Consider the following 57,671-nt stretch of genomic DNA (forward strand, 5'->3'; position numbering starts at 1 on the left):
TCTTTAAAGATAATTTGCTGATAAATACCATCTTGGTCAAAAATTATGCGCTTATTTGTCACATACATAGTTTTAGATTCTGCTTGAAAGTTTCTTTTCTTAAATCCAAATAGTTGATAATCTGACTTAAAGCCCATAAATTCAACTTCATCATAATAGTTTTCCATTTGATCATATTTACCAAATCCATACTTATTGAGTTCTTTAAGATCACGATTCTTATCATCAAAAATATAACTTTGATTTTCTTCAACAAAATAAAGTTTTTCACCTGTTGGTAATTCAAATTTGGTCGAAATTGGCTTTAGCAACTCTGTTTTCATTCACTTCAGCTTTTGAACTTTTCAATAACGCTGATATTCTTCAGCAACCTTTCGATATGGTCTATGTTTTTGCTGATATTTTAATGCCATTAAGCCAGAAATTAATAAAGCTATGAAATATAAAATAGCACAGATAATTAAAGCTAAGTACTTAGTTTGCATAACTATTATTCTTCTTCAAAATTGTCTTGTTCTCAAAAGATCATTAGCGTTAATAGGCCTTCAAGATTGTTTAAAAGTCTTCATATTTTTAAATAGCCTAACTCATTTATCACTGGATTTTCCAAAATAAATAATTCAACTAAAACAGTATTGCCTTCTTTGAGATCATTAAAGTCCTTTTCTTTAGTCAAGATATTTAAAATCTTTTTAAATTCATCGCTGTAGTTAATTATTTCCAAGTTTGTTAATATGTCTTGATATTGCTCATGAGCATACTCAGTAATCATAGTTTTATATTCTGCAATTAAATTTTCTTCTGTGTTTTCAAAAATACCTTCCGACATTTTTTGCTCTATTTTTGTAGCTATTTGCATTAATAATTCTGTCTCTTTTAAGTTATTTGCAATGCCACTTGCTAAATATAAAAACGATAATAACTTAGCTTGATCAACATCAACAATTTCAAAAATTACTTTCTCTATAGCTGCTGTCATTTTTACTAAATCATCGACTAAATTTTCAAATTCTTCAATTACTTCCAATTCACTAAATTTATCAATTAATTTCGTCAGCTTGTCAAAATTTTTATTTTCTTGTTTCAATTCATCCTCTAAAAACTCTAAATTTGTAATTATTAATCCTAAGGCAGGTTCAAAAAATCCTAATTCCAGTTCTTGATTTGATTGTTTTTCTTTACTCATAATAGCACCTCTATTTAATATAAATTATACCTTATATACATTGATAGTTTATTTTTATATAATGAAATAGTTGAAAGGAGTTATTATGATAGAAATATTTAAATTGAAAGAATTAAAGTCAAATGATTTAAAACAGTTAGCCCATGTCACTCCTTGATGAGAAAAAAACATAAATCAAATATTGAAAAAAAATAAGCGCTGAATAGAAAAATTTGGCATTAATTCAAATGATTTTATACCTTTTGAAAAAATTGAACAAGCAACTTATTCTAAGCTATTTGCGGCGAGCAATAATTATTTGAATTTTTTTAAACCAAAGTTAAAACAATTTATTAATGACGAGCGCTTATTCAAAAAATTTGATCAAATGCTTACTGATTACATGACTTTAAATGGATTTTGCTGAGGTATTCAAACAGTTATTGATTATTATCTTTTCTTAGAAACTAACGATGTTGAAAATAAACGTAAATGTGCAATAAAACTTGGTAATCAAGTCATCAACAAAAAATATCTACGTTTTAAAAACGAAATCTATAAGACAATTATAGAACATGATGTTTTGGATGAAATTTTTTCAAATGAAGTTCACTTGGACTCTCAATTATTTGAGTCAAAAGTTATTATTTTGACGTTGGCAAAATTTTCTGCAAAGCTTTTAAAAGCAAAAAAAATATCAAAAGAGGTTCATCTTCGAGTAACTTACCTTTGTTATCTGCAATTAGGATTTAATCAAGCTTACAATTGACTATATTATGATTTGATAAATAGACTATATTAAAAAAATCCTCAAAGAGGATTTTTTTAATTCTTAATCAGCTTTTACAAATGTCAACTCAAGTTTTTCAACTTTGTTGTATCTTTCTTCAACTACAAAAGTAACAATAATATTTTTGCCATCTTTATCTTTTTCAACTTTAACTGTTTTTACACCTTCAGGTTTGGCAATTCCTTGAATTGCTGTAACTGCAGCATCAATAGTAGAATGTTTTTTATTAGTCTCTTTTTCGGCATTCTCCTTAAAATTTTTAAAATCAACTACTTTCATATCAGCTGAATCATTAAATGCTTTCATGGCCTTAACAATTGCTGCATAAGCCTTTGAAACGTCTTCTTCTTTTTTAACTTTTTTGGCTTCTAGAATTGCCTGTTTCAATGCTTCAAAGGCAGTTTTAGTTTTTTTGCCTTGTTGAATTTTTTCGGCCTTTTCAATTTGTGCTTTCAAAGCCTGCAAGTTAGGTTTTTTAGCCTCTTTTGTACATGATACGACCGTTGAGCCAACCGTTGCAGCTAAACTAACTGCTCCTAAAACAGTAAGTAATTTTTTCATATTTTTCTCCTTTTGTTAATTTCTATATAACACTTATATAATTGCACTCATTACATGCTTATAAAATAATCAGTCAAGCTAACGGTTCATTAAACAAAAAAAATTGGTTTCCCAATTCTAAAAAGAATTTTTAACCAATTGAATATTTTAGTATTTTATCTATGTTGTTTTAATAAAAAGTTCGCTTAGTTGTTTTTCAGCAACATAATCTGGAGCGTTATTCATTGGATCAATTCCAGATGAATTTTTTGGAAATGCAATGACATCACGAATTGATTCAGCATTTGACATTATCATTGCTCAACGATCAATTCCTAAACCCATTCCAGCATGATAAGGGGCTCCATATTTATATGCATTCATAAATCAACCAAAATTGCGCTCAACTGTTTCTGAAGTTAGTTCTACAGCATCAAACATACGTTGTTGAATTTCAGGATCAGTAATTCGTTGTGATCCTGAGCCAATTTCATAACCATTAATGACTAAATCATAAGCATAAGCAACCGCATTAGCCTTATTTGTGTCAAAGTCAGCTAAAGAGCAATCTTTTGGCATTGTAAATGGATGATGGGCAGCCTCAAAACGTTGCTCGTCTTCGTTTCACTCAAACAAAGGAAAATCAGTAACTCACAATGGCTTACAATCATTTAAATCTGCCATATTAAATATTCTTGCCAAATGAATTCTTAATGCTCCCATTGCTTGTGAAATTACATTATAAGGGCCAGTTTGAAGTAGTAATGTTCCATTTGAGATTACTTCAAATTCTTCTAGTATTTTAACTTTTTCTTGCTCACTCAATTGACTTGCAATTGAACCCGATCAAATTCCATTTTCAACTTTTGCAAAACCAAAACCGTTAAGCCCATTTTGTTTTGCTGTTTCTGTTAATTCTTCAATTTGCCTTTTACCTAGAAGTTGGTCAATCATAATTCCTCTAATTGGCATTGCTGTTCCGACTAACATTTTAACAGTTGTATTGCTAAAGATTTCCTCCAAATCATGAATTTTTAAGTCATATCTTAAATCTGGTTTATCAATTCCATAGTTTTTAATTGCTTCTCTATACGGCATTCTTAATAAAGGTTCTTTAATGTCAATTCCCTTAAATTCTTTTAAAGTTTTTTTAACTAGTTCTTCAACAATTACCATCACATCTTCACCTGTTGCAAAACTCATTTCTAAATCCAACTGAGTAAATTCGGGTTGACGATCAATTCTTAAATCTTCATCTCTAAAGCATCTAGCAATTTGATAGTAACGATCAATTCCCGATATCATTAATAATTGTTTATATAATTGCGGTGATTGAGGTAGTGCATAAAATTTATTTCTATTTAAACGTGACGGAACTAAAAAATCTCGTGCTCCTTCTGGAGTTGATTTTCCAAAATAAGGTGTTTCAACTTCTAAAAAATTATTATATTCTAGAACAGATCTAAATATTGAGTTTAACTTTGCGCGAACTTTTAAATGTTGTTGCATTGAAGTACGTCTTAAATCTAAATAACGATATGTCATTCTAGTGTCTTCAAGCGCTTCTAGATCTTCTTCAATTTGAAATGGTGTCAATTCAGATTGATTAATAATACTAATACCTGTAACTTTAATTTCAATTTCCCCTGTTGGTAACTCTAAGTTTTTTGATTTACGCTCGACTACAGTTCCTGTTACTTCAATCACGTACTCAGGCCTAATTGATTGTATTAATTCACTATGTGCTTCATCTATAATTAACTGAGTAATTCCATAAAAATCACGCATATCAATAAAATTCATTGCCCCCATTTTACGAATTTTTTTAACTCATCCTTGTAAAAGAACTGCTTGTCCAACATTTGCAATATTAAGTTGACCACAGTTATGTGTTCTTTTCATTTTTATTCTCCTTTTAAATTATTTATTAATTCTTCAATTGCTAAAATTGTATTTTGCTTAGTAAACTGATTTTTAACTTGAAGTTTACGTGATTCATATTCTTTATCACCAATGACAATGACATTATGGGCCTTAAATTTATCAGCTTGTTTAAATGCAGATTTGAAACTTCGATTCATTAAATCTGTATCAGCTTTAATTCCAGCATTGCGCAATTTAAATAACAATTCCTGATTAAGTTGCATTCCTTTTTCAGATACTGCAATTGTATAAACATCCAAATCATCTGAAGTGGCCAATGATATATTTTCAGCTGCTAACATAATTAAAAGGCGTTCTAATCCCATTCCAAATCCAGCGCTGGGAACCATTGGGCCTTCAAGTTCAGAAACCAAATTATTGTATCGCCCTCCAGCAATTATTGTTTGCTGACCACCAAGTTTTTCTGATAAACATTTTAATTCAAAGATAAACCCTGTGTAATAATCTAACCCTCGCACCAGTTTTGGATTGATTACAGTTTTAATCCCCAAATTATTTAATCCATTGATTAAATTATTAAATTCTGTTTGCTCACTAGCTGATAAAAAAATATTCATATCTGGAATGTTTGTAAATTTGTATCCATCAACTTTACAATCTAGAATGCGCAATGGATTTTGAACCATTCTAATTTGACAATCACCACATAATTCAAATGTCTGCAAGTATTTTTTTAATTCAGCAACATAAGCAATTCGCGCATCCCCTGTTACTAAATAGTTAATTTCAATTTCCAAATTTTTATCCAATTGCAGTTCCTTAACAATTTGATTAGCAATTATAATAATCTCCATATCTTGGTTAAAACTATTAGCCCCAAAAGCCTCAATTCCCAGCTGATGAAATTGTCGATTGCGACCAACTTGCGGACGTTCATACCTAAACATTGGTCCAATATAAAAAACTTTAAATGGCAAATATTCTGGAGCATATAATTTATTTTCAACTAAGCTACGTACAATTGATGCAGTTCCTTCAGGACGTAAAACAAATTCACGTCCTTTTTTATCAACTAACTCATACATTTCTTTGGAAACAACATCACTTGTTTCACCAACACTTCTTACAAATAATTCTTTGGCTTCAAAAATAGGAGTACGAATTTCCGAATAATTAAACTTCGCCAAAATGTTTTTCAGTTTATTTTCAAGTGCTGACCATTGTTTAGCATCTTGCCCAAATATATCTTGGGTCCCACGAGGTTTTTGAATCATATTTTCACGTCCTTTATATGTTATTAATTATATAACAAGCATAGATTATTTATGATGCTAAGATAAATAAAAAAATAACGCTTTTGCGTTATTTTTGAACTGATTATTTATTTTGCTATTTGCTACACCAAAATGTCGTTAATAAATTTGGTTTAAATAACATTAACGCTTTTTATATCCACGCTCAACTTCATTAATTGATGGAATTGATTTTATAGCTGAAATAATTTGATTTAGTTGATCTGAATTTTTAATTTTAATTGTTAAAACTCCTGAGCAAGTTAAAAGTTTTTCATCAGTTGCAATATTGGCATTAATAATTGAGGCCTTTAGACTTGTTAAGACTTTGGATACATCATAAATTAAATTTGGACGATCTATTCCATAATAACAAATTTTAGTTGTATAAAAATGTGTTTCAGCCACTGCTGAATTTCATTGTACTGCAATTAAACGTTTCTGATCTTCAGGGTTGGAAATATTAAAACATTCTTTTAAATGAACTTTAATCCCACTGCCCTTTGAAACATATCCAACAACATCCTCATAAGGAATCGGCATACAACAACTTGCTAATGACGTTTTTATATTTGTAATGCCATCAATTACAATATCATTTTTTAAGTCAAGATTGTTGACAACTTTTGACTTAATATTTTCAAGTGCTTCATCGTCTTTAGAATAATTTTTATCAATGTATACTAAATCAGTTGCTTCAGCAATTGTGTAGTCTCCTTTGGCTTGAGCCAGTAGAAAATCTTCTAAAGTAGCAAATCCAAGCTTTTTTACACTTTCTAAAATTTCATCATTTGATTTACGTTTTCAGCGTCAATCTTTTTGATTTATATAAGCATTAATTGTTGCCTCAACTTTTTTTGCAATCAATCGATTTTCTTCTTTTTTATCCTTAATATTTTCATCAGTCATTTTAGCACTTAAATATTTTTTAATTCGATTTCTTGCTGCTGCTGTTACTACAATTTTTAATCATTCATGTGTTGGTTCTTGCTTTGATGAAGTTTTAATTTCAACAACTTCTCCTGATTTTAAAACTGTATTTATTGGTGAGAAAACTCCATTAATTTTAGCACCAATTGTTTTCTCACCAACTTCTGTATGAATTCGGTAAGCAAAATCTAAAACTGTTGATCCATAGGGAAGTGTTTTGACAGCACCTCCTGGTGTTAAAACATAAATTGAGGCTGTAAACAAATCTTCTTTTAATGTATTTTCAATACTTTCTTTAATTGATGAATTATCATCAACTGAAGTTTGACGATCTAAATCTAAAATACGATTAAAAATATCAATTTGTTCGTCAATTTCTTTTTGCTTTTTGGCAATATCAGTGACTTCACCTTCTTTATATCTTCAATGAGAAGCTGCTCCAGTTTCAGCAATTTCATCCATCGCTTCAGTTCTAATTTGGACTTCAAAAATACTTCCAGAATTATCAGCTAAAGTAGTATGCAATGACTGGTAAACGTTATTTTTGGGAGTTGCAATGTAGTCTTTAAAACGTTTAGCCAATGGAGTATATTTCTGATGAATAAATCCTAAAATTTTGTAACAATCATCAATTGATTTGGTAATAATTCGAATTGCTAAAACGTCATTAATTTCTTCAAACTGTTTACCCACCATATTCATTTTACGATATACAGAGTAAACTGTTTTAGCTCTTCCAAAAATGTCTAATAATTTAATATGTTTTTCTTTACGTAAATAAAGATCAATATCACTAATAATTGCATTAATATTTTGTGTGCGTTTTTCACGATCACTGTCCATTAATTCCTTAGTTTTTTGATATTCTAAGGGATTTAAAACTTCAAATGACATATCTTCTAAAAATGATTTTGCATTTTTCATCCCAATTCGATGTGCGATTGCTGAATAAATGTCTAAAGTTTCCCGTGCAATAATAATTTGCTTAGCTTCTGGCAAATTGCGAATTGTTAGCATGTTATGTAAGCGATCAGCAATTTTAATAATAATTACCCTAATATCTTTAGCCATTGACAAATATAGTTTACGCAAATATTCTGACTTTAGTTGCTCACGATTTTCTTTTGCAAAATAACTGACTTTTGTTACTGATTCTACTAAATTTGCGACCTCACTTCCAAACTTTTCTTCAATATTTTCAACAGTATAAGGTGTATCCTCTAAAATATCATGCAACAATCCTGCAATAATTGTTTTAGGGCCCATTTTAAGTTGCGCCAAATAATAAGCAGTTGATAATGGATGATAAATATAAGGATCACCATTGCGACGCAATTGTCCATCATGTTTTTCATAAGCATATTGATAAGCTATTTCAATTTCTCGCAACTCTTTTTTATTAAAAATATACTTTTTTAATTCGCTTTCCAATTGCCTATACTCACGAATTTCTATAATATCCAAAATATTATTATATGTTTTCTTAGTTTGTTTTTTTTGTACAAATCCTGCCATAAATACTCCTCTTTGTTTTTCAATTATACAATTATATATATTAAAAAATAAAGACTTCCGTCTTTATTTTTTAATACTTCAATAATTTTTGAACATTATATTCAGAAAGTAGCTTCTCATCATGTAAATAAGTTAAGTCTGCCAAGAATGAAATTCCTTTAACCTCAGCACCTTCTCTTGCAATCAATTTGATAATTGCTTCAATTGTTCCGCCTGTTGCAAGAACATCATCAATAATAACGACTTGATCACCAGGTCTAATATCACCTTTATGAATTTGTTGATGATTAGTTCCATATTCCAAAGAATATTCAATGTCGATTACTTCTCGAGGCAATTTACCGGGTTTTCTAACCAAAACAAATCTTGTTTTGGTATTGAACGCAACTGCTGATGCTAATAAAAAACCTCTTGCCTCTGGAGCAACTACAACATTAGCTCCAGTTTTTTTGACAAACTTTGAAATTTCTTCAATCATAAAATGAAACGCTTGAGCATCATTTAACAAGGGAGTAATATCTTTAAAATTGACTCCAGGTTTTGGAAAGTCTTGAACATCCAAAATATACTTTTTTAAATTCATATTTGTCCTTTTTAATCGTTAATATCTTTAATTGTTTGTTCTTCAGCTGAAACAACAATTTTTCTAATAAATTTTTTGTATCCGTACTTAGCATTAATACGCTTTCTTTCCAATCAAATTCAAACTGGAATTGAAACTGTTATAAACACAACAGAAGCAATTACAACTCCAATTGCCAAAGTCATTCCCATTCCTGAGATAACCGGCAACGTAATTGCAGCAATTACACCAATTGCAATATAGATGGTTCCAACTGCAATAAATCTAAAAATTCCAAATTTAATAATATCTAAGAAAATTTGTTTCAAGAAATTATTTTTTCTTGACTCAATTGTTACTTGCTTTTTAGTTTCACCTTTAAAAATAGCAAAACTTTTAAGAACATTCTTACGATCTTTTTTAAACTGAGTTTGAAGAGTTTTTTGGCTGACTTTGAATTGCTTTTTAATACCTTGTCTTTGCTCTTTTTCTTTTATTTCAGATAGCTCTTTTGCCAATTTCTTTTTCAATTCTTTATGCGCCTTTTTCAATTGTTTTTTTAATTGATCAAGTTCTTTGCCCTTAGCATTTTTGGCCTCATTAATCATTACATGCAACTCAATTTCTTTTGCAAATTGTTTATTGATTGTACGCTCATCTTTTGAAGCCAAAATGGTTTTCCCTTTACCCATAATCAAAATTCCAGTAACCAAACTAAACATTATTATTCCTAAAATGGCTGTAATGATTTCAATTGATACTGGGATTCTAAATAAGACAATTAAGGCAACTGTTATTGACATTGTCATTACTAATCCTAATGCTAAAGCAACATAGTAAGTTCATTTAAATCTAATAACCATATAAATAATTAAGGCCAACAATAAAATTCCAAACATAACTGCAATTTGTCGAATTTGATCATACGCAGTATAAGGTGTTTCTTCAAGACCCAAAATTCCACGATTTGGGTTATTGTAGTCAGGTGGTAAGTAAAGATATCCTGCAAGAGTTGCCTGAGTTCTTTTCATCTGCTTTAGACTTACTTTTTTTGATGTTTGAATTGAAACTCATCCTGTGGTTTCTCTAACATTTGTATCCTCATTAATTACTGCAAAATTATTACCATATGAAATTTGTGATTTTCTTAATGATGTTTTGTCCATTCTTGTATTAAATGAATCTAAATAATTATTAGATAATAAGAATTCATATGATTGAGCAACGGTTTGAGCCATTCAATAATTTTGTTGCTCTAGTGTTGCATTGTCTATTGAAATTACTTGATACAAATTTTTAAAATAAGCATCATTCTTTTCTTTAAGACCTGTCAAGCCGTCATAAATTTTGTCACGATTTTTGTCATTTTCATTTGGCAATAATGATTCTTTTGTTGATTCAAGATTTTTATAAGTTTCAGAAACAGCTTCACCATATAAAATAAAGTTTTGCCCTTTTCCTAAATTTGCAGATAAATTAGCTCCAAATATTCCACCAATAATTGCACCAAAAATAACAATTACTACTCAAAAAATTGATATAAGTTTTCCAAAATAAGCAACTTTTTTTTCAATTTGAATTGCCTGAATATTTTGCGATTGTTTCTTATCTGCAAAGTTAGACTCACTTTGTTCAATTAACATTCCTTGATAATTTGATAACTCTAACTTCTTGTTATTTGCTTTAACGCTTTGATTCGGCTTACTTTCATATTTAGCTTTTGAGGATTCAATTTTATTAATTTGATGTTGAATTTTATCAATTTCCTTTTGATTTCTTGCAACTTTTTTAGCTAAGCGGTCATTAATCATTTCTTTTTGAATTTCATATAATCGATTCAGTTCATCTTGATTTTCTTTTGTTCTAATCAAATCTTTTGAAGAAACTTCTATTTTTTTAGAAGCATTTTGAATTTTGACTTCTAAATAACGAATTTTTAAATCAATAAAAAATGATCCTTGAACTTCTTTGGAGGTATCAATTGGAAGCAAATTTGCATTTTCATGTAGTAATCTTGATTTTACAAGTAAATAGCAAATTACACGCATTATAATAACACCAAATAATATTACAAATAACGCTCCAATTCCTGTAATTGTTGCAAAGTTTTTCATAGCACCGGTTCCAATTCAAAATAAAATAATATTTGGAATTAAAACAACAATGGCAGCATCAATTACTAGTCATAGAGTTTCTCTGCCACTTATTTTAAATGAAGATTCAATAGAATGCTTATCTTCATATATACTTCGCTTAATGGACTCAAAATACAAAATATTAATATCAATTGTCAAACCAATTATTATAAATATAATACTGAATATTTCTGGTCCTAATGCAAAACCAAATCAAAATGGTACTAAGAATGTTAGTGCTCCAATAATTGCAGCAATGATAATTGTAAACAGTCCTAATAATCGATAAGCAAATATTACATAAATCATTAACATTATTGCAATAATCATTAATGCTACTATAGAAACAATAAATAATGTTCTTGAGATCAATGCATTAAATTCAGAAATTGAAAAAACTTTAAATGATAATCCTGAAGTTGTTTGTAAGATTGTTGCTACAGCTTTTTTTGCTTTTGTATATGATGATGTTTTAACAAGCAACTTATTATCTTGAATATATGCTGGTGTTGAAGAAGGAACTTGCGCGTTAGCTTCTGCGATAACTTGAATTTGCCCTTTTTGAATAATATTGTCAGAAAAAATTGATTTTTCCAACGCAATATTAACTAAACTATCATCCTTAACATCTTTAAATAATGATTCTTTAAATAAAACGCTAGTTAGTTTTGAAAAAACATCTTGAATATTTCCTAATTCATTATGATCTGCTTCTGATATTAGTTTTTTTCCATAAATACCATTTTCATTAAACTCTTTAGCATCAGCATTTTGATCATAAATATACTTACTTAAGTCTGTGTTTACAAAGCTAAACTTATAATTATTATATGGTTCATCGGCTGTAGAACTTCCATACAAAATTCTTCTTAAATGTTCTCTAGTATTAATTTCTCCTGAAAATCCTGCATCAAATTTATTATCAAGTAAAGATGCTGTTTTTGTCTCTCATCCATTGGCTCCTTCTCTTTGATAGTTAACTAAGAAAAAGTCATCTAAAACACGTTTACCCAATTCATCTTTAATTCCAGAATTATTTCGGTAAAGTCGCAATGGTTTAATAATTCCATCTAAATAAGCATCTAAAAACTTATCTGTATCATTTTTTTGTGAGTATAATGAATAATATTCACGCATATTTGATAAAATTGTTTCTACAGAAGTAAACATGTTTAAAGATGGTGCATCACCACCAGTATTTTCACCTTCAGTTGTTGGAGCTACAATTTTAGATAAGTATTGTTGTGACAAAGAAAACTGAATATATGGTTCATTCGTAATTGCTTGGTTACTTTTAATTGAAACAGTTTCTGCTTTTCCCAATAGCTGAGAAACACCAATTTTTTCTTTTACAACTTTCTTGTCACCTTCTGATTCATAAATTTTTACATCAGCTTTTGACATTAATGTTTGGTCAAATAAAACATCTTCATAGCTACTGTTTGTTACTAAGATACCACCACTCATTTCAATTGCATTTTGAAAAAATTTAGTATTGTTAAAGTAAGCATCACGAGATGCTTTTACAGATACCCTACTTGCTCCAACTTGGGTAACTTCAATTGTATTATCTGAAAATGGTGATAATTTGCTTTCTAATGCTTTTGCTCCTTGAGCAGCATCTCCATTTGGCAAAAATTCATTATTTTCTTCTGATGATTGCTTATTATTATCATAAACTCCAACTAAAGCCTCATATCCACCCTTATATTTTGGTCCAAGGACATTATTTGATATACCGCTTACACTTGAAAAAATAATTCCCACAATTAGAGAAAGAACAACAAGTCCCATTACAGAAATATGAATTATTTTTTTAGAATTCTTTTTAGGATTTTTCATATTCTTTCTCCTTTTTACTTTTTCTTAAAAACAAGAAAAGCCAATATATAATCTATATTTTTACATACTAGCAATTGTAATTTGTCTATTGCTTTAAATCTCAATAAACCATAAATATATTATATAATATTTTAATCGCTTTTTTGAGTAGCTTTCTCATTTTTTAAATCATTTTTAATTTTAGCATTGGCAATAAAGATTGCATCATGTTCAATCTTTTTCATCCACTTATCATTTGTGACAACTCTTTCATGAATAATTTGCAAACGTCTTTCATTGTCAAGTTCATATTTAAATGGTCCCTTAACTCTTTGAGTTTTTACAACATTAATATTCATATGCTGATCAATATTGATTAATCCTGCTTCCAATTTATTTCAGTTAATAACTGTAACTGTTGCCATTAAAACTTTCTTATTAGTTACTCCAACACCTTTTTTTGATGTCTCCGCTTCTCAAATAAAAACGTTATTACGATATCCTGCCTCAAACAAGTATTGTTGAACTTCATCAGATTTAATAGTTGTAATCATAATTGTTTGAATTTTATTTTTCGGATATAAGAAGTCAACTACTAAAGCTTGCGCAATTATCAATGTAAATGAGGCAAATAAACTTGGTCCAAAAATAAATTTAAATCTCATCAAATTCATCATTCCTGTTGAGTATTCTGTAAATCCAACATCTGATGCTGCCTTACGTAATGCTTCTCCCAAATTTAAATTCGTAATTTCTCCGCTACCAAATAATTCCTTAATTGCTATTGCGCAAATGTCATTTTTGTTTACTGCTTGATAAAAAATATCAACACTTGAATAGTGGCTATTCAAAATTGAAAATTTAATTGACTCATCAAATTCTTCAGATTTAAGCATTAAAGTATTTAATATAATAACAACCGTTAAAATAATAAAATTAATTTTCATATTAATCTTTCCAATATTTTTGTTTCGTTGTTGCGAAAAATAAACAGTTGCAAAATCTGTTCCACCTGTAGAAGAAGAAGCTTTATAAATTACTGCATATGATCATCCTAAGATAATTCCTCCAAAAATTGCAAAAATAAATAGCCATATAGTACTATTTCATGCTTGAGGAATTGCATTAATAAGTTGATAGTCAATGATTAAATGTCATTCTGAAGGATTAATAACCGGAATCAAACGAATAATTTGATCAAAGCAAATGCTTAGTAAAATATAAGTCACCGTTGTTAATGTGAACTTGTTTCCTAACTTTCAGAATCCAAAACAAATGAATGGAATATTGAACGCAAAGTAAAAAACAAAGTATAAACTAGCTTGCTTTTCTTGTGAAGAAACAACAATAACAGAAATAAATCGCGTTATACCACCTAAACCACCTGGAAATAGTCCCATTTTACCGGTTGCTGATACGAAATAATCAAAAGCAACAGTTGTACCAAGAGCAGCTATTGAAATTAGTAGCAAATCTTTTCAAAATCCTTGCTTAAAATAAATTTGTCTGTCTAGTTTTTTTTCAGCTTTCGCTACTAAATCAGTGTGTGCTTTTTCATACTTAGGGCTTTCTTTAATTTCTTTTAGTTGCGCTGCTGATAATTCTAAAACTTCCTGACCATCAGATGATCTAATTTTAATTTTTCTCATGGTCAATCCTCTTTATTTTTTCTAAATATTACAATAATAATACAATAAAAAAAGAGAAAAGCAATTGCTAATCTCCAAATAATTCTTCACGTCTTTTTTTGTATTTTTCTTTTTTAATTTTTGATATATTTTCTTTAATATGCGCACGACGACGTTTCTTTTTAATTTCTTCTAACTCACGCTTACGTTTTTGCTTATATCCTGGCTTAACAATTTGTTTTTTATATTTTGAAATTACTTTTTGAGATTCGACATCTAAATTTTGTTGATTTTTTTTAGGCGTTCTTTGACGAGCTTTTTTAATGTTTACAAGCTCGCCGTCTAAAAGTTTCTGAACTTCAAATTCAATCCCTTTATCTTTCAATTCCTCAATTTTTTCTTGATTCTTAGCATTAAACAATACATAGCTAATTCCAGTCATCTTTGAACGTCCTGTTCTTCCTGAACGATGAATATAGTAACTTAAATCTCGAGGTAAATCAATTGATATTACATGACTAACTCCAGTAATATCAACGCCTCGAGCTGCAACATCAGTTGCAACGACAAATTTAAACTCGTTACTTTTTATTTTCTTTAACATATTCATGCGAGTTCTTGGCTGTAAATCACCATGTAATTCACCTAATGAATTAATTCCAGCATTACGTAAAATTTTAATAATTTTAGACACATCTTCTTTTTGGTTTACAAAAATCAGACACAAGTAAGGGTTGATTGAGGAAGTGACCTTCGTTAATACCTCTTCAAGCTCACGATTTTTAGTATCAATTATAATATGCTGAATATTTTTGTTTGATGGTGTTGATTCTGAATCATCAACAAATATTGAATCATTAAGATATTTTTTGACAAATGGCCTTAAAGTTTCATGAATTGTTGCGGAAAATAATGATATTACTGCGTTTTGTTTTGCTTTTGAAATCATAAAATCGACATCTTCAATAAAACCTAAATCAAAAATCATATCGCATTCATCCACAACAATATAATCAGCTGTTGTAATGCGCAAATGGTTTCCCTCATATAATTCTCTAATTCTTGTTGGCGTTCCAACAACAATCATTGGTTGAGTTTTTCCCAATTGCTCAATTGTCTTGTTAATATCTTCTCCCCCAATAAACAAACCTGTAGTAATTTTAGGCTCATTTTTTTGAAAAGGCTTGATATTATCATAAATTTGTTTTGCCAATTCTCTGGTTGGTGCAATTATTAATGCTTGAACATGTCTTTTATCAAAAGCCACATTTATATTCAAATTATTAATAATCGGTAGCAAAAAACTATGCGTTTTTCCAGTTCCAGTGTGAGCTAAGGCAACAATATTACGATGTTTTTTAATTAATGGAATAACCTTTTCTTGAACTGATGTGGGAGTAACAAAATTAATTTCTTGTAAGGTGTCATTAATAAATTTTTTAAATCCAAAGCTTGAAAATTCCATGTTTAATTCCTTTTCTATATTTGTTTAAACAAATTCGTAGTATCAAACTTTATTATTTCAAGCGTTTGATCTAAGGCGGCTAGTTTTTCATAGATATCATCTACAAAGTAATTTTCCATATAGTGGCCTATTCCAATTAAGTTTACATTATTATCGTTAGCATATACTCATTCATTTCATTTAATCTCACCTGTGACAAAAGTTTTATTAGTAAAAGCTTGCGATATCATTGAACTTCCACCTGAACCTGTTGTTAAGTAATATTCTTTAGTGTGAGATTCTAAGTTTAATTTTTTTGAATAATCAATTGCTTGACAACTAAAAAGTTTTTGTATTTTATTTATTAATTCTAGGTGGCTTATTTCTTTTTTAAGAATAATTTTGAGACACTCTTTTTCCATTCCTACTCGATCAATTTTTTTAATTTGAAACTCTTTATCTAATTGCTTTTGTATTCCCTGATTAATTGAAGCATCATAGTTTGAATGAATTGAATAAATCAAAATATCTGCACTTTTTAGTTTTTTAAACATAAGCATTTTAGCTGGATTACTTTGCTCTTCTTTCAACTCATTAAAAACAAAAGGGTGTCTCGTAATAATCAAATCGACATTATTTTTAATTGCTTTTTCAACTCCCTGAATTGTTAAATCAAGACATATAAATAATTTATTAATATCCCTATCCAATAAGATTTGCTTTTTAGTATAAATTTGAAAACCTGGTCGATCTCATTTTCCGGCAAGTTTAGAAGGAAACTTTTTTTCTAAGTATTTGATTATTTTATTTAATTTCATTAAGAAAAACCTCGATATCTTGTTGCTGTCGTTTTAAATCCTCTACCTTTTGAAAATTGTTTTTAGTGCTTTCAATATTTTCAATAATTTTATCAATCTTATCAATCTCTGATAATAAATATTTTTTGTAGAATTGATTGTCTGCAAAGTATTTTTTTTCGCCAAATTTAATTTCTTGCTGACTTATAGTATTACTATTTGAAATTTTGGCAATTTTAACTAACCAATAATTGACATTGTAGTCTTCAAAAAAATCTTCAAAATCAATTCGATATTGATTATCAACCACTCATTTTCTTAGTGCAGTAATATTTGTATTGGAGCAAATAATATAATTCTTTATTTTATTATTATCGTCTTTTAGAATATTCAAAATTGTTTGTGTGCCTAATCCAGATATTGTTACGTAATCAATTTCAGTTTTGACATCTCCATTCATAAATTCTAAACCATTACTTAAAATTGTAAAAATTTGGTTTTGATAGCCAAACTTTTTGATGTTTTTTTGAGCGCTTAGCAGGGGCTTTTCATTAACATCAACTGCATAAACAATTTCCGCTTTTTGAGTATCAATAATTGATATTGGCAAATAAGCGTGATCTGTCCCAATGTCAGCAACCATTTTCGTTTTAGGAATTAATTTTAAAACTTTATCCAATCTTAAGGTTAAAATCATTTTATCCTTTGTAAAATTCTTTTAATGTTTTACCTAACTTATTAGAATTTGATGGAGTTTTTAATTTTCGAATTGTTTTTGCTTCAATTTGGCGAATACGTTCACGTGTTACATTTAACTCTTTTCCAACCTCTTCTAAAGTTTTTGGTGAGTCATATTTGGTTAAATGTGATTTAATAACTTCATTTTCATAAACCCTTACTTTTTCAATTGGCGTATCAAAATGCAAATCTAGCTCCTTAATAGCATTTTTCAATTCCTCAGCAGTATCATCACCACATTCAGAAGCTAATCTTAAGATTGTTCTTAACTTTGTAGGAATAATTCCATATCTCATGCGAATAACTTTTTCTTCTCTTGCTGGCATTTCAGAAAATACTTTGTCTATTTCTTCTCTCAAAACTTCTTTTTCAGCAAAATCATTTGGAGAAATCATATCCTTATCTTCAACAAAATCTCCGAAATGAGTATCATCTTCATCTCCAAATGGTTTTTCTAATGAAACGGGTTCTACGGACAATTTTTTAATTTCAATAACCTTAGCAGGAGTTAAACCTGTTCCAACTTTATCAGCAATTTCTTCAGCTGATGGCTCTCTACCTAATTCCTGAGTTAGCTGACGTTCAACTCTTGCTAATTTGTTAATTGTTTCAACCATATGAACTGGAATACGAATTGTTCTTGCCTGATCGGCAATTGCACGAGTAATAGCTTGACGAATTCATCAAGTTGCGTAAGTTGAAAATTTAAAACCTTTTGTATAGTCAAACTTGTCCACAGCTTTCATTAATCCAATATTTCCTTCTTCAATTAAATCTGGAAAATCCAAACCACGATTTAAATGTTTTCTAGCAACAGAAATAACCAATTTCAAGTTTGATTCAATTAATTTGTGACGTCCTTCCTGAACTTCTTCAGGATCTGGAGAGGTTAACATTTTGGCGTATTCAATTTCCTCATCTTTTGTCAAAATTTTTCCTGATCCAATTTTATGGAAGTATGTCTTGATAATATCCTGAATTTTTGTTTCATTTGAAATTCCACCAACACGATATTTCATTTGTGTTGTATCTTTTGCTTCTTTTCTACCCTTTGCAGCAGACTTTTTAGCAATTGCCATTTCATCAGCAAAATCATCATCAATCTCAACTTCATCAAATTCTTCTGCAAGAGATACCAAATCAACATCCAAGTCCGTAAATTTTGCTCCCAGTTTTTCCAAATCATTTAACAAATTTTCATAAACATTGTCATCTGCATTTGGAAAAATTGATGTGAATCCCTCCTGAACTTCTTCTGTAGAAATTTCATTTTCATTCTCTTTTAAATAATGACTAACATATTCTCTAAACTCGTCCACACTTTTAATATTTTTGATACTTTTTTTATCATTAAACTTTTTCATTTTTTACCTCTTCATTTTGTTTGCCATTTTTCTTAAAATATCCAAACGTTGCATAATTAACATTTTTTCTTCAGAACTGGTTGCATTTTTTAGTTCAATCTCTGCTCGATGAACTGCCAAATATGATTGATACTGATTCAACATTATGAAAGCATCATCAATTTCTTTTTCTGAAGCATCAAGCATAATAATTTTGTTGGCTAATATTAATTCAATTTGGTTTCGATAGTCAACTATTCTATCTTCAATTAGTTTTAAGGCTTGCTCGGGATTACCACCATGATAATTACCACAACGATATTCTGAGATAATTCCTCTCATTGCACTGCGAATATTATTATTAATTATCAATTCTATATTCTGTGCAATCTTATCTAAATACTGACTAGATTTTAACAACGAAACAAAGACTTTTTGCTCAGCAATTTCATAAGCCTTTTTAATAATTGGGTCAACTTCTCTTGCAAGTGGTTTGCTATTTTTGATTGTATTTTCTTGTTTGTCAACAAAAATCTTTTTCGAGTTTCCGTTTACTTTATTTGAAGATACAGTTGATTGAATTCTGAGCATTTGTATGATTGTAGATTGGGTCAACTTCGTTAATTTCATTAATAACAATATCGTTTTATCAATAATCACCGGATCTTTAATGCCATCAATAAAATCTCCAATTTTGGTCAAATACTGAGATATGGAATCAGGATTATTATTGTCCACATTTTCCCACATTTTTTTTACCAAAAAAATAGCAGGATGAGTTGAATCTTCAATTCTTGAAATAACAAAATCTTTTTGACCATCCTGAATTAATTCATCCGGGTCTTGATTTGTATTGTTATCAACAATTGTTGTTTTTATGTTTGCTCTCATTAATGCTTTTGCTGCTTTGATTGTGGCATTAATTCCTGCTAAATCTCCATCCAAGAATAGCTTAACTTCCATTTTATTACTTTTAAATAACTTTATATGATATTCGCTTAATGCAGTTCCCATAATTGCAATTGCATTTTTAATGCCAATAGATTCAAGACTTATCACATCCATGAATCCTTCTAAAACAATCACCTGATTATTTTCCATATGCATTCTTAAAACATTTTGAATATTATACGCTAATTGTGATTTTTTAAAAATCAAATTCTCACGACTGTTTATATATTTTGGTTTCTCATCATTTAAAGCTCTTGCTGAAAATCCAATAATATAATTATCTTCATTTTTAATGGGAAAAATAATTCTATTAACAAAATAATCCTTAATTTCCAAATCATAAACTGTCCCTAATCCAGCATCACTAATTTGCTGTTTGGAGTATCCTTTTTCCAATAGCCTTTCGCATAAACTTGCTTGGCGTGATGAATAACCAATTTCGAAGCTAGAAATCTGATCATTTAGAATATTTCGACTTGACAAGTATTCATGAGCAGTTTTTCCTAATTGAGAAAACATTAAAGTTCTATAAAAATTGTTAGCCTCTTCATTTAATTTAAAAATCATCTTTTCATCATCTGAATATTTTTCCTTGATTGCATAATTTTTTAACTCATTGATTTCAATTCCGGTAATCTCAGCTACTTTTTTTAATGCAGATGGAAAGTTAATTTTTTCGAACTTTTTGACAAATTCAATAACTGTTCCTCCAACATGACAAGAAAAACAACTGAATATTTTTTTTTCTGGAGACACAGACATTGATGGATTTCCATCTTGATGAAAAGGACATACTCCTCAATAATTTCTCCCCTTTTTTTGAAGAGTCAAATAAGATGAGATTATGGTAACAATGTCAGCTTTCTCAACTATTTCAGCAATTTTTTTTTCAGAAATAATCGCCATATTACCATCCCCCTCACTTTTTTAGAGTCTAATTTTTTTGTTTTAATTTTTGTTTCAAATATTCTTCAATTTGCGAAATTTCAATTCGCTCTTGCAGCATTGAATCACGATTTCTAAGTGTAACCTTATTATCATCTAAAGAATCAAAATCATAAGTTATTACAAAAGGTGTCCCTATTGCATCTTGTCGACGATAACGTTTACCCACATTGCCAGTCTCGTCATATGTTGCATCAAAATTCACTAATAATTTTTCAAATAGTTGCTTAGCTGGTTCAATTAGTTGTTTCTGGAGCGGCATAATAGCTACTTGATATGGAACTAATGAATATGGAAGTTTCATAACAACTCTAGAGTTATTTGCTTCTAATTGCTCTACAGTGTATGCCTGTCACATAATTGCTAACATCATACGTTCAACCCCAACAGATGGTTCAATTACATTTGCCAAAATTTTTTGATTTGATAATGGATCTAAATATGTCAAATCTTGACCCGAACTGCTCTGATGAGCGTTCAAATCAAAATTGCCACGATCAGCTATTCCTCATAACTCACCTCATCCAAATGGAAACTTAAATTCAATGTCACTTGTTTGATTTGAATAGTGAGCCAGTTCATCATTTTCATGTTTGCGAATGCGATAGTTTTTTTTATCAATTTGAATTTTCTCAGTTAGAAAAGTTTCAACTTTCTCCATTCAATATTCAAATCAGTTTTCACCATCATTTGGGTTATAAAAAAATTCTAGCTCCATTTGTTCAAATTCACGAGTTCTAAAAATAAAATTTCCAGGCGTGATTTCATTTCTAAATGACTTTCCAATTTGCCCTATTCCAAATGGCAATTTTTTACGCAGTGATCTTTGAGAATTTTTAAAATTAATAAAAATGCCTTGAGCTGTTTCTGGTCTTAAAAAAACTGCTGACGATTCATCTTCTAGTACTCCTTGATTTGTTTTAAACATTAACGCAAATTTACGGATATTAGTGAAATTTGTTTCTCCACACTTTGAACATTTAATTTGGTGCTCTTTAATATAATCTTCCATCTCTAAATTTGTCATTGCTCCTGATATAACAGTTTCATCAAACTCTTCAATCAATTTATCAGCTCGCCAACGAGAACCACATTTTTTGCAATCTATTAATGGATCATTAAATCCGTCAATATGACCCGATGCTTTCCAAACTTTGGAATTTAAAATAATTGAGCTATCTAATCCAATATTCATTGGATTCTTTTTAACAAAGTAGTTTCATCATTCAGCTTTAAGCTTGGTCTTAATTTCAGCTCCCAACGGTCCATAGTCTCAACTGTTTGCTAAACCTCCATAAATTTCTGATCCTTGAAAAACAAATCCTTGCGTTTTCAAATGATTAATCATTTCTTCCATATTTTTAACCATAAATTGCCCCCATTTTTAATAACAAAAGTCAGCATATCGCTGACCTATAAAATTTCTTTTCTATCAATAATTATCCCAAATATTCTGTCGTTGTCAAGACACTATAAGTGTAGTTACTAAAGGTCTCTTCTTCAAATATTTTTTTAGAATTTAGAATTTTCATTGCATTGGTGTAAATTCCCAAATTATGTGAATAATGTTCCAATAATACTTTGCATAAAATTAAAACATAAGCTGTTTCAAATTGATGATTAAAGACTGTAGAAAAAGTTTCAGAGTAAATTATTTTTAAAAAATTAATAAACTTAACTGACTGCGGTTGCTCATTCAATTTAATGCAGTTTGGGCAAACAAATCCACACTCCTTAAAATCAAACAAGCGATAAAGTTTATTTGGTTTGTTACATCGATAACATTTATTTAATGAAAATTTACCACCCAAAGGTTTCAATAGATAAAATAGAAAAAAAACCATAGTAGAAAAAGGATCATTATTTTCATTAATATTGTTAAGCGCCTTTTCTAGACTCACAAAAATCTGAAAATTTTTGTTGTTAAAATCATTGCTTTCTAAAATTATAGAAATAATCACACTTGCAAATAAATAATTGTCATAGTTCTTTGTTATGTTAAAGTTATTTTGAATTAAATCTCCAGTTTTGAGTTTTGACAATGAATTAGCTCTACGAGATTTGAAAATTTGAAAATTTGAAACTGAAAAATTTTGAACAGAATAGCGATTTTTGCTTTCAGGTTTATTGATTCCCTTAGCGACAAAGCTTAGTTTACCATATTTGTCAGAATAAATTGTAACAATTTTATCAAACTCTTCATAGTCAAATGAACTAATTACGATACCTTTTAAAATAGTCTCTGCCATAACTAATATTTATTTTTATCATATCCCATTTTTTTAATTAAACTTGGAGAATTACGTCAGTTTTCTTGTACCTTAACAAATAACTCTAAATGAACATTCTTTTCAAATAATTCCTTAATTTGTTTTTTTGATTTATATTTGATATCAGAAATTTTTGACCCTTGTTTTCCGATAATAATACCCTTCTGTGATTTTCGCTCAACAATTATGGATGCTGTTATCTCTATATCATCTTCGCTTTCTTCAAGTTCATCAATCATTATCGCCACGCTGTGAGGAATTTCCTGACCAGCTTTCATTAAAATATTTTCACGAATTATTTCTCTAATTGCAAAACGATTTGGCTGATCAGTTACAATATCATCATCATAAAATTGATAATCGTTTTCAGGTAAATTTTTAACAATTAAACTAACCAATTTATCAATATTAATATTATCAATTGTTGAAGTGACAATTGTATCTAAAAACTTATCTGACAATTCCTTTCATTCCAAAACTTTAGCAAATAGCTTATCTTTTGGAACTAAATCAGCTTTCGTGATTACTAGCACTTTGCTTACCTCGCTTTTCTCCAATTCTTTCAAAATAAACAGATCATTTTTACCAATAACTTCATCAGCTGGTACCAAGAATAAGGCTAAGTCAACATCTTTCATGCTTCTTAACGCCGAAGCATTCATAATTCGATCCAATTCTTTTTTTGAAGTATGAATTCCAGGAGTATCGACAAAGACAACTTGATATTCATCCTTCTTTGTTAAAATTCCTCGAATATTATTTCTTGTAGTCTGAGCTTTATTTGTAACAATTGAAACTTTTGCTCCAATAATTTTATTTAATAAAGTTGACTTACCAACATTTGGTCTTCCAACAATTGTTACAAATCCTGATTTAAATTCTTGTTTCATTATTTTATTCTCCTATGTAATCTTCATCTACAAATTTTATTTCATAGTTAATTTGACTCTCTAATAAAATATCATCTTGAAGTTTAAACATTCTTGTTTCATCTTCTAAACTAGTTTCATGATCATAACCCAACAAATGCAAAAATCCATGTGCAAATAAAAATCCCATCTCTTGTTCAATTGTATGATCGTATTTAATAGTTTTACGTTGAGCCTCTTCTAAACATAAAAATATATCTCCAACTTCTCTCACACCTAAAGCAATAACTTCTTGACTGCTCAATTCAACTGGAAAAGAGGTAACATCAGCAATATAATTTTTACCACGATATTGTTGGTTGATTTCTTGTGCTCGTTGAGAATTTACAAATGTCACTGACAATTCAATTTTTTCTTTCAAGTTTAAAACCTTATGTGCATTAGTAAAAATATTTTTGGCAAATTTTTCTCATTTTTTCATATCGCTTGATGTTTCATTTATAAAATTTATTTCGATCATTATTTATCCCCGTTTTTATAATTATACCCTACCGATATTGAGTTAGTATAAATCGTTAAAAACAATTAGCAAATTAGAATTAATCTCAGCTGCCAACTCTATAATTTTTAAAACATCCTCACGTCTTATCAAATAAAAATTTTGATCAATGATATAAACACTTTTGGATGTAAATAAGACACGACATAAAACAATAAGCTCTTTTTGAAATTCGCTTAATCCTTCAGGAATAATTAAACTCTGAATTTTCACACCATATTTATTAGAGAATTCTAAGAAGGCATCGGTACTTAAAATTTTGTTTGCATTAATTGAAAAATTATTATCTACTAAATTACTTAGTAGAGTTCCATATCAAATGTCTAGATTATAACTATTGCCATAATAAATTTGGGCTCGAATACTTAAAGTAGTAAAGTTAGAAACTTCCAAATTATTAATGAATACTTCAATAAGAGAATTTTTTACTGACTTATTAACAACTTTCAAAAAATTTCTTTCCTTTTTGAGAATATTAATTCCTTTTAATAAGATGATTGGTGGCTGAGCAATTTCAACTAACTTGATAGTATGAATATTCGGACAACTATTGTTTGTCTTCGTATCAATAAAAAGTTTGTTAAGTTTGAAAACATAACTAAAATATTTTTTGCGATGTTTGAGAAAACTTAGCACCAGCTTTAAGTGAGTTTGGCTTAAACTATTAAGCACCAAAATGATTATTAAATTTTCAAAAATAATTGCCTGTTTTTTTAAATCAAACCACAAAACTCAGTAAATCAAAAGTACTAAAATCTTATCCAATACTAGCTCAAAATTTTTAAATCAGTCGATTTGAAAATGATGATTATTGTTTTTTAATTTTAGTAAAATCTGATCAATCATGACTTTTTCTTTTCCAGAATTTTGATAAATCTCTTTACTAGTTATATATTTTATAACTTCAATATTAGCTGATGGCGCTTGAATTGGAGTAGTGACGAGTAAGCTGATTCCTATTATGATAAAGTTATGAACAAAAATTAACCCCGCAACACCAAAATTAAGTTTGGCTATTACGAATGAACATATAACATTGGAGATTGTATTCGGAATTATGGGAATAATTATATTAATCATAAAATCGATAATAAATTTGCTTTCTTCAAAAATTTTATAGTAGTCAATCTGATGACTATAATTGGTACAAAAATAGAAAAATTTTTTGAGCATAAAAATATGCTGTTTTTTTCGCAATTTTTCTACGACCAATGCATTGAGTTCTTTAAATAATAAGTTTAAAACAAATAATGTAAAAAAATAAATATACAAATAAATATTAGGTTGGGAATAAACAAGATCTTGGCCATATTTTTTAATAAACTGTGCTTCGCCAATAAAAATTATTGTTGTAACAAAAGTTATTATTGAATAATTTATTATGTATAATTTGTATCCTTTAAAATTAAATGCTTTTCAAAAGCCACGTTCTGCTTTGTAAAGTTTTCTATTAGCCGTAAAAATAATTATATTACCTGCAAAAATGCTTTGAAACTCTTTTCACGACAACATCGATTGACGAGATTTGCTTGGGTCATTAATAATTATTTTATTATCAGTAATTTGACTGACAATAATAAAATGCAAAATTCCTTGTTTATCAACAGTTTGAGCCAAAAAAGGTTTCTGCTTTTTTAATAACTCAAAATCAGTTACTTTTTCAAAAGCCTCTCCATTTAAAAAATAGGCTTTGGCAATGACCACTAAATCAAAAAAATTCAAACTCTTCGAGTCTAAATTTTGTTCGTATTTTATTTGATCAATATCAATAGTTGTATTATGAAAAAAATTAATAAGCATAGCTAAACATGCAATGCCACATTCTTGATACCCTGTTTGCTTTATGTGTCTAATTTTCTCACCCTTAAAGAATTAGAAAAATTAGTTGATTACCAGCGCTTTTGCCACTTTTTCACTTATTGTTTGGTCTTTTAGATACCCGACTATTGTCAATGCAAACTTTATAGCCGTCCCTGCAGATTGCCCAGTTATAATATTTTCATCAATTGAGTAAGGCTTATTGTTTAAAATTGCTTCATCTAAAAATCTATTGCATCCAGGATATCCTGTAATTTTTTTGTTTACTGTAATTCCAGCTTTTCCCAATAATTGTGGTGCTGCGCAAATTGCCGCAACCATTTTTTGAGTTTCATTAAATTTCTTTATTGTCGATATCAAGAAGTCATTTTCAAATAACCCATTAACTCCTGGTCCCCCAGGAATGATAATTCCTTGATAATCATTATCTATAAAATTATGGCAGCTATAATCAGTATTAATCTCGATTTGATGAGACCCCATTACCTTCAAACTGTCACTTAAAGCAATTAAATCAATTTCAATTTCAGCCCTACGTAAAATATCAATTATTGTAATTGCCTCAATTTCTTCAAAGCCTGGATGAATAAAAATTGCCACTTTGTTGTTTTTTATCATTTTACAAACCTCGTTTCCTATAATATTATTTTACTCTAATGAAATAAAAAAAGAACCCAATAGGTTCTTTAAACTAATCTCCAAAACCGGTCATTAATTCCGAAGGATTTCCCCGACGAATTTTTCCCGAAGATACCACTAACGATCCAATAAATGAAGACATAATAATTACAAAACTGATAACTGGTGGCCATCACGATACTCCAAAAGGAACTGCAAGACCTAGAGCATAAATTCCCAGAATTCCTAGAGCTATTAATCCTCAAGTCACTGCTGTTGCTAATATTCAAACAAGTAATCCAAAAATAGTTACTGTTCCAAAAGCATATTTTTGAACTTTCCAGTTTGAGTATCCCAATGCCCGCATTAAAATCATAAATTTTTGATATTGAGAAATATAAATATCCCCCACTAACATAATTAATAATGCTGCTGTTATTATTACAGCTATAATTAATAACATCCCAATTGAAGCTGCCAAAACAGAAATTTGATTAATTAAGTCTTTTGATGTGCTTAATAATTTTTGTGATTCAATCATTGACTCAACAAAGTTATTGGCCAAGTTTCCACCCAAACCTAAAGCATATTGCCCTGTATTTCCAGCAGATAGATATGAAATTCCGGATGTCAATCCCAAAGGCTCTTCAACATTTGAGTATTTTCCATTATGTCAATATAGGGGTGCATAATCTAGGGCTTGTTTACCCATATAAGTTAGCTCTCATCAGTTAGTATTCAGAACATCTTTAGAATTTGCGTCACGCAATTTATAGCGATCAAATTTGTCAGATATTGTTCCTGTTGATTGATCGATTTCTCCTGCCGGAACTTTTGTGCTGTAATCAAAGGTTGTATCTTTAATTCCGATTTTTCTGGCAGTTGAATAATTTCCAATTAAGTTAGCAAGACTTGAATCCATTACAATAATTTTTTCATTGTATGAAGTCATATTTCCAACAGCTTTAATATTAACTATTAAATCTTTATTAATATAATTGGTTTTAATATTTAGTCCTTGTTTTAATGCTGGAATATCACCAGTCAGAGCGTACTTAAATCAATATTTTGGTTGAGATAACAAGTTAGACATTCCCTGATTTTCAACATCTCCAAGTGTGTAAGATGTATCAAATGGTCTAACAAGCAAGTACTTCTCGTTTTGATTTTCTTCAGTTTGTCAAGCTTTTTGAACAGCTTTAGGAACATTCCTTGAAGGTACATCTTTTTCGTATCATTGATTATGTTTTGAAATATTTCCTGGACTGTACCCATTTAAGAACATTTCCACACCAGCTCCATTTTCCAATTGTGAATATGGAATGAATAATTCCAAATTTTTGTATTCATAATATGGTCGAATTAACGTTGCTTGCAGTTCACCATCAACATTGTATGAAAAATCATTAAACATTGATGCCTTATCTTTAAGTTTATTAGACCCATAATTTACCTGATTGTATTGTTTTGAATAAGTGAACTTATTATTGTCAAGTGCAAATGGATTTAAATAACTTTCTTCGCCTTCAATTACACCAGTTCTAGTTTTTGCAAAATCAGCATATGATCTTGTTTCACCAGAATCATCTATAGCTTTAATTTTTGAATTTGTATAATAATCTGAATTTACATAATCGTTATCATTATAAATTCATGCTTGTTTTGGCAATTCAATTCCATTTTTTGCAAGCTGTAAAACTTTTGATGTTGTTTCCAAATTTGTCAATGTCTGATCTTTTTTCAATTTGTAGACTGTGCGTGATTGTTGATTTGTTATAACTGGAGCAGTTAATGTATTTGTTGCCTTGTCATAAACTTTAGTACCATTAAATTCAATATCGTTAATTGACGCATCTGCTTGTGGATTTGATGAATTGAAAACTTTTTCTAAGGCTTTAATAGTTTTTCTATCAAAAAATGCTCTTTCTTCAGACTCTTGATCAAGTTTATAAGCCACTTGGCTTTTATCTAAACCAGTAATTCCAACATTGTTATATCGGTCACTTGAAACATTCAATTCAGTCGAAATAGATTCTTTTTTCGGAATGAATTGTTCAAAATTATAACCTAAACTGTATTGTTCCAAACGTGACTCTTTTTGAATATAACCTTTAACATAAGGTGGAACCTCGCTCATTAATACATCAATAATTTGTTGTTTTCAATTATTACTTTCACTATTTCCAGGCCCAACACCAGAAACTGATCCCATAACTGCTTTAATAAGTGTTGGAATTGATTCAGTAACTGAAGATGATATTTGCCTTACCATCGCTAGTTTTGCCTCATCATTTCAATTTGCATCGCTAATTTTTGGATTTAAACTTTCTTTACTATTTAAAATCATTGCAAACATTTGATCAATCATTCCAATTGAAAATGCTTGTCCCAATACTGTATAAAAGTGATTTCCAAAATAGTCTGAAACAGTATTGAAAATTGTTTCTGGATTTGATGTTAAATATTCAAAAGAACTTTGAACTTTAAATTCATCAGTCTGATTTCCCGAACTATAAAGATATTTACTAAATGGGGTAGCATCAAATGTCGATGAATTATAATTCTTTGGAGTTTTATAATATCCATAACCAACTCCAGTTCCATCCATATCCAATTTATCATCTATAAAATCAGCTTCAAGCACATCTTGCCCTTCTCAAAAACTGTAAGCTGGTTTTGATAATGGGGAGTTCAATGTTGTATCTTTATTTTGATAAGCATTAGCATATTTAACACTCTTGTAATAAGACTTCTGAGCGTTTAATGCAACTGATGGAATTGCTAAACCAGTAGAAATTAAGATTGATGAAAAAGCAATAACTGTAACTAATAAAGCAATCGGTTTTTTTCCTGAACTTGCCAATGTTAAAGAAAATTTTAATGTGAATTTAGAATTTTTAAATACTCCATTTTTTAACTTGTTGATTAATTTTGATGATGACCATTTTGTATTAACAACCAAAATATCCATGACTGATTTATTCGTTAATAAGAACGCGCAAACTAATGATATTATAATTGCTAAAACTCCAAATGCCACAAATGAAATTGCCAACGAAATTCCTTCAAAAATAAATCCATGATATGGCGAACTAAAGTAACTAATAAACATTGAAGAAAATGGAATTTGCATTCCAACTCCTGCCAGTCAGCCTAACGGAATAACTATAAATGCAATAATCAAAGATTGAGCAATATACGAGACAGCAATCATTCAGGGGTTAGTTCCAATAGCTTTCAAAATTCCAATTTGTTTAGCGTTGAAATGAATAGTTTTTTTAATGCAAATGATTAAAGCAATTATTGCAATTATTGCAATAACTAGTGAGGCAATAACCGTGATAATATTGAACACTCTTAATGCTAATGGTTGTAAAGTTCATGACAATCTAAAATTAGAATCCGCAAATTTTACTGTTTTGAAAAATGATTTTATTTTTTCACTTGAAGTACCTGAATTTAGATACTCATAATTTGATTTTAAAGATTTTCCAACATTCATTTGTAATGCCAAGAATTTATTAACATCTGTTTTATATTGATTCTCAGTTCCAGTTAAAAAGAAATTAAATGATTGAGTTGCACTTCTTTCTGACTGTCCCGACGAAATTCCACTTGTTAAATCTCTTATTGTATCCCTATAGGCATAAATAATTGCACTTGTTTTTGTTTGAGGAACTGGAAAATCAGGATCAGCAGTAGGAAAATATGAATATGTATCAGTTGCAAAACCAACTACTTTATATAAAGCATCTCCAATACGTAAATGATCATTAAGTTTAATTTTGTTGGCTCTTGCGTATTGTTGAGAAAGTAAAATTTCTCCTCTATTTAAAGCATTACGACCATCTAAAATAGTGAAATTCATGTTATCACGATTATTTAAAATTACTGCACGATAACGAATTTGTGAAATACTATCAAAAATATAAGTTTCTTTTCTAAAATTTGCTTTGTAACCTGAAACTTTTGCTGTTTGCTGCAAATGATATTGATAAGCTGAGACTCTTGTTTGATTTCCAAAATTATTTCAGTCAATATCTTCTGGCTTTTCTGGAATTTCTTTATTAGGGTCCTTCATTGCTTCTTCTTCATCATTGTCAATAATTGCCTTATAATGGTCATCAAAGTAATCGTTTAGGTCAAAGTTTTCATAAGCATCCATTCTTTGCAAAATGCTTTGTTCTTGATCTAAATATTTAAAAGTTTTAAATTCAGCTGTATTTCCAAGAAAGCTTGCATCGCTAATAATTTTTTTACCATCTTTTTCAACAATTTTGGCTGCAGTTTGATTCACAATTCCACGAAAACCTTTCTTTTCCAAAAAATGGTTTCGTATACTTACTCCTTGTTTAATTTGTTCTTGATCAAGTTCAATTGAGTTATATAAGTATTGATTTTCATTTGTTTTACTAAATTCAGAACCTAGTTTTGTATCAAGTGTATAGTAATTTTCGTCACTAACAATATATTCAGGTCTAATTGCTTGTTCTTTATTAAATTTATAACCAGAAACAACTTCATAGAATAACTCTCCCGAATTTTCTATATCTTGACCCTTGAAAGGTCCACCATCCTTAAGGAATAACACTTCATATTCACTTTTCAGTCATTCAACAACTGTTGTTGCAACAATTTGAATATATGAATAAAAATCCCGTTTTTCTAAACTAACGTTTGCTCATGCTTGCTCTTTTTCTTCTGAAGTTTTAGCTGATTCATATTTATGTTTAGCTGAAATAATTGTATCAATAAAATTTGGCTCTTTAACCATTTCTCCAGCCATTGTATTATTTAAATACTTTTCTTCAATTTTTTCAGGATTGCTTAAAGAAAATTTTTGACTAGAATCTGCAAACGCCTTTAATGACAAAATAATTTCATTTGTCATAATATTTTTTTGAGTTTTTGCTCACTCATCACGATTATCGTTAGTAAGTTTTGAAAAATTTGTCTTGAATTCAGAATTTGCCTGTGGATTCAAAGAATTTCCTTCAAATAACCTTGTCAAAAATGTTTCTTTAAAAGAATATTCATGGTTTGTTGGATCATTAAATTTTTGAAGATAGTAACTATTTAAAGTAAAGTTGTAATCAACTTGGACTGTCTCTTCAGTTTGACTATCATAAATTCCAACATTGTCGAAATTCATAAAATCATTCAAAGGTATAAAAGTTGGCGTGGTATCTCCACCATTAACGCTTTTTCTTCCAGTATACAAAGAAGTTGAATAATCAAATCTTGGAACAGATTTAACAATTTGATTATATGAATTATTAAGACGAACCGTAATTGATAAAGAAGTCGACAAAATAAAAGTTGACAAAAAAGCTAAAATCATAATTATGATAAATTGAATTCTAAATTTAAATATTCCTTTAATCCCTTGCTTTAGCAACAAAAAGAAATTGTTTTGCTTTTTCATAATATTGCCCTTCCTATCTCAACTTATAGTATGAATATTTGAAATTATTAATGTTCTAAACATATAACACCTTTTATTTATACCATTTTTAAAAAATAAAAACATAATAATTTGCAAAAAATAACACTTAATGTGTGTTAAAATTATTTTGATTTTAATTTCACTTTTAAAAAAGAAAGGCATATTAGTATGAAAAAATTATTAATTATCTTAGGTTCAGTAAGCATTTTTGCTTCATCTGGAAGTACTGCTGCCTGCTCATGAGGAAACAAATATAAGGCTGATATTGTAAAAGACGTTCAAGACTATATTGCTGCTTCTTCATTTGTTGCTCAAGCAGCTATTTTAAATAATAAAGATGGCGCTAATATGGATTTGGATTATACTGCAAGTTATATTAAATCTTTAAAAATAGTTGATGTTTTGGGAGAAGAATGAATTAAGGGAATTGGTAACAGTACAATAACCAAAGAATCAAGTTTAGAATTTTTACTGAAGCAAGTTTTTGGTAATGATCGTTATAAAGTTAATAAAGATGACCTTGAGCAGGACTCAAAAATTGCTAGATCTATGGCCGAATTTGATGAAGAGGCAAAACAAAAAACTTTATCTGGTAATAGTTCGACTGCTAAAACACTTTCTTTAATTTCAGGATTAGTTAATATTTTATTTGGTGGTAGTTCATTCACTCCTCAAGGGCAGGGAGCTTTATTAGAAAGTATTATTGGAAGTGGCGACACTATTGGTAATCTAATTAAAGGAATATTGACACCGCAGCTTATTGAAACTTTAGATAGTGCCTTATCAGAAAAGGGACTTATAAATTTATTAAAACAAGCACTAAAGGAAATTCCTGGAAAGCAACCTGGTCAAGAGTATGTCACTGTAAAAGATGCTGTTAATAGTTGTATGAAACAAATTATCGACGCCATTATTAAAAAAGACACTACTTCTTTAGTAGTACCGCTGATTCAATATATTAGAGTTCTTGCTTATTATATGTCGGAATTTAAGCCATATCTTAATAATGTTGATGTTAATGATGTTATAAAAACAGATGCCGGTTTTGTAAATATTTTTGATATGACAAAAACAAATTCAGAAATTGTGTCTGAAGTTTTATTAAAAAATGATGGAAAAATTAATGAAGAAAAATTTGATCAAATTAATTTTAAAGAGTTGTTTAGCTTTTTGCAAATCTTTTTAGTTCCCGAACAAAAAGACCGTAATGGAATTAATTTTCAAAAATTGATATCAATTTTATTTCAAACACCTTCTATTCCCGAATTGGAAAATCCTTTTTTTGGAGCATTGCTGACAAATTTGAAAGATATATTGCAAACGCAATTGGCTACAAAATTAGCTTCTTCTGATGCGGTTAATGAAGTTGTTGGCTTAATTATTAAATTATTAAAAGATATCGGAAATGCTTTTGCGAACCAAGGTCCGCTTCCAGGAAAAGACTCTTTAAAAATAATTTTAAAAATTTTAGGAATGCTAGGTATTGAAAGTTTAAAACCATATAAACCATTATTTGATTATTTAAATACTAATAGTGAAATTTTTGATAACTTACTTGGCTCTCTATATAGTGGTAACGCCTTATCAGGAATTTTAAAAGCTTTAAACGATGGCGGAGTTATTAAAATCAGTGATGAAATTATTAATTCTTTAACAAATATAAAAACTGTTCTAACGACTCCAATTGCCAAACTTTTAAAAGCATTTGGAATAGACATTGAGACTAAGGCAATATTTTTATATGGACTAAAAACGATATCCTTAGCAGATATTATTGATAGCGCTGCTAGTTTTTTTGAAACAGGAAGAAAATATCCAAATTCCAAGTCAGAATATATTTTAGACACGAAAGATATGGCAAACTTGTTAGACGTTCTTAACACCCCAGAATTAATTAAATGAAAAGACAAACCAATTGAGGGATATCCTGAAATATTTAACAATACATTATCAGCTTTGTTAGTAGCAATAGTTTATCCAAATGATATTGAGCTAACAGAAGAGAGTCCAAAACTTAATGGAATTTCAAAAGCATCATATATTTTAGGTTTAAGAAAAAAAGCTGACAATACTGGATTTGATAATTTTAAAGAAAACTCAGTTTATGATGCAATTTATCAAGCCTATGGAAACAAAGAGTTGCCCGAAAGTCCAATGGCCGAAATTAAGGGAAAAACTATGTCAAAAATGGCTAATCTTTTAATCAAGGTATCAAAATGAATTCAAGATAAATCTTTACCAGCATATGTTAATGATAAATTTGGAGATTATTTGGACCAAAAAAACTGGACAACAAAATTTTTATCTGAGGAAAACTTTTATTATGTTTATAATGATGCTTTTATTAAGTATGAATTATATTACAATGATAAGGAATCAAAAACAAGGCAAACTTATATTGTTACTATTAAGCGTGATCGTATTAAGGGACATGAAAATCCAGGGAAAGAATGAAAAGTTTATGCAATAGATTAAAAAAGAACTAGTTAATCTAGTTCTTTTTCATTTTCAAATATAATTCATAAACTTTTTTCTCATATGATGAATGAGATTTATTTTTATAATACTTTATATCTTTAATTTCATTAGGCAAATATTGTTGATCTACTCAATCGTTTGGATAGTCATGAGCATACTTATATCCAATTCCACGATTAAGTTTTTTAGCGGACTTATAATGAGCATCTTTAAGATAGTCTGGCATATCATAAACTAAGCCATTTTGAATGTCACTATGAGCTTGCTTAACAGCCAAATAAGCTGAATTAGATTTTTCGCTCAACGCCATTTCAATTACTGCTAATCCCAAAGGAATAATTCCTTCTGGAAAACCCAATTGACGGAAGGCATTTGTCGCCATTAGAATTCTTGGTGGAAGTGTTGGATTAGCCATTCCAATATCTTCGTAGGCTATAATTAACATTCGACGCATTAAAGTTTCATAGTCTCCTATTTCATAGAGTCTGGCAAAATAATAAAGTGCTGCGTCCACATCGCTTCCTCGAACTGATTTTTGGAACGCTGATTTTAAGTCATGAATATCATCACCATAAGCACCTGAAGGATTTTTGGCATTTGGAACGGCTTTTAAAACTAAATTAATATCAATGTTTTGCTCGCTATAAAGCTTAACAAATATTTCTAGACTATTAATTAATGTTCGCACATCACCACTTGCCAAGTTACATAAATAATTCAAGGCTTCATCATTGATTGACAGCTTAATCGTCTTATTTGCAATTAGCTTTTTCACATACTTAAACATTTCCCCTGCTTCAACGCGTTTCAACTCAATAATATTTGCCCGTGAACGAATAGCCGGATTGATTACAAAAAATGGATTTTCTGTAGTTGTAGCAAACAGTTTAATATTACCTTTTTCCATATATTCTAGCAATATATCTTGCTTGTCCTTATTCATTCGATGAATTTCATCAATAATTAAAATAAAATTAGGCTCATCAATGGCCCTATTGACAATTTTAGTCAAGCGCTCTTTCTTATCATATGTTGCATTAAAAGTATCATAAGCAATATTCAAATCCTCAGCAAGAGCTACTGCAAAGGTAGTCTTTCCTGTCCCCGAAGGTCCATAAAAAATTAATGAAGTACAAAATTTTTTTTCTATCATTTTAATGATCATATCATTTGGGCCAAGAATATGAGTTTGTCCAATGATATCATTAACAGATTTTGGTCTTAACAAAAACGCCAACGGTTGATTCATTTCCTACCTCCATAAAAAAATAACTAGCATCCTAGTTATTTTACATTACATGATTAGTTAGATGTGAAAACTTCGTCAAATACTTGATCATAAGTTTCCATTCCCTTAATTTCTAAAACTGATTTAACTTCATCAGGAATTTCATCTAAATCTTTTAAATTTTTAACTGGTACTAAAATTTTTTTCAAACCACTACGTGCAGCCGAAATCGATTTTTCTCTTAATCCCCCAATTGGAAGCACAGAACCAGTTAGAGTAATTTCACCAGTCATACCTAAATCACGTGAAACTGGTTTATTTGATAAAGCCGATACTAACGCAGTTGTCATTGTAATTCCTGCTGATGGACCGTCTTTTGGAACAGCACCTTCAGGAACGTGAATATGTATGTCGCTTGTTTCAAAAATTGCTTTATCTATTCCAAATTTTTCATAATTTGATTTAACATAAGTTAAAGCAATTGTTGCTGATTCTTTCATAACTTCTCCAAGCTTACCAGTCAAAGTTAAATTTCCTTTACCTGGATAAACATTAACCTCAATTGGTAAAATATCCCCTCCAAATTGGGTATAAGCCAATCCGGTTACAACTCCAACATTTGATTGTCCTTGTTTTTCAGTGTGATCGAAAATACGTTTTCCTAAAAACTCATTAATAACTGCCGGAGTAACTACTAAATTTTCAATTTCCATATTTAATAATTTAACAATAAACTTACGAGCAATTGCTGAAATATGGCGTTCTAATTGACGAACTCCAGCTTCACGAGTGTAATATTTAATAATCTCATCAAAACTTTCATCAGTAAACATTAGTTCTTCTTTAGTTAAAGAGTGCTCTTTTAAAACACGTTCCACCAAATAGTCTTTAGCAATCTTCATCTTTTCAATTTCAGTATAGCTTGATAAATTAATGATTTCCATACGATCGTATAAAGCCTCAGGAATGTCTTCTGGGTAGTTTGCAGTCGCAATAAACATAACTTCGCTTAAATCATATGGCTCTTCAATATAATGATCAGAAAACTCCACGTTTTGTTCAGGATCTAAAACTTCCAACATTGCTGATGCTGGATCTCCTCGTTGATCGGAAGCCATTTTGTCAATTTCGTCTAATAAAAATAATGGATTTTTAACCTTTGCACGTTTCATTGTTTGAATTATACGCCCTGGCATTGCACCGATATATGTTTTACGGTGTCCTCTAATTTCAGACTCATCTTTAACACCACCCAAAGATATTTTTACAAAATTTTTACCCAAAGCTTCGGCAATTGATTTTGCCAAAGAAGTTTTACCAACTCCTGGAGGACCTACTAGAGTAATAATAGGCCCTTTTAATGATTTGGTCTTTTGCTTAACAGCCAAGAACTCAATAATTCGATCCTTAACCTTTTTAAGACCATAATGATGTTTATCCAAAATTTCTTGAGCAAATCTTAAATCTGCAATATCTTCTGTTGATTGTCATCACGGTAATGACATCATTCAATCAATATAATTTCTCTCTACAGTCGCTTCTGCTGAAGATGACTGCATATTTTCTAATTTAGAAATTGATGACAGAATTCGCTCCTTAACTTGTTTGGGAAATGGTTCCTTTTCCAAACGATCCTTATACTTTTCAACAGCTGATTTATCCGAATCTTCATCATTAAGCTCATCTTTAATAATACGCATCTTTTCACGTAAGTAGTATTCTTTTTGTTGTTGATCCATGCGATCTTTCAACTTTTTATTAATTTCTGAGTCAACATCTAGTGAAACATCTTTTTTACCTAAAAAATTTAAAATTTCTTCCAAACGCTTAACAAAATTTTGCTCACCTAAAAGAATATTTCTAGTTTCTAAGGAAATAAACGGCAAAGATTTTGCAATTGAATCGACAACATAATTGATGTTATCTAATGATTTAGTTTTTAGTCATTCAACAGCGACCTCCGGAAAATCCTTTGAAAGACTCGCAATTTCTGTTATTTGTTTATGAATAGTATCGACTTGACCTTCAATATTTGACACATCAGCTTCTAGAATTTCAGCTGAAGCCATAAAGTAACCATCTTTTTGCTCTGTAGAAATTAATTTTATACGTTCTTCTCCGGTTACTTCAACAGTCAAAGTTCCATCTTTTCATGTTTTAATAATTTTAATAGTTGCCAGAGTTCCAAAATCAAATAATTCGTCCATTGCTGGTTCATTGTCCATAACTTTACGTTGCGAAACAACAATAATTTTACCTTCAAATTCAGCAATTGCTGTCTTTGTAGATTCTTGAGTTTGTTTTCTACCTACTTCTACAGTTTCTGTAAATTTAGGAAATATGCAAATTCCTCTTGTGATAAATATAGGAAATTTGATTGTTTTATTCATAATTTCTCCCCCTTATTTTGGTACAAATAAATAATAACATATATATTAGCACTTTAATAGTCTTAGTGCTAATATAAAAACAAAGCCTTTCGACTTTGCTTATTTTATTATTCTACTTTCCGTTATTTTCGTATAAAAAGTCGTTTAATAAATCATTCAATAATTCAACCTTAATTTGATCAGGCTTAATAATATTTTTAATATAATCAATTTCAACTCCAAACTGAGATGCTAGATCTTGATATTTAGAATCAATTTGTTCTTCAGTTGCCTCAAACTTTTCTTTGGCCTTAATTTCTGAAGTCACTAAGTACCCCTCTAATTTAGCCTTAGCATCACCTAAAATCTCAGCTTCAATATCTTTATCAGTTAGTCCCGTTGCTTTTTTATAAGCCTTTAAAGTCAATCCTTGCTTTTGAACTTCTTGTTCAAATTCTTTTTTCATTTCCTGAACTTGACTATCAATTGCTGACTTTGGTAATTCAACTGTTGAGCCTTTAATGATTTCTCCAATAACTTCATTTACAAATTGAGCTTTCAATCCTTGAGCTTTTCTGGTTTGGAATTCATTTTTAATTTTCTCTTTTAATTGCTCAAAATTTTCAACCCCTGGAATATTTAAGTCTTTTGCCAATTCATCATCACGATTTGGTAAAATTCTTTCACTGATTGCTGTGATATTCAAAACAAACTTAGCTTCTTTACCAGCTAATTCTGGAGCATATTCAGTTGGAAAAGTTACAGATATTGCTTGATTATCGCCTAATCCTAAACCAATCATTGATGTTTCAAATCCTGGAATGAATTGATTAGACCCAATGATCAATTTATGTCCCTTAGCTTCTCCACCTTTAAAAGGAACATCATCAACATAACCTTTAAAATCAAAAGTAACAGCATCACCTTCAGCAATTTTAGCATCATTTGCTTTTGGTTTTTCCATTGCAAATTGCTGTTGATATTGAGTAATTGCTGTATCAATTTCTTCTTCTGTAACTTCTATACTTTGTTTTTCTACACTTTTAATTCCTGTATATTTTCCCAGTTTAATTTCAGGACGCAAATCAAAAAAGAAGTCAATAATAATTTCTTTTTCGCTTACTTTAAATGGCACTGGTGATGGAGAATTCATTGGTTCAATTTTCACATCTGAGTTACGAGCAAATTCAAATGCTGGTTGAATTGCCATTCTGAAACCTTCATTAAAAATTTTTGAAGGTGTTAAGTATTTATCAACTTCTTTTTGAGGTGCTTTACCCTTTCTAAATCCTGGGACTTCAACATTTGACTTCAATCTATTTTTAGCTTTTGTTAAAATTGTTGCTCACTCTTGACCATCAATTGTAACTGTTCATTTTCCCTGTCCTTGTTCAATTATTTTACTTTCTGCGAATTTCATTCTATTTTCTCCTTTTTCATATTTAATTTTCCATTTTATCTTCCGTATGCTACAGATATGTTTCTCGGTTTAATATTTAATGTTTGGGTGATAATATCTTCAACGTTTTTACTAATTAGCTTTTCTTCAAAAATAAAATCAGATGCTTGACCCTCAAATTTAATTTTAATCAAAATATATAATAAATTATCGTGATAAATTTCTGTAATTACTTCTATATTTGCAATGCTTGCTGAAGTTGAAGAAACTACTGTTGATTCAACTAGTTTATTTAAAGCGTATTGTTCAATATCTAAAGTTCCACGACTATTTCTTTCAATTGAAATATACATAATATTATCCTCCCTTTACTTTTTAATTAAATTTAACACTTTATGCTCTACCAGAATATTTACCATCAATAGTACTAATAAGCACTTTTGTTCCTTCATTTACAAATAATGGAACTTGAATTTCTAATCCTGTTTCAACAACTGCTTTTTTTTGAGCACCACTGGTTGTATCACCTTTAACAGCTGCTTCAGCAGAAGTTACTGTTAACTCAACTTTATCTGGTAAGGCAATTCCTAAAATTTCTCCATCATATTCTGCCATTTTAATCATTAATCCATCAATCAAAAATTTTGATTCTCATTCCAATTTTGTCATTGGAATTTGCACTTGTTCATAAGTTTCAGTGTCCATCAAGTATGCCTCATTACCATCATTATATAAATATTGCATATCTTTTCTTTCAATCATTGCCTTACCAACTTTGTCACCACCCGTAAATGTGATTTCAACACGAGCACCAGTACGCAAATTTTTAACTTTTACTGTTACTTTTCCTTGTTGTCTGCCAGTTTTTGAAAATGATTGATCAATAACTACAAAGATATTTCCTTCGTATAAGAATGTTGTTCCAGGACGTAAGTCATTTACTTGCATTATTAATATCTCCTTTTATTTTTTAGTCTAATTTATTATAACATTTTTCTAAAAAAAATAAGACTAAAAGTCTTATTGAGAGGTCTTATTGAATTCAAATAAATGCTTTCTAATATTCGGAGCACTTAAACCCTTATAAATTATGAATCCCACCAATATGGTAACTGCAAATTGGATTGAATCAGTAATTAAAGCCTTTATAATCACGGAATCACTAAACCCATAAACTAATCCCGTATAAGGTATATATATAAATACTAATGCAGCTGCAAATATGATTGTTCCATAAACCGTAAGATATTTGCTTAAACCTTTTATAATAATAAACATTAGCATATTTATTAAAATTGTCATTGGAATAAATATAAGTCCTCCTGCAATTGCATCAAGCATGGTTCCATAAATAATTCCAACTATTAATAGTGATGGTCCAGGCATTAAAGCACACAAAGCTAAATAAAATCCTGATGTTAGCTGAAAAAACCCGTCACTCGCTTTGAAAAAAATCGTCAAAAAAGAAACACACATTAAAACTGCGATATAAATACCTGTTAAAACTAAATACCTAGTATTTCTAAATCATGAGTTCACCAAAAACATCTCCCACTCTTAAATCCGTCAGTCGATTAGCAAAATATAAACCAGCACTAATCATTGTTTTACCTGATCTTTGAATCTCCAAAACTTTCAAAAAACCTTGATTAGTATGAATTATAATTCCTTCTCTATCCATTGCTACAATTTCTCCAGGTCTTTTGACATTAAGAGTTGTGGCAAAAAATTCGTCCGATCTTAACAATCGAGCTGATTTAATTTTATATCTTTCTGTTTTTAAATATGTATGGGCAATGGGTGTTGGTGCTAGCGCCCTAATATGGTTATTAATTTGTTTAGCACTTTGATATCAATCAATCATTTCTTCATTTGTAGTTATATTTCTAGATAATGTCACTTCTGTTTCATTTTGAGCTACAGGAACTAATTCCCGATTAGCAATTTGGAACAAGTATTTCTTAATCATATTTGCTCCTAGGACTCCCAATTTTTCAAACATTGTTCCTGCTGTATCATTTGGTTCAATCAAAACTGACTCTTGAATATAATAGTCCCCTGCATCCATTTTTTTTACCATTTTCATAATTGAAATTCCCGTTTTTGAATCCCCATTCTTAATTGCATACTGAATTGGTGCTCCGCCACGGTATTTTGGTAGTAAACTTCCATGAATATTAATTGCATCAATGTTTGGAATTTCTAAAATTTTGGTTGGAATGAATTGGCCATATGCGCAAGTTATAATAAAATCCGGATTAGCTTTTTTTATTTCTTCATATGATTCACTAATTTTAACTGGCTGAATAATCGGAATTCCATACTCCAGGGCCATCTTTTTAACAATTGTGGGAGTTAAAAGTTTTTTTCTTCCTACCTTTTTATCAGGTTGAGAAATCACCATTGCAACTTCAACATTTGGCATTTCTATTAAAGCTTTTAAAATATCAGCTCCAATTTGTGGAGTTCCACAAAAAACTACTCGCAAGCTATTAATCATTATGTTGTTCCTTTCATTGTTGATAAATTTCTAAAATACGCTGATAAATGACAACCATTGCCAACGTATCACGATTGCAATATTTTAGCATATCGGGCTTAATTTTTTCTTCTCAGGCAAGATCAGGAATTCTCCCATCAACATATTCACGAAATGTTTGAGCTGCCTTAGCTCCTTGATTAATTTTTAGGTCTTTATAAGAAAACTTTGGATCCAATGCTGGTTGAGTTTTTTTAATTGAGTAACTTCCATGAAAATCAGGATGATAGATTAAAAATCACGGTAAATCTTTTTTGTCATTTCCCTTAAAAAAATCCATTAAATCAACTGTATTTTGAATAATGTACATTAAGGGAATCGAATACTCTGGATAAATAAACGCTAAATATTTTAACACTGTTTTTTCAAATGAATCATTATAGGCAACATAAATTCCCGGTCCGTTGCTAAACATATCCTGAACAAATTTTTCAATAAAATGAGGACGAGGATCATGACAGTCATTTCCAATAAAGTCAAAATGCTTCATTGTTTCAGGATGATTATAATCAAAATCTTTATTAAAAATTACATCAATAGAATATTGAAAAGGTATTTGCTGATATCCAGCAGAATTGTCAAAATTTGGAATGGCTCATTTCACTGTTTCAAAATCATACATATAAATAATTTTATCTTCATATTTTGCTAGTTGCTGACTTAATTTATCAACCAAAGTGGGGTCAATAATTTTTGTGGCATCTGCAGTTATTTCATGACGATTTTTATAACTTTCAAAAATCCGATGATGCTTGTCCTTAAAAAATGACTTTCCACCAGCTTTTTGTGGAATTGAGGAATCAAACAAAGTTGCATAATCATCAAAATATGGTGACTTAGAATTTAAAATAATGTTAGCTTTTTGAGAAATTTTAAGACCTGTTAAACACATAAATGTTTCTCTGCTTAAATCAAATCACGGCATTACATGATTACAGTAAGGCATATTATTCTCATCATCAGTAGCAAAAATTCATTCATTCTTACGATTACGAATAATTCTTGTTTCACAAAATTCACTAGTAAAATAACCTTTAATTTCCTCAGCATTAAGAGCCAAAATATTTGTTAAATTTTGAAATAAATGATCCAAATTATAAAACGCCTTAAAATTTTCTAGTTCTTCTATCAGAGTTGCTCGTTTTTTACTTTTGCCATGAGAAAAACTGTCAATGTCAAAAAAGTCAAAATAATTTAAATCCGATTTATTATTATTTTTTGGAATTTTAATATCTGCTTTTAAAAATTCTAGTACTTCTTCATACTTGATTGTTTGAATGTTATCAAAAAAGTTTTTTGCTTCAACACTTAGAGAATCATGAATTACATTATTAAAGCGACCACGTAAATAATTATCTTTTAAGTGACAAATATGAATATTGTCAACAATAAAACCATTTTTTTCTAAAACATAAACTTGATAAACTAAATCATAAAAATGTTCTACTTTCACAGTAGAAGTTGCCTTAACTTCTATAATTTCAACATGCATGTTAGGTTTAATTTTTAAAATATCACAACGAGTTCTCAAATTCATATCATCAAATTCAAAAGCCGCTTCATAAATATAGCGGTATTTGTCAGTTTTATCTAAAGCATCATTTGTTAGCTCCACAGCCTGTTTAAAATTTGTAATATTTTCAAATGAAATTGTTTCCATTTCTTCATTCATCTTAATATTCATATCCGCATTAATTAAGTCAAAGTATTCTCTAGCAGCCTCTCCAACTGCGTTTCCATCCTCAATTGTCTCTCCCGCAAATTTTGAAATTTCAAAACCATTAGGATCAGCTCATAAATCATCTCAGCGTTTTAAAAATGCAACACGGTCGCTTTCATCCATATCATCTAAATTAGCGTATGTTTCATAAATATCGATTTGCGATGCGTCTTCATTAAAATTATCCTCAGATTCAATTTCATCCTTTATTGCATACTGAAAAATATGATTCTGTTTTCAGGCTAAAGCTTGAACAAAATTTTCCTTCGTTTTATAAATTCATGCTTTTTTAATACATTCTGACAATGCTGTTTTGAATGTTTCCTTTGAGATCCTAGTTTTAAATAATTGCTCCATTTGCTTCACCACCCTAAGTTTTTCTTTTCCCTGCTATTATTATATCTAATGTTTAGAAAAACTCTGCAAATAAAAAAGATAGCGAAGCTACCTTATCAATTAATCTTTTCTTCTTGTTGGTACAAATTTTTCAGTCATCTGTTTATTGATTTTTTCAATTTCTCGAAGGCGTTCATTTTTATTTACAGTTTTTGATGCTTGTTTAGCAGCTTTTAATTCCGCTTTTTCTTTTTCAGCAAATTCCTTTTCTCGACGCTTCTCTTCTTTTTTTAAAGCAAGTTTTTCTTCTTTAGTCAACTTAATGTCTTTTTCAGAAATTGCAATACGACGTTTTGCGTCTTCGAGCTCCAAAAGGGTATTGACAACTCACTCTGTACGATAATTCTTTTTATCCACTTTAGTTGTAATTCCCTCAATTTCATAGGCTCTCGTATCAATTATTTTTTGAGTTTTTGGTTCAACCAGCTCCACAATAACATCAAAAACATCACGATATTTATATTCTGCACCCTTGCGAGCAAAAACTTTTTCAAATTCAATTCTTAAATTTTTACGATTATCATTAGTGGCAATATACTCTTTAATTTTATTTCTTACCTCTTGATAACGTTTTGCTTTTTCTTTTTTGCTTGCTTTTTTTCCTGTAACCGTTGTAAAGATTACAAAAGCAATAACTACAATAAGTAAAATTATTAAAACAATTGTTGTTCCACCCATAAAAATCTCCTCCTAGTGCTAATTTACTTATATGATTATAAAGTAAAAAAGCATTTTTTTCTATCTCTTGACTGCTTCAATTGTTCCTCCACCCAAACAAATTTCATTTAAATAAAAAACTGCCTCTTGGCCTTCAGTTACGGCTTTAACTTTTTGGGGATAAGCTACACGATAAATGTCATTCTGCAGTTTATGCATTTTGACTTTAACATCAGGCTGTCGATATCTAAATTTAGCTGTACATTCAAAATTGCTAACATCATCAAAATATTTTGTAATATCAATTGTCCAATTAATTTCATTAACAATACATTCTTCTGACAATAAATAATTTTCATCGCTTGCGGGTGCAACATAAATAATTTTTTTATCTACATCTTTAGCAGCAACATAATATGGTTCGACCATACCCCCAAGATTTAGTCCTTTTCTTTGGCCTATTGTATAATACATTGCTCCAATATGTTGACCTAAAACTTTGTTAGTTTTGATATCAATAATTTCTCCTGGCTGATTAGAAATATAGTTTTGTAAAAATTTTGTAAACTCTCTTTCTCCAATAAAGCAAATACCTGTTGAATCTTTTTTATCAGCGGTAACTAATCCATTAACGGACGCTAAACGACGAATTTCTGATTTTTTTATTCCTTGCAAAGGAAACAATGTTTTTGATAATTGATATTGATTTAATTGACATAAGAAATATGTCTGATCTTTACTTTGATCGACTGCTCTAATCATTTCATATTGCTCAGTTTTTTGATTAAAATGGACACCCGCATAATGACCCATCGCTATATAATCAGCGTTTAAAGTATTTAAAGCATAGTCCAAAAACTTATCAAATTTAATATATTTGTTGCATAAAATATCTGGATTAGGTGTTCTTCCCTTTTGATATTCCTGGATAAAATACTCAAATACGTAATCTCAATATTCTTTAATAAAATCAATTCGATGCAATTTAATTTTTAACTTGTCAGCAACTGCTTTAGCATCAAAATAATCTTGCTCCTGAGTACAAATTTCATCTTGTGATTCAGAATTACCCATTACATCATTATTTGCAGCAGAATCTCAATTTCTCATAAAGAGACCTTCAACTTCGTACCCTTGTTGTAATAAAAGTAAAGCTGCAACAGATGAATCAACCCCACCACTAATTCCGACAATAACTTTCTTTTTCATATTTATTCCTTCTTGTTTTATATAAAATAAAAAATTGCTTTATAAAGCAATTTAATTTTATCATTTAATATTCACTTATAGCAAGACTAAACCTGCATAAATGCCAATGCAATCCAATAAACAATAAACAATAAGGCTAATGTCCACATTACAAATCCGATTTGTTTGGCACGTTTAGTAACTGCCATAACAAATACATATGAAATGGTTCCAATAGCAATTCCTTCAGCAATTGAATATGTTGTAATCATAAATACAATTACTAAGAAAGTTGTAAGCGCAAACTCTGGTTTTTTTCACTCCACATCTTTTAGTTCTGAAACCATCATCATTCCAATGTAAACACAAGCAGCCCCACTAACACAAACTGGGACAGCTCTAAAGATTGGAAATAATGCAATCGCAGCAAAGAATAAAATCCCATTTAGAATTGCTGCTAATCCTGTTCTAGCTCCTTGCTGAATTCCAGCTCCTGATTCAACATATGAGTTAACAGGTGACGTTCCCAATAAAGCCCCAACAACAGTTGCTCCTGAATCAATTACCAATGCTTTGTGAGGAATTTCCTTATGTTGATTGGTATATCTATTTAGTTGATTACTCATTGCAGCTATTGTTCCCGTTGCATCAAAAAAGTTCATAATCACGAATACAAAAATTGAAACATAAGTAATCGGATTAGTTCAAATTTTGGAGTTAGTAAATTGAGACCAAGTATTTTCCAAGTTTGTATTAAAACCTTTAAAATCATAGGATCAAGCATTTCCATCTAATCGAAAATTTGAGTTTGCTAAAGCTCCATTATTAGAAACAAGAGCATGACTATTTGGCAAAGTATTTGCAATAATAATTGCCACAGTTGCCATACTTAAAATTCCAATTGCAACTGCACCAGGAACCTTTTTAAAATGTAATATAAGAATTATTCCTAAGCAACCCATCCCCAATAAAATCGGGATAAAATTTGTCTTAAATGATGCCAAAGCAGCTGATGGTATACTGCTGGCTTCGGCAGTTTTGTACCACCCCATATTTGCTAATCCAACATAGGTTATAAAAAATCCAATACCAATTGCAAATGCAATCATTAAACCTTTTGGCATTGCTTTAATGATAATTGTTCGTAACGGTGTTATAGAAATAATCGTAAATATAATCGATGATATTAGTACAACAATTAATCCCCCTTCATAACCTAATCCTCTATTGGCAATGTTGAAGGTAAACATTGCATTCATTCCCATACTGGTTGAAACTGCAATCGGAACATTTGCAAACAATCCCATTACAATTGATGCTATTCCTGAAGCAATTGCTGTTGCTAAAAAAATTCCAAAGTAGTTCATTTTTGCTAGTTCAGAATTAATAGAATTTGACTCTCCCAAGATTGATGGATTTAGCGACAAAATATAAATCAAAGATAAGAAAGTTGCTAGCCCTCCTCAAATCTCTTTTTTCATTGTTGCTCCCAAAGTATCAAATTTAAAATATTTTTCAATAGCGGCAATTCCACGATTGTTACTAAATTTGAAATTTTGGGCATTGCGAATTGCTGTTTGTTCTGAAGTTTCTGTTCCAAAATCAGGAAAGCTGTCTTCTGATAATTTTGATTGATTTAGTGTTTTTTTATTTTCTAAATTCATGGTGCCCTTTCAATGTATAAAAATAATAAAAAAACAAGAAAAGAAAAAACTAACATCTGTAATTCATACGAAAACACAGCTTTGTTAGCTTTATAACTCATAATCTTACATCGGTGCAAGGTAGAGACTCCTGCCCATTATGCAGGATTATATAAGTTTTCTTATTAAGTTTATAAATTTATTTTACATTAAACTTATAAACTTTGGCATTTAGAAATACTATTCTAATATATTTCTTGTTTTGAAATCTGTTTCTTGTTCAATTTTTTCAAAAAGTTCTTTTTCCTTTTTAGAAATTGAGGTTGGCACAGCAATATTAACTTGAATTACAAGATCTCCTCGTTTTTCATGTTTAGTATCTTTATAAAGACCACGATTTGGAACTTTTATTTTTTCACCAGAATTAATTCCTTTAGGAACTTTAACCTTAATTTGTCCTTCGTAGGTATCGATTGTTATTTGGTTTCCCAAAATTGCATCTAAGTAACTAATATTATATCTCATCAACACATCTGAACTACCAAGTATTGAGAATGTTTTTGAAGATGCAACTTTAATATTTACATATATATTTCCATTTGGCCCCTCTGTTTCACAAGCATGACCATATCCTTGCAAAATCATTTGTTGCCCTGGACGCATTCCACGGGGTACCGGAATATCAATTGAACGCTTACGTTTAGTTTTACCATGCCCATTACAATCACGACATTTGTTATCGATACGTTTTCCCATTCCGCGACATTCAGGACAAGTAGCTTGTGATTGAAACTGGAATGGTCCCATCTGTTGATGGCTTAAGATTGTTCCTTTTCCACCACAACGTTGGCATGTATGAATATCTGAAGCATTTGGTGCTCCAATTCCATTACATAGCTGACATTTTGTTAATAGATTTAAGGTTACCTCACGATTAGCACCAAACATTAATTCTTTAAAATTTAATGTTAATTCAATGACAATGTCTTCTCCGCGCGCGGGCCCACGACGTTGTTGTTGATTAGTACCAAACATATCCCCAAACATATCTCCGAAAAATGAAGATCCACCTCCAAAGAAGTCTTCAAATCCTGAAAAACCACTACCAGCTTGACCATCAACACCAGCATGTCCAAAACGATCATATTTCTCACGTTTTTCAGCATCTAATAAAATCGATGCTGCCTCATTAATTTCTTTAAATTTTTCTTCAGCATCTTGAGCCTTATTAACATCTGGATGATATTGTTTTGCTAATGTTCGATAAGCCTTCTTTATTTCCTGTTCAGTAGCAGTTTTACTAACTCCTAAAACTTCATAGTAATCTCTTTTTTCTGCCATAAAATTACCTTTCTATAAATTAAAAACTAACCAATGTTAGTTTTTAAAATTTTAATTATTTTCTGAATTGTCAGAATTATCTGAAGCTTCAGGCGTTGATTGTTGGTTTGCAAAATCTGCAGCAGCTGTCATTGCTTGCTCTAATTCTTGCATTTTTTGTTCTAATTGAGAATAGTCTTCTTTTTCTAATAATTCTTTAATTTCTGAAATCATTTTTTCAGATTCAGTTTTTTGTTCAGCTGGAATTTTATCTCCTGCTTCAGCAATACTTGATTCCATAATATTGATATAACTTTCAGCTTTATTTTTCAATTCAATTTGTTTACGTTTTAGTTCATCAGCTTCAGCATTATCTTGTGCTTCTTTGATCATTTTTTCAATTTCTTCATCACTTAACGAACCTGAATTAGAAATTGTAATTGTTTTTTCTTCATTAGTTTGCTTATCTTTGGCAGTAACACTTACAATACCATTAACATCAATTTTAAATGTTACTTCAATTTGTGGAGTTCCTTTTGGAGCTGGTTTAATTCCAGTTAATTGGAATTGTCCTAATGATTTGTTATCAGCTGCCATTGGTCTTTCACCTTGTAAAATATTAATATCAACTGCTGGTTGGTTATCAACTGCTGTTGAAAAAATTTGCGATTTCTCTGTTGGGATTGTTGTATTTCTCTCAATCAACTTAGTAAATACCCCTCCCATTGTTTCAATTCCTAATGATAGCGGAGTTACGTCTAATAATAAAACGTCAGTTACATCTCCAGCTAAAACTCCTCCTTGAATTGCTGCTCCCATAGCAACAACTTCATCTGGGTTAATGGTACGGTTAGGTTCTTTTTTCAATAAAGACTTAACTAAAGCTTGAACAGCTGGAATTCTTGTTGATCCTCCAACTAGTAAAATTTCATCAATGTCGGATGCTGATAATTTTGCAGCTGATAAAGCATCCTGAACTGGCTTAGAAGTTCTGTCAACTAATGATTTAGTTAACTTGTCAAATTCGCTTCTAGTTAGTGTTGTAGAAAATGAAACAGGTCCTGCTGCATTCATTGCGATAAATGGTAAGTTAATTTCAACTTCCAATTGTGAAGATAAGTTAATTTTTGCCTTCTCAGCTTCATCTTTCAATCTTTGCAATGCCATTTTTTCATTTTTTAAATCTACGCTTGATTCAGCCTTAATTTTTTCAACAAGTCAGTCAATAATTTTTTGATCAAAGTCATCTCCACCAAGTTTGTTATCTCCACTTGTTGATAAAACTTCATATGTTCCATCTGCTAATTCTAAGATAGAAACATCGAATGTTCCTCCTCCTAAATCATAAACTAACACTTTTTGTTCTTTGTCTTGTTTATCTAATCCATAGGCCAATGCTGCTGCAGTTGGTTCATTGATAATTCTCTCAACATCTAACCCAGCAATTTTTCCAGCATCTTTAGTTGCTTTACGCTGAGCATCATTAAAGTAGGCAGGAACAGTAATTACTGCCTTAGTAATTTTTTCTCCCAACTTATCTTCAGCATATTTTTTCATATATCTTAATATTTCAGCTGAAATTTGTTCTGGTGTATAGTCTTTATTATTTACATGAACTTTTTCAGCTGATCCCATTTTTGATTTAACTGAAATCACCACATTTGGATTAGTAACTGCTTGACGTTTTGCTGCTCCTCCAACAATAATATCTTCATTTTTAAAAGCTACAACAGAAGCTGTTGTTCTTTGTCCTTCAGGGTTTTCCAAAATAATTGGTTGTCCACCCTCCATCACTGAAACAACAGAGTTAGTTGTTCCTAAATCAATTCCTATAATTTTTTCCTTAGCCATAATATATTTCTCCCTTTTTCTATTTTGCTACTTTCACAAGTGCATGTACTAAAACTCGATCATGAATTTTATATCCGTTACTGATAATTTCAATAATTGTGTTTTCAGAAAACTTTGTTCCTTCAACTGCTTCATTAGCATTATGAATTTGATCATCAAATTCATCTCCGGGTTTTACATCAATTAAAGTAATTCCATTATTTTCGAGTGCCTGTTCCATTTGACGAACAACCATTTCGAAACCCGTTAAATAATTTTTAAAAGCTTCATTTCCTTGCAAACTTTCAACTACCTTTTTCAATAAATCAATTGGTTTAATAAGTTCCATCGCCAAGTCACTCGCTCCATATTTGCGAATCTCAATTAGCCTTTTTGTATTAAACTTATTCAAATTATCAATGTCTGCTGCTCTTAACAATTTTTGTTCATTTAATTGTTGATTAAGTTCTGCAATTAAATCGTCTTTTTCAGCTAATACCTGATCTGTATTCAAAATTTCATCGATAGTTTCAACAGTTTCATTTTCATTATTATTCAAGCTATCATCATTTAAATTTTCTTGAATATTTTCGTTCTTTTTATTTTTTTCAGCCATGTTATGTATCTCCATTTCCATTAATAATATCAATCAACATTTCAATTAATTGATTTGCCTGTGAATAATCAACACGTTTTGGTCCAACAAGTGTTAATGACGTTGTAGTACCATCTTTAGTAATAAATTCAGTTCCTAAAATTGCAATATCATCATTGTCATCTGATATTTCTGAGCCAATCTTAGTGCTAATTTTATTCTTTTGCTGATTTGATTCATATGTTACTTCATATCAATCAAATGGCGATATTTTATCCATTAAATTAATAATATTTTTAATCTTTTGAGTATCATTAAACTCGGGATTTTCTAGCATATACTTCATTCCAAAAATCTCTTTTTTTTCATCTTTGCCTTGCAAAATTGTTTTTAAAAAAGTTTGCAAAACATATTCATAATTTTTCACACTCTCTTCAAGAATTGGTTTAATAGTTTCAGCCATTGCCTCAATTTCTTGAATATTTGTTTCAATTAAGTTATCAGAAAACAATTTAATTGAAATCGCTAAATCATTTAATGAGACATTTTCCAAATTGAAAACTTTCTTTTGAATTGTTCCATTTGATAAGACAAAGATCACAGAAGCCATTGTATTTGAAAGTGGCACTAAATCTATTTTCTTTAAAACCACATCATTTAAATTTTCCTTTTTAGAAACAATTGCCGTCATCTTAGTTAATTCGCTAATAATCTTTGAAGCCTCATCTAATACATTATCAATTCCAATTCCACGGGAATGAAAGATAGTTTTTAAATACTCCTTCAAATCCTCATTTTCAGTTCGCTCCATTAAATAATCAACATAGTAACGATAACCATTAGTCGATGGAATTCTTCCTGAAGATGTATGTTGTTTTTCTAAGTAACCTTTTTCTTCTAAAATTGCTGAATCATTACGAATTGTCGCTGAAGAAATGTTAATTCCCAAAAGCTCTAAAATACGCTTCGAACCAACCGGTTGATTTTTATCAATGTAGTCTTTGATAATTACTTTTAAAATTAAGGATTGTCTTTCCGTTAGCATTTTATCACCCAATCTATTAATATTTTAGCACTCTTAAATCTATATTGCTAATTTTAATTTAATTTCAGTGAATTTTCAAGCACAAACTCATTTGATTGATTTACGTCAATTACATATTTTTTATTTTCTTCAATTGTTCCTTGAATAATATTTTTTGCCAACAGAGTTTCAATATTTTTTTCAATAAAACGCTTAATCGGTCTTGCACCATATTGTCTATCAAATCCTTCATTTAAAATTTTGTCCTTTGTTGCTTGTGAAAATGAAACTAAATAGCTTTTATCTTTTTCTAAGCGAATCTTTAACTCGTTTAACAGTTTTTCAATTATTTCATTTACAACTTCTTTTGATAATGGATTAAACATTACGATATTATCAATTCTGTTTAAAAATTCAGGACGAAAATGTTGTTGAAGTTGCTTATTGATTAACTCAATATTGATTTCTTCTGGTTTTGTGGCATTTAACATATATTCGCTTCCCAAATTTGATGTCATTATAATAATAGTATTTTTAAAATCTACCGTTTTGCCTAATGAGTCTGTAATACGCCCCTCATCTAACACTTGTAAAAGCACATTAAAAACATCTGGATGAGCTTTTTCAACTTCATCAAAAAGAATAATTGAATAGGGATTTCGACGAACAGCTTCAGTCAATCGTCCCCCTTCTTGATACCCAACATAACCTGGAGGCGCTCCAATTAATTTAGATACCGATTGTTTTTCCATATACTCGCTCATATCAAATCTAATCATTCGTTTTGGTGAATTAAACATTAAATCTGCTAGTGAACGAGCGACTTCTGTTTTTCCAACTCCTGTCGGACCCAAAAATAGAAATGAGCCGATTGGTTTTTCAGGATCTTTGATTCCACTTCTACTTCTTAAGATTGCTTCTGAAACTACTTCTAGAGCTTCATCTTGACCCTTTACAGATTCTCTTAAAATGCTATTCATTTTTAAAAGCTTATTTTTTTCACCCTCAACTAATTTATCAACTGGAATTCCAGTTCAACGAGCCACAATTTTAGCAATGTCCTGTTCTGTCACTTCCTCACTTAACATTTTATTATTAGATGCTTTTTCTGCATCTACCAACTGTTTTTCAACTGCTGGAAGTAGTGAGTATTGAATTTCTCCTGCGCGTTGATAGTTACCTTCAGTTTGAGCCTTTTCAAGGTCGTTACGTAAATTTTCAATAGTTGACTTATATGAATTAATTTTATTCAATTCAGCCTTTTCTTTTTCTCATTCGTCATTCAAAATAACTTGACGCTCCTTCAAACTTTTTAATTCTTCTTGAGCTTCATTCAAACGTTCTTTAGACTTATCATCTTTTTCTTTTGAAAGTGCAGAACTTTCAATTTCTAACTGCATAACTTTTCGATTAATTTGATCTAATTCAGTTGGAACTGAGGCTAACTCAGTTTTAATTGTAGCTGATGCTTCATCAACTAAATCAATTGCTTTATCAGGTAAAAAACGATCAGCAATATATCTTGAAGAAAGCTCAGCTGCAGCTACAATGGCATTATCATGAATTCTAACTCCATGATATGTTTCAAAACGATCTTTTAACCCTCTCAAAATTGATATTGTTTCTTCAGAAGTGGGTTCTTGAACCAGCACTTTTTGAAAACGTCTTTCCAAAGCCGCATCTTTTTCGATATATTCTCGATATTCATTTAAGGTGGTTGCTCCGATGGCTTTTAATTCTCCTCTTGCCAACGCTGGTTTTAGTAGATTAGAGACATCCATTCCATTTCCACCACCTGTTTTACCAGCTCCAACGATTAAATGTAACTCATCAATAAATAAAATTATTTCACCATTTGATTGCTTAATTTCATTAACAATTCCTTTAACACGAGATTCATAATCTCCTAGATACATCGCCCCAGCCATTAAACTTCCCATATCAAGTTCCAGGATTTTTTTATCTTTTAGAATTGCTGGAACATCTCCTTTAACAATACGTTGAGCAAGACCTTCAATCACGGCTGTTTTACCAACACCAGGTTCTCCAATTAAAACTGGATTATTTTTAGTTTTTCTAGATAAAATACGTATAATTCGCAAGATTTCTTCATCTCTTCCGATTATGGGATCAATTTTTCCATCACGAGCATTTTTAGTCAAATCTCGAGTATATTTTTTTAATGCGTCTACTTCTTTTCCCTTTTCTTGAAATTCCATAATAATACCTCCATTAATTTGAATTTATTTAATTCTTAAATATTTTATCTTTAAAAATTGGCAAAGTCAAGGGTTGAGTGCTAATTAAAAAAGCAGCTTTTGAATACTGCTTTTTTTAAATAAATGGTAGTATTTTTTTACCAGAACGTTTTCTAATAATCATCATTGGAATAACAACGAAACACAAAATAACTGCCAAGAAACCAAAAAATATAATTAGGCATGTACGATTAGCACGTTTTCGCAATTCTTTTGTTTCTTCAAAAGGGACAATATCATAACCATAATAAACATCAATATTTCCTTTTCTCAAACGCGTAAAGATTAGCGATAAAGATTGAATAATTAAAGTTATTATTAATACACAAATCATAATAATTATTTCTGTATTCATTTCTAGCGGATTTTGATTATTTTTTGTAGCTGCCTTAATAGCATACATTATTCCAATAGTAATTGCTCCAAAAAAATAAACAGAAAAAGCAATTCAGTTTACATAATATGGTCTTGTTACCAATGACTTATAGTTTCGAATTAAAAAATGAGGAATTTTCTCTTTTCCCATTAAGATGTCACTTTTATAGCGTTTAACATCTAAAATAATGTGACGATAATCAACAAATGCAATCATTAAACAAAAAACTCCAAATCCTAATAAAAAAAACATTCCTACAGGCGATGGGATATACTCATCAGCAATATTTAAAAAATTATTACCATCCTTTTTAATCATCGCTAAGCCAATAAAAAAAGCTGCCACAAATGAGCATAACATTCCCAGCAAGTTAATTCCAAAGATTCTATATTTTTCTAAACGAATTTCTTTAGCAATTTCATTTGGAATCTCAACAGCGTCTAATTCTTTCTTTGTAAAATTAGGTGTCAGTTCTTTTACGTGATGATTTTGATTATAACGGCCTCTAAAATTATTTGAACGAGCAAGTGATGGGTTTGACTGTTGATTACTAGTTATATCAAATTCTTGTAATGAGTTATCCATATTTATTCTCCTTGATGTTCTATTTTAGTTAATTCTTTACGGTCTTTAATAATTGATGCAATTTCAGTGTCGATATTAGCTTTTGATGCTTCCAAAGTAGTAATTTTAATGAACTGCTCGTCATTAACTTTGGTTGCCTTTTTTAATTCATTTTTGCGCAAAAATAAATTTAATAAATAAATCAATAGTGCAAATCCTGCCAAAATTACAAATGTATAAAAGATTAGTGCAAATGAAATTGGAATTCCAAAAATATTGATTCCTGCATCAGGATTATTTAAAATACCTAAAATCATTTTTACCACCTACAATTTGTTTATATATATTATTTTATCATTTAAACAAAAATAACAACCACTTGGTTGCTATTTTTGTTCTCTTTTAAATTCTAAAGGTGTAATTGCAATATTACGTTTATGTTCACTTATCTTGTGCAAATGATCAATTCTTGTTTTCAAACCTTGATTGGTATTTTGTCCCAATAAATACTGATCAATTTCTTCATAGGAATAGCCAATTTCTTTTTCATCAGTTTGACCTTCTCATAATCCCGCAGTCGGAGCACGCTCAATAATAGAAGTTGGTACATTCAAAATTTTTGCAGCTGCTCTAACTTCGCTTTTTAATAAGTGAATAATTGGAACCGCATCTACTCCACCATCTCCAAATTTTGTAAAATATCCCATGTGTCATTCATTTAAATTATCAGTTCCTAAAACCAAATATTCATTTGTTTGAGCCAAAGTGTAAAGTGTTGTCATTCGTAAACGAGCCTTAGCATTTGCAAGTGCTAAAACTGAATTTTCATTAATTTCATTAATTGTTGTCTTAAATTGCTCAAAAGTTGCCTTTAAATCAACACTAACTGCCTTTAAATTATTTTTTTCAATTAGTTCTTCGGCACAATCGAAATCTTCTTGACTAGAATTAATTGGCATCCATACTGTTAAATAGTTATCGGGAAATGCCTTTTTGGCAAGATTCGCAACAACAGCCGAATCAATTCCTCCCGAAATTCCAACAATTACTCCCTTAGCATTTGCTTTTTTGACTGTTTGTTGAATAAATTCAACTAAGTAGTCCAAATAATTTTCTAATTTCATGTTAATCCATTCACTCCATTTCATATTCAAAGACTTTTACAACGTCTCCTTTTTGAATACCACGTTCACGTAGTTGTTCATAAACTCCAATATTTTTTAACTTTTCATTGAACAATAACAAGTTATCATGCGTTCAAATTGGTAATTTTTGATAAATTTTAAAAACTGTATCTCCAGCGATTTCTCAACGACCATTTCCACGATTAATAACTTGAATGTCTTCCTCTTTTTCATCAAAAGTATAAATTTTAACATCGGAGGCAATTTCCCCATCCATCTCTCATAAAGGAATATACTTGGCGGTTTCCAATTGTTTGGCAATGGCTAATAACAATTCTTGTGTATTGCCTTTATTGATTCCAGATACTTGAATCAAATTTTTATCTTTAAAATACTCAATAATTTCTTCATCCATCATATTAATTTGGGCTTCATCAAGATCCATTTTATTAGCTACAATAATTTCTGGTCGCTGATCTATATTTAAATTATACTCACGCAGCTCTTTACGAATCAATTCGTAGTTTCTAATAATATTTTCTTGACCATAATTACCTGACATATCAATTACATGACAAATAACACGACATCTTTCAATATGTTTCAAAAATTGATGACCAAGTCCTCTTCCTAAACTTGCTCCTTCAATTAATCCTGGTAAATCAGCAACTGTAAATGTTTCACCATTAATAGTTTTTGCTACTCCCAATTGAGGATTTAAAGTTGTGAAAGCATAATCAGCAACCTCTGGTTTTGAATTTGAAATTGCGCGCAATAATGTTGATTTACCAGCATTGGGTAATCCTACAAAACCAACATCAGCTAAAACTTTTAGCTCTGCGCGAACTTGATATTCATCGCCAAGTTCTCCTGCCTCAAAAATAGTAGGTGCCTTATTACGTG

Annotated in this window: 43 protein-coding genes and 1 riboswitch (2 of these 44 running past the window's edge); of the genes, 2 read left to right on the forward strand and 41 right to left on the reverse strand. The window is 29.9% G+C overall.

Annotated elements, in window-relative coordinates; translation table 4 throughout:
* Positions 1-485: the 5' portion of a hypothetical protein gene (locus tag CXP39_RS02195; protein ID WP_027048049.1), read on the reverse strand. 172 nt of this gene lie to the left of the window's left edge; 485 of the gene's 657 nt are visible here — the first part of the coding sequence; the start codon lies at positions 483-485; its stop codon lies beyond the left edge, outside the window.
* A 5-nt stretch (positions 486-490) separates the two neighbouring features.
* Positions 491-1,186 (reverse strand): hypothetical protein, encoded by a 696-nt coding sequence (locus tag CXP39_RS02200; RefSeq protein ID WP_027048048.1) that lies wholly within the window; start codon positions 1,184-1,186, stop codon positions 491-493.
* Positions 1,187-1,271: 85 nt separating this feature from the next.
* Here CXP39_RS02200 and CXP39_RS02205 point away from each other — a divergent pair, with 85 nt between their 5' ends.
* Entirely contained in the window at positions 1,272-1,967 is a 696-nt protein-coding gene (locus CXP39_RS02205; protein ID WP_027048047.1) for a hypothetical protein, read from the forward strand.
* A 30-nt stretch (positions 1,968-1,997) separates the two neighbouring features.
* Here the strand turns inward: CXP39_RS02205 and CXP39_RS02210 are convergent, their stop codons facing one another.
* The 19 genes from CXP39_RS02210 to CXP39_RS02300 form a co-directional block, all read right to left on the reverse strand.
* The gene (locus CXP39_RS02210) at positions 1,998-2,516 is read right to left on the reverse strand and encodes a lipoprotein (RefSeq protein WP_027048046.1); all 519 of its coding nucleotides are present in this window, start codon (positions 2,514-2,516) and stop codon (positions 1,998-2,000) included.
* A 159-nt stretch (positions 2,517-2,675) separates the two neighbouring features.
* Positions 2,676-4,397, reverse strand: a complete 1,722-nt coding sequence (gene aspS / locus CXP39_RS02215; RefSeq protein WP_027048045.1) for an aspartate--tRNA ligase — start codon at positions 4,395-4,397, stop codon at positions 2,676-2,678.
* 2 nt (positions 4,398-4,399) lie between these two features.
* Positions 4,400-5,653 carry a histidine--tRNA ligase gene (gene hisS, locus CXP39_RS02220; protein WP_027048044.1) on the reverse strand — a complete coding sequence of 418 codons (1,254 nt, stop codon included), beginning with the start codon at positions 5,651-5,653 and terminating at the stop codon, positions 4,400-4,402.
* A gap of 162 nt (positions 5,654-5,815) precedes the next feature.
* Positions 5,816-8,116 carry a RelA/SpoT family protein gene (locus CXP39_RS02225; RefSeq protein WP_051591849.1) on the reverse strand — a complete coding sequence of 767 codons (2,301 nt, stop codon included), beginning with the start codon at positions 8,114-8,116 and terminating at the stop codon, positions 5,816-5,818.
* Between the two features lie 70 nt (positions 8,117-8,186).
* Positions 8,187-8,699 (reverse strand): adenine phosphoribosyltransferase, encoded by a 513-nt coding sequence (locus CXP39_RS02230; protein ID WP_027048042.1) that lies wholly within the window; start codon positions 8,697-8,699, stop codon positions 8,187-8,189.
* An 11-nt stretch (positions 8,700-8,710) separates the two neighbouring features.
* Positions 8,711-12,655 carry a protein translocase SecDF, variant type gene (locus CXP39_RS02235; RefSeq protein ID WP_027048041.1) on the reverse strand — a complete coding sequence of 1,315 codons (3,945 nt, stop codon included), beginning with the start codon at positions 12,653-12,655 and terminating at the stop codon, positions 8,711-8,713.
* Between the two features lie 131 nt (positions 12,656-12,786).
* On the reverse strand, positions 12,787-14,283 hold the full coding sequence (locus CXP39_RS02240) for a YitT family ABC transporter (RefSeq protein ID WP_036256223.1): 1,497 nt from the start codon (positions 14,281-14,283) through the stop codon (positions 12,787-12,789).
* Between the two features lie 67 nt (positions 14,284-14,350).
* Positions 14,351-15,727, reverse strand: coding sequence for a DEAD/DEAH box helicase (locus tag CXP39_RS02245; protein WP_027048039.1), 1,377 nt, complete (start codon positions 15,725-15,727; stop codon positions 14,351-14,353).
* 14 nt (positions 15,728-15,741) lie between these two features.
* A complete protein-coding gene (locus tag CXP39_RS02250) occupies positions 15,742-16,524 on the reverse strand; it encodes a Nif3-like dinuclear metal center hexameric protein (protein WP_027048038.1) in 783 nt (260 codons plus the stop codon).
* The gene (locus CXP39_RS02255) at positions 16,511-17,200 is read right to left on the reverse strand and encodes a tRNA (adenine(22)-N(1))-methyltransferase (RefSeq protein WP_051591848.1); all 690 of its coding nucleotides are present in this window, start codon (positions 17,198-17,200) and stop codon (positions 16,511-16,513) included. The genes CXP39_RS02250 and CXP39_RS02255 overlap by 14 nt, the downstream gene beginning before the upstream one ends.
* 1 nt (position 17,201) lies before the next feature.
* Positions 17,202-18,605, reverse strand: a complete 1,404-nt coding sequence (locus CXP39_RS02260) for a sigma-70 family RNA polymerase sigma factor (protein ID WP_027048036.1) — start codon at positions 18,603-18,605, stop codon at positions 17,202-17,204.
* 3 nt (positions 18,606-18,608) lie between these two features.
* Complete coding sequence (gene dnaG, locus CXP39_RS02265) at positions 18,609-20,441, reverse strand: DNA primase (protein WP_027048035.1); 1,833 nt, start codon at positions 20,439-20,441, stop codon at positions 18,609-18,611.
* A 28-nt stretch (positions 20,442-20,469) separates the two neighbouring features.
* Positions 20,470-21,849, reverse strand: coding sequence for a glycine--tRNA ligase (locus CXP39_RS02270; protein ID WP_027048034.1), 1,380 nt, complete (start codon positions 21,847-21,849; stop codon positions 20,470-20,472).
* Between the two features lie 70 nt (positions 21,850-21,919).
* The gene (recO, locus tag CXP39_RS02275) at positions 21,920-22,729 is read right to left on the reverse strand and encodes a DNA repair protein RecO (protein WP_051591847.1); all 810 of its coding nucleotides are present in this window, start codon (positions 22,727-22,729) and stop codon (positions 21,920-21,922) included.
* A 2-nt stretch (positions 22,730-22,731) separates the two neighbouring features.
* Positions 22,732-23,640 (reverse strand): GTPase Era, encoded by a 909-nt coding sequence (gene era, locus CXP39_RS02280; protein WP_027048033.1) that lies wholly within the window; start codon positions 23,638-23,640, stop codon positions 22,732-22,734.
* A gap of 4 nt (positions 23,641-23,644) precedes the next feature.
* Positions 23,645-24,139 (reverse strand): rRNA maturation RNase YbeY, encoded by a 495-nt coding sequence (gene ybeY, locus CXP39_RS02285; RefSeq protein WP_027048032.1) that lies wholly within the window; start codon positions 24,137-24,139, stop codon positions 23,645-23,647.
* Positions 24,140-24,181: 42 nt separating this feature from the next.
* Positions 24,182-25,978, reverse strand: coding sequence for a cysteine peptidase family C39 domain-containing protein (locus CXP39_RS02290; RefSeq protein WP_027048031.1), 1,797 nt, complete (start codon positions 25,976-25,978; stop codon positions 24,182-24,184).
* 81 nt (positions 25,979-26,059) lie between these two features.
* A complete protein-coding gene (locus CXP39_RS02295; RefSeq protein WP_027048030.1) occupies positions 26,060-26,614 on the reverse strand; it encodes a DJ-1 family glyoxalase III in 555 nt (184 codons plus the stop codon).
* A 73-nt stretch (positions 26,615-26,687) separates the two neighbouring features.
* A complete protein-coding gene (locus CXP39_RS02300) occupies positions 26,688-32,039 on the reverse strand; it encodes an ABC transporter permease (protein WP_027048029.1) in 5,352 nt (1,783 codons plus the stop codon).
* Between the two features lie 189 nt (positions 32,040-32,228).
* Between CXP39_RS02300 and CXP39_RS02305 the strand changes: the two genes are divergently transcribed.
* Positions 32,229-34,535, forward strand: a complete 2,307-nt coding sequence (locus tag CXP39_RS02305) for an MOLPALP family lipoprotein (RefSeq protein WP_027048028.1) — start codon at positions 32,229-32,231, stop codon at positions 34,533-34,535.
* A 16-nt stretch (positions 34,536-34,551) separates the two neighbouring features.
* Here the strand turns inward: CXP39_RS02305 and CXP39_RS02310 are convergent, their stop codons facing one another.
* From CXP39_RS02310 to obgE, 20 genes are all read right to left on the reverse strand, one after another.
* Complete coding sequence (locus tag CXP39_RS02310) at positions 34,552-35,787, reverse strand: replication-associated recombination protein A (RefSeq protein WP_027048027.1); 1,236 nt, start codon at positions 35,785-35,787, stop codon at positions 34,552-34,554.
* Positions 35,788-35,840: 53 nt separating this feature from the next.
* Positions 35,841-38,156 carry an endopeptidase La gene (gene lon, locus CXP39_RS02315; protein WP_036256218.1) on the reverse strand — a complete coding sequence of 772 codons (2,316 nt, stop codon included), beginning with the start codon at positions 38,154-38,156 and terminating at the stop codon, positions 35,841-35,843.
* 112 nt (positions 38,157-38,268) lie between these two features.
* Positions 38,269-39,555 carry a trigger factor gene (gene tig, locus CXP39_RS02320; protein ID WP_027048025.1) on the reverse strand — a complete coding sequence of 429 codons (1,287 nt, stop codon included), beginning with the start codon at positions 39,553-39,555 and terminating at the stop codon, positions 38,269-38,271.
* A gap of 35 nt (positions 39,556-39,590) precedes the next feature.
* Positions 39,591-39,887 (reverse strand): MMB_0454 family protein, encoded by a 297-nt coding sequence (locus CXP39_RS02325; protein ID WP_027048024.1) that lies wholly within the window; start codon positions 39,885-39,887, stop codon positions 39,591-39,593.
* A gap of 40 nt (positions 39,888-39,927) precedes the next feature.
* Entirely contained in the window at positions 39,928-40,482 is a 555-nt protein-coding gene (efp, locus tag CXP39_RS02330) for an elongation factor P (protein ID WP_027048023.1), read from the reverse strand.
* Positions 40,483-40,554: 72 nt separating this feature from the next.
* Positions 40,555-41,073, reverse strand: coding sequence for an ECF transporter S component family protein (locus tag CXP39_RS02335; RefSeq protein ID WP_027048022.1), 519 nt, complete (start codon positions 41,071-41,073; stop codon positions 40,555-40,557).
* Positions 41,057-42,034, reverse strand: coding sequence for a methionyl-tRNA formyltransferase (fmt, locus tag CXP39_RS02340; protein WP_027048021.1), 978 nt, complete (start codon positions 42,032-42,034; stop codon positions 41,057-41,059). Before fmt ends, CXP39_RS02335 begins: the two co-directional genes overlap by 17 nt.
* Positions 42,027-44,150, reverse strand: a complete 2,124-nt coding sequence (locus tag CXP39_RS02345; RefSeq protein WP_027048020.1) for a DUF2779 domain-containing protein — start codon at positions 44,148-44,150, stop codon at positions 42,027-42,029. Before CXP39_RS02345 ends, fmt begins: the two co-directional genes overlap by 8 nt.
* Positions 44,151-44,249: 99 nt before the next feature.
* Positions 44,250-44,867 (reverse strand): hypothetical protein, encoded by a 618-nt coding sequence (locus CXP39_RS02350; RefSeq protein ID WP_027048019.1) that lies wholly within the window; start codon positions 44,865-44,867, stop codon positions 44,250-44,252.
* Between the two features lie 60 nt (positions 44,868-44,927).
* Positions 44,928-46,055, reverse strand: a complete 1,128-nt coding sequence (gene mnmA, locus CXP39_RS02355; RefSeq protein WP_027048018.1) for a tRNA 2-thiouridine(34) synthase MnmA — start codon at positions 46,053-46,055, stop codon at positions 44,928-44,930.
* 86 nt (positions 46,056-46,141) lie between these two features.
* Positions 46,142-47,698 carry an NCS2 family permease gene (locus CXP39_RS02360; protein WP_051591846.1) on the reverse strand — a complete coding sequence of 519 codons (1,557 nt, stop codon included), beginning with the start codon at positions 47,696-47,698 and terminating at the stop codon, positions 46,142-46,144.
* An 80-nt stretch (positions 47,699-47,778) separates the two neighbouring features.
* Positions 47,779-47,873: riboswitch (purine riboswitch) on the reverse strand.
* Positions 47,874-47,917: 44 nt separating this feature from the next.
* Positions 47,918-49,018, reverse strand: coding sequence for a molecular chaperone DnaJ (dnaJ, locus tag CXP39_RS02365; protein ID WP_027048016.1), 1,101 nt, complete (start codon positions 49,016-49,018; stop codon positions 47,918-47,920).
* 51 nt (positions 49,019-49,069) lie between these two features.
* Positions 49,070-50,848 carry a molecular chaperone DnaK gene (gene dnaK, locus CXP39_RS02370; RefSeq protein WP_027048015.1) on the reverse strand — a complete coding sequence of 593 codons (1,779 nt, stop codon included), beginning with the start codon at positions 50,846-50,848 and terminating at the stop codon, positions 49,070-49,072.
* A gap of 19 nt (positions 50,849-50,867) precedes the next feature.
* A complete protein-coding gene (locus CXP39_RS02375; protein ID WP_027048014.1) occupies positions 50,868-51,443 on the reverse strand; it encodes a nucleotide exchange factor GrpE in 576 nt (191 codons plus the stop codon).
* A 1-nt stretch (position 51,444) separates the two neighbouring features.
* Positions 51,445-52,467 carry a heat-inducible transcriptional repressor HrcA gene (hrcA, locus tag CXP39_RS02380; protein WP_027048013.1) on the reverse strand — a complete coding sequence of 341 codons (1,023 nt, stop codon included), beginning with the start codon at positions 52,465-52,467 and terminating at the stop codon, positions 51,445-51,447.
* Between the two features lie 53 nt (positions 52,468-52,520).
* On the reverse strand, positions 52,521-54,665 hold the full coding sequence (locus CXP39_RS02385) for an ATP-dependent Clp protease ATP-binding subunit (protein ID WP_051591845.1): 2,145 nt from the start codon (positions 54,663-54,665) through the stop codon (positions 52,521-52,523).
* Positions 54,666-54,780: 115 nt separating this feature from the next.
* Positions 54,781-55,665, reverse strand: coding sequence for an MSC_0882 family membrane protein (locus CXP39_RS02390; protein WP_051591844.1), 885 nt, complete (start codon positions 55,663-55,665; stop codon positions 54,781-54,783).
* A 2-nt stretch (positions 55,666-55,667) separates the two neighbouring features.
* The gene (locus CXP39_RS02395) at positions 55,668-55,961 is read right to left on the reverse strand and encodes a TIGR04561 family membrane protein (RefSeq protein WP_027048012.1); all 294 of its coding nucleotides are present in this window, start codon (positions 55,959-55,961) and stop codon (positions 55,668-55,670) included.
* Between the two features lie 69 nt (positions 55,962-56,030).
* The gene (nadE, locus tag CXP39_RS02400) at positions 56,031-56,774 is read right to left on the reverse strand and encodes an NAD(+) synthase (RefSeq protein ID WP_169733716.1); all 744 of its coding nucleotides are present in this window, start codon (positions 56,772-56,774) and stop codon (positions 56,031-56,033) included.
* Positions 56,770-57,671 carry the 3' portion of a GTPase ObgE gene (gene obgE, locus CXP39_RS02405; RefSeq protein ID WP_027048010.1) on the reverse strand. The gene runs 397 nt beyond the window's last position, so only the last 902 of its 1,299 coding nucleotides appear in the window; its start codon lies off the right edge, out of view; it ends in the stop codon at positions 56,770-56,772. Before obgE ends, nadE begins: the two co-directional genes overlap by 5 nt.

Source organism: Mesoplasma syrphidae (assembly GCF_002843565.1).
Classification (GTDB): domain Bacteria; phylum Bacillota_I; class Bacilli_A; order Mycoplasmatales; family Mycoplasmataceae; genus Tullyiplasma; species Tullyiplasma syrphidae.